The sequence below is a fragment of the Vibrio sp. 1401 genome, from assembly GCF_033340295.1.
In genome coordinates this window covers 1-49,063 of record NZ_JAWOWF010000040.1, presented here as the reverse complement: position 1 = coordinate 49,063, position 49,063 = coordinate 1, and the positions used below count along the sequence as shown (strand labels likewise).

Genomic DNA, 49,063 nt, shown 5'->3' with positions numbered 1-49,063 from the left:
GCCTTGTTTGTTTTGCTTCCACTCAGCTATCGCTTCCTCATCAATCCAAAAGGTCAGAGAACCACGGTTGATTAAGGCTTTATTGTACTGCTTCCAGTTAGTTGTTTTGTAACGAGGTTTAGGCATGAGGCTACGACGATTGATGGGCGTAACCGCTCAGATCGTAGCTTCTTGATTTAGTTCCATCGAATTACGCAACAAAGCCACAACAACACCGCACCAAATTGATAAATGCTTAGACATAGATCTTCCTGATAAAAATTAACTTGACGCGATAATGCTATATATTTCATATTTGATTTTTAATAGCCAAATTTAAGAGGGTTAATCCCAAATATGGAACGTCACTCTTTGGATGACCTTTTGTTATTCGTTTCTGTTGCTCGTTATCAAAGCCTAACACAAGCATCTGAGCGTCTTAATGTCCCGTTAGCCACGCTAAGCCGGAAGTTAAAAAGGCTGGAAACAAACTTAAATTGCAGACTATTTAACCGCAGTGCACACCACTTTGCGTTAACAACTGATGGCGAAAAATATTATCAACTCTGTGAGCCATTACTTCTTAGCTTAAATAATGTGACATCGAGAATTGCGACTGAGCGTCAGTCTTTAAGCGGAACGATAAAACTATCAGCGCCAATTAACATGACACAGATGTGGTTAAAGCGGTGCGTTTATGAATTTGCAGAGCAACATCCGAAGATATGTATCGATTTAGATGTACAGAATGAAAAAATCAATCTTGTATCTAACCGTGTCGATGTTAGTTTTCGTCTTGGTGATCTTATTGAACAAGACTGGATTGCTCAGAAATTATGGTCGATTCCATTTGCGCTTTGTGCATCACGAAGCTATTTAGAACAACACCAACCGATTACCCATCCAGAACAACTTGTTCATCATCGCCTAATTACGGTAAACAACGACAGCCAATGGAAATTAGTTAATCAAATCACCAATGAAACATTTGATCATCCGCTAAAGTTTCAATTCACTTCAAATGATGTACTACTAGTTAGAGACGCCGTCATCCATGGTTTAGGAATTGCGTGGATTCCAACCTATTACTTTCATGAGCTAAATCATGATCAACATAACCTGCTGCCTTTGTTGCCGGAATGGCAATGCTCGGGTAAAGAAGTATTCATTATGTATCGAGACCGCGATAAAAGGCCTGCAAGAGTTGATGCATTTATTGAACATGTCTTAAATTGGAAAAATCGCATTCAAATGTTTGCTTGAAAGAGGTTTATCACATTGTGCTGTGCCGGTAACCTCAAGTGAAGCTTCATGACTCTGCTTCAATTGAGTTCATTTATTTAACCTCTAAAAGAATCATGAATACATAGGCAGTTAATGGGATTCGAGTTTACAAGTGATTCGGTCAGCTAAAACTCAAGCTAAGTAGAAAGTATTTGCAGTTGTATTTGCCTCTGAAAATCGTTTAGAGCTTTCTCATCCGCGAAGTTCTATAAGAAATTATTAAGGATATATTTGTGTGCGATTTCGTGAAAAAAATTATTGTAGGTTTACTTTTCAGTGCTTCGTCTTTTGCTTCCTTAAGTCAATATGTTCCAGCAATGAATGATAAGAACGGTTATGTAGAACCATTTCAGATGTTTGATAATGTCTATTATGTAGGAGACAAGTGGGTCTCATCATATGCCATTGCTACAGAAGACGGACTTGTTATCATTGATACGCTTGACTTCCCTTACTCTGAGTGGATACCTATCAACCTAGAGAAGCTAGGGCTAAAAGATAAGCCAATAACGCACATATTGGTAACTCATGGGCATTCTGACCACGTTGGGGGCGCCCAGTTACTTCAAGAGAAGTATGGTTCCAAAGTCGTGATGACCAAAAGCGCTCATGAACTATCTATACAGCAATCAAACAAAAGCGAAGGTGAGAACAAGTTCCTTCCTCCAAATTTAGACATAGAGATAAAAAGCGATAGCTCCATGGTTATTGGTGGACATGAGTTTAAGTTCTATCTCACACCTGGCCACACGGAAGGTGATTATTCCTTAGACTTCGCTGTTGAAGATAATGGCGAACAATATCGTGCTTTTATCGTTGGTGGGCATAGCGTAAGTAGCAATGATCCAGAAGTTATTGGCCAGTTCCTGACTAGCATGGAGAAAATTAGAAAAATTTCACTACAGGCACCTATTGTGAACGTTAACCTTTCGAACCATCCACATAAAAATTTCCTTTTTGAAAATAGGAAGAAGCTCGGCACAAGCGGTAACCCGTTTATCAGTGAGGCAAACTTCTTCATGTTCCTTAAGCAACAAGAAGATTTAGCTAAGGGAAAACTAGAAGAACTATAATACCGTGGTATACGAGCAGCCTTCGTTATTAGGTTAGAGATTTGCTCTTGAGTTATAGCTAAGGCTTTGATGAGTTGCTCAATCAAGATTCGACACTTGTGGTAGCTATATTGTTTGTAGGTTCTAGTGGCAAAGGCGCTGTGCGTAAACATTCGTATTGTGTGCCTTAAACCTTTGCAAGGCGTTACGTGCTTTCTGGAAAAGTCTCAAAATAGCGTACAATTAGCGTTTTGACACAGCGGAAATCATCATGGCCAAAACTGTTCAGCAGCAAATCGGAAACATTGCTCTAGTCGTTGAAAATTACGACGATGCTATCGAGTTCTATACTCAAAAACTTCAATTCACTCTGGTTGAAGATACCCACCTAGGTGGTGGTAAACGCTGGGTTCAAGTTTCTCCTCCAAACTCCAATGGTACAAACCTACTTTTAGCTCAAGCGAGTACACCGGAGCAAACGCATGCAGTAGGAAATCAAACAGGTGGTCGTGTTTTCCTGTTTCTGCAAACTAATGATTTTTGGCGTGACTACGAGTTGATGAAGAAAAATGGTGTTGTATTTAATGAAGAGCCTCGTGTGGAAGAATACGGGACAGTGGTGGTGTTCCAAGATCTCTATGGTAATAAGTGGGACTTACTGCAACTGAACTGAGAAACTACACAGCACCTGCATAACATAGTGTTCATGAGGAGTTTCCAACAAGCTTTTAAGGCTCTGAGATATTAGTGCTAATTCAAAGGTTCTCAGAAGTTACTGTATTTCTAAATCACTTTTGTGCAAACAATAACTAGCCATCATTCCTTCTCGATGTATCAACAAGTGTTAGGGCGGCACACCAAAAACAAAAAGGCGAACCAAACGGTTCGCCTTTGTCGATTTAGAGACTACAAAAATTAATCTTCGTAGTTATCGATGCTTGGGCATGAACAGATTAGGTTACGGTCGCCGTATACGTTATCCACGCGATTTACCGTTGGCCAGTACTTCCAAGATTTGGTCGCTTTAGACGGGAAGCAGCCAATCTCGCGAGAGTAAGGGCGGTCCCAATCTTCAGCTGAAAGATCAACTTGTGTGTGTGGCGCGTTAACAAGTGGGTTGTTATCCAGTGGCCATTCACCGTTTTTCACTTTCTCCATTTCTTCGCGGATAGCGATCATCGCATCACAGAAGCGGTCTAGCTCTTCTAGATCTTCCGATTCCGTTGGCTCAACCATTAGCGTGCCCGCTACAGGGAACGACATAGTTGGCGCGTGGAAACCGTAGTCCATTAGACGCTTCGCGATGTCTTCTTCGCTGATACCTGTTTCTTCTTTCAGCGGACGAATGTCGATAATACATTCGTGCGCTACGCGGCCATTTTTGCCACGGTAAAGAACAGGGTAGTGTTGGCGAAGTGTTTCCATCACGTAGTTTGCGTTCAGAATTGCTACTTTTGTTGCATCTGTTAGGCCAGGTTCGCCCATCATTGCGATGTAAGCCCAAGAGATAGGTAGGATAGAAGCGCTACCCATATCTGCTGCTGATACTGCGAAATCTGCGCCTTCTACACCGTCTTCAATATGCCCTGGTAAGAAAGGAGCTAGGTGAGATTTCACACCGATAGGACCCATACCCGGACCGCCACCACCGTGCGGGATGCAGAAGGTTTTGTGTAGGTTTAGGTGAGAAACGTCTGAACCGATGAAGCCTGGTGATGTTAGACCAACCTGCGCGTTCATGTTAGCGCCGTCTAGGTAAACCTGACCGCCAGCGGCATGAACCATTTCACACACTTCTTTCACTTTCTCTTCGTAAACGCCGTGCGTAGAAGGGTAAGTGATCATAATGCTTGATAGGTTGTCTTTGTGTTTCTCGATTTTCGCTGCTAGGTCGTCGATGTCGATGTTGCCTTCTTCATCACACTTAACCACAACCACTTTCATTGACACCATAGATGCTGTCGCAGGGTTAGTACCGTGCGCAGAGCTTGGGATCAAACATACGTTGCGGTGACCTTCGCCACGGCTTTCGTGGTAGCGTTGAATCGCGATAAGGCCTGCGTACTCACCCGATGCACCAGAGTTTGGTTGTAGTGAGAATGCGTCATAGCCAGTGATTTCACATAGCTTTTCTTTAAGGTCTTTTGCGAGTGCTGCGTAACCAGCTGCTTGTTCTGCTGGTGCGAACGGGTGGATCGAACCAAACTCAGGCCAAGTAACTGGGATCATCTCTGCTGCTGCGTTCAGCTTCATCGTACAGCTGCCCAGTGGGATCATGCCGTGCGTGAGTGAGAAGTCTTTGTTCTCTAGCTGTTTTAGGTAACGCATCATCTGTGTTTCGCTGTGGTGCGTGTTAAACACAGGGTGTGTTAGATATTCTGTTGTGCGGCGCAATGCTTCTGGAATGGCTGCAAACTCGTTGCCTGCGATTTCAGTTGATAGTGCTGCGACTTCTTCTTTCACACCGAATACTGCGAATAGGGCTTCTACATCTGCCACGGTTGTGGTTTCGTCGAAGCTCACACCTAGCTGAGTACCCAACTTACGTAGGTTGATGTCTGCGGCTAGTGCTTTCGCGTATAGGTCTTCAGTTTGTGCACCTGTGTTGATAGTGATGGTGTCGAAGAAGCTGTTGTGAGCAAGCTCGAAGCCGCCTTTAGTTAGGCCAGCGGCTAGGATGGCTGTCATGTGGTGCGTACGACGAGCAATCGTGCGTAGACCTTCTGCGCCGTGGTAAACCGCGTAGAAAGACGCCATGTTCGCTAGCAGTGCTTGAGCAGTACAGATGTTTGATGTCGCTTTTTCACGACGGATGTGCTGTTCACGCGTTTGCATTGCCATACGCAGTGCTTGGTTACCGTTGGTATCGATAGAAACACCGATAACACGCCCAGGCATTGTACGCTTGTGCTTATCACGCGTTGCCATGAAAGCAGCGTGTGGACCGCCGTAACCCATCGGCACGCCAAAACGTTGTGCTGAACCGATTGCTACGTCTGCGCCCATTTCACCTGCAGGTTTAAGCAGGGTAGAAGCAAGAAGGTCCGTTGCTACAGTCACTAGTGTTTTGTTTGCTTGCGCTTTAGCGATGATGTCCGTTAGGTCACGAACTTCACCTGTTGTACTTGGGTATTGAACTAGTGCGCCGAACACGTCTTGCTCTGGTAGTGATTCTAAAGAACCAACCAAGACTTCAAAGCCGATGAATTTCGCACGAGTTTTTACCACTTCGATGGTTTGTGGGTGAACGTCGTCAGCAACGAAGAATACGTTGCTCTTGCTTTTACCCGCACGCTTACAAAGTGTCATCGCTTCTGCTGCTGCCGTTGCTTCATCGAGCAATGACGCGTTCGCGATTTCCATACCAGTAAGATCCATCACCATTTGTTGGTAGTTTAGAAGTGCTTCTAAACGACCTTGTGAGATCTCTGGTTGGTAAGGGGTGTAAGCAGTGTACCAGCCCGGGTTTTCCATCACGTTGCGTAGAATCACGTTCGGCGTGAAGGTGTTGTAGTAACCCTGACCAATGAATGTACGTTTAACTTGGTTCTGATCGGCGAACTTACGCATTGCTGCCAGCATGTCTGCTTCGCTTTTCGCTTCTGCCAAGCTCATTGGTTGCTCTAGGCGAATTTGTGCTGGTACGGTTTCGTCGATAAGCGAATCTAGGCTAACTGCGTTGATCGCTTCCAACATTTTCTGTTGGTCAGATTTGTTTGGTCCATTGTGGCGAGCAACGAACTCGTTTTGTGTGCTGAGGCTTTGAAGTAATTCAGTCATTGTCCTTTACCTACTCCTTGGTTCGGGTAACGGATTTGCGTTACTGATAAATTAAATTATACGTCCGAACCTAGAAAAAAAGCTGTTCTCTAAACAGGCTAGGGAACAGCTTTCGTCACATCCTAATTACTCTTCTTCGATAGAGTTTAGGTATTCGTCTGCGTCTTTCAGGTTATCTAGTTCAGATACATCAGACATCTTCACTTTTACGATCCAGCCACCTTCGTACGGCTCTTCGTTAATTAGCTCTGGGCTGTCTTCTAGTTCTTCATTGATTTCTACGATTTCACCAGTGATTGGTGCGTAGATGTCTGACGCTGCTTTTACAGATTCAACGAGAGAGAAGCTTTCACCTGCTTCAACTTCGTCTTCTACGTCTGGTAGGTCAACGAATACCACGTCACCTAGCATTTCTTGTGCATGCTCAGAAATACCAATTGTTACTGTGCCGTCACCGTTGTCACGTACCCACTCGTGGCTATCTGCAAACTTCAGTGTTTTGTCCATTGCTTAATCTCCGAATAACTTGTCAGGAATTATTATGATTTTAAAAAAATCGTTTACTGGTATAGAGGAAAGCGACTGCAAAGTTCTTTTACTTCTTTGCGAACGCGTTTTTCAACTTCTGCGTCACCTTCAGGGTTGTTCACTAAACCGTCCAGTACGTCACCAATCCAATTACCGATGAGTTTGAATTCTTCAGCGCCAAAGCCGCGGCTTGTACCCGCAGGCGTTCCTAAACGGATGCCCGATGTAATCATAGGCTTCTCTGTATCGAATGGGATGCCATTTTTGTTACATGTGATCCCAGCACGCTCTAGAGCTTCTTCTGCTTTATTGCCTTTCAACCCTTTCGGACGAAGGTCAACCAGCATTAGGTGCGTGTCTGTGCCACCAGTTACGATGTCGCAACCGCGAGTTTGCAATACTTCCGCTAGGACTTTTGCGTTATTGATCACCGAATCAATATAAGTTTTAAATTCAGGGCCAAGCGCTTCACCAAATGCGACCGCTTTGGCTGCGATAACGTGCATCAGTGGGCCACCTTGTAGGCCAGGGAATACGGCTGAGTTGATTTTCTTAATGATGTCTTCGTGGTTAGTAAGAATCATACCGCCGCGAGGGCCACGCAATGTTTTGTGTGTTGTAGTCGTAACAACGTGTGCGTGTGGCAGTGGGCTAGGGTGCGCGCCTGTTGCGATAAGACCGGCGATGTGTGCCATGTCGACCATAAGAATTGCATTTACTTCGTCTGCGATTTCACGGAATTTTGCAAAGTCGATAGTACGTGGAATAGCGCTACCACCTGCGATGATCATTTTAGGTTGGTGCTCAAGTGCTAGCTCACGAACATCTTCGTAGTTGATTTCCAGTGTTTCGCGATCAACACCGTATTGAACTGCATTAAACCATTTACCAGAAAGTGCAGGGCGTGCACCGTGCGTCAGGTGACCACCTGCGTCTAAAGACATACCAAGAATGGTGTCACCAGGTTGAAGCAGTGCTAGTTTTACTGCGCCGTTTGCTTGTGCGCCTGAGTGTGGTTGAACGTTTGCGTATTCACAATTGAAAAGTTTTTTTGCGCGTTCGATAGCAATGGCTTCCACTGTATCTACGTGCTCACAACCACCATAGTAACGACGACCTGGGTAGCCTTCAGCGTATTTGTTTGTTAGGCATGTGCCTTGAGCTTGCATTACCGCTTTAGAAACAATGTTCTCTGAAGCGATAAGTTCGATTTGTTCGTTTTGGCGAGCGGATTCCGCTTGAATTCCAGCAAAGACAGCATCATCTGTCGCAGAGAGGTTGGTAGAGAAAAAGTTTTCCAAGCTGTGGTTAGGGTAACTCTTATTCATGGTAGTTGACCTTCCAAATCTGAAAATGAACCCGCAATAGATGAGTTATGATTTGCGGTTGTGGTTCATTTGTCCTCAAAAACAGCTGAACTGCGTAGCAGAACAGAGTGAACATCCGGCCCTAAATTTGGGCAAAAACTCCGTTGGATTGCGTGTTTCCTTTACCAATCTCTTACGGAAATATGCATCTCTACATCTAACAAGTTGGTAACATAGCGCCTGTGACGGGAACAATCAACCAAAAATTTCCTATAGGAAACAAGATTTCAAAATTTGTTAACAAGAGCACGCTTTAATTCACTTGGTGGACTTCTATCCACTATGTGCTTCATGCACAATGCGAGTAAGACAAAAAATATGGATATCTATAGAGGGATTTATGGCAGAAAGTATTTACGATGAATACCCATCGATGACGTTGGCAAAAGAGCAACATGACCAAAATATCGAGCCGTTAAAACTGGGCCAGCGTATTAAGGATATCCGCTCGAAACTCGGTATCACATTAGAAGAAGCGAGTCAGCGAACCGGGCTTGCTCGATCTACACTGAGCAAAATAGAAAATGAGCAGATCTCCCCGACGTTTCAAGCGATGCAAAAATTGGCACTTGGCTTACAAATTGACATGCCACAACTCTTTGAGCCACCTAGAAAAAAGGTAGCGACAGGGCGCAGGGATGTTACCAAGAAGAATGAAGGTAAACCACACCCAACACAAACCTATGAACACGAACTGCTCGCGACACAACTTTCCAACAAGAAAATGATGCCGTTTAAGAGCCAAATTCGAGCTCGTAGTTTTGATGAATATAAAGACTGGGTTCGTCATGATGGCGAAGAATTTCTGCTTATCTTATCTGGTGAGGTCATGTTCTATTCTGAGTTTTACGAACCTGTTGTTTTAAGCGAGGGAGACAGCGTTTATTACGATGCAAATATGGGACATATGTTGACCAGTGTTAGCGAAGAAGATGCGCTCATTTTGTGGGTGACAGCCAAATAGTGATAAATACTTGTAAATTTCCTATAGTGAAAGCAAACGATTGCTGCTGGTGGTCGTTATGATGAAAAAGCGCTTTTTTGATGAGAACTTGCTCATTAAAGCGCTTTTTTTGTACGATTTGTTGTGATTAAAATGTTAAGAGTCACACTTTTGCAAGTCGATCTACGTCTTGTTCGTGCAAAATAGAATGAGCCATGTTTATTATTGGAAACACATCGAATGCCGATAGCATTCTCGGGTCTATCTAAATGGAGACGAAAATGACTCAAGAACTACTGAAAACACCACTACACGCACTTCACGTTGAAGTTGGTGCCAAAATGGTCCCGTTCGCGGGTTACGATATGCCTGTTCAGTATCCTCTAGGCGTAAAGAAGGAACACTTACATACTCGTGATGCGGCAGGTCTGTTTGATGTTTCTCACATGGGACAGCTTCGCCTAGTTGGTGACGGTGCAGCTGCGTTCCTAGAAACATTAGTCCCAGTGGATATTGTGGATCTTGAGTCTGGTAAACAGCGTTACGCTTTTTTCACTAATGAAGAGGGCGGCATCATGGACGACTTGATGGTGGCTAACCTAGGCGATCATCTGTTTGTGGTTGTGAACGCAGCATGTAAAGCGCAAGATATCGCACACCTACAAGCGCATTTACCATCTGGTGTTGAGCTAGAAATTATCGAAGACCGAGCTCTACTTGCAATCCAAGGCCCTAAAGCGGCGGCTGTATTGGCGCGTTTTGCACCAGAAGTTTCTGAAATGCTGTTCATGGATATTTGTAAAGTCGATGTTTTAGGCACCGAGTGCATTGTTTCTCGTAGTGGTTATACAGGCGAAGACGGTTACGAAATCTCGGTTCCTGCTGACAAAGCGGAAGAGCTAGCACGTAAACTGACTGCGGAAGATGAAGTTGAATGGATTGGCCTTGGTGCTCGTGATTCACTTCGTCTTGAGTGTGGCCTTTGTCTATACGGTCATGACCTAGACACAACAACAACACCTGTTGAAGCGAGCTTGCTATGGGGTATCCAAAAAGTTCGTCGTATTGGTGGTGAACGTGAAGGTGGTTTCCCTGGCGCAGACATTATTCTTAAGCAGATTGAGACTAAAGATGTGGCGCGTAAGCGTGTGGGTCTAGTAGGTCAAACCAAAGCGCCAGTGCGTGAAGGTGTTGAACTGTTTGATGCTGACGGCGTTAAAATTGGCGTTGTAACCAGTGGTACGGCGGGCCCGAATGCAGGTAAGCCAGTCTCAATGGGGTATGTTCGTGCGGATTTGGCGGCGATTGGTACTGAAGTGTTCGCTGAAGTGCGTGGCAAAATGCTACCAATGACAGTTGAAAAAATGCCGTTCGTACCACAACGCTACTACCGTGGTTAAAACGAATTGAAACAAAAATGCCGAGCTTTGTAGCTCGGCATTTTTATGTCTTCTTTTCGCTTGTTTGCTTTTAGTTTACTGCTTCATCAATAGTACAGCACATATCAATAACGATATCTTCAAGCTTTTCCGGATGAATCATCTCTTCTTTTGCGATCCCAAATTGAGAGGCCATAATGGTATTAAACAATTCCCAATGCTTGATCAGCAGTTTTTCGCGATTATCTGCAATATCCGGCCATGTTTCTTGCATCATTGGCGCGAGACTGACAGCACCATGTGCGAAGATCAACATTTGCCACTTTGATTCCCACTGATCAAATTGTGCATTAGGGTTTTCGCTGTTGTACTGCTCGAAAATTCCGGTAAATATTGCAGCGAACTCATCTTTTGACTTTAAGAAATACTGCAGTAGAGCACCGTCATCGCCTTGTCGAATGGCATCGGCGATCATCTGTACTGGATGAGGATTGACGAGAGCAAATGCTAGCATGCGAACCATAAACAGATAAATTTTTCTATTCGAAGGTGTGTTCTCCGGCATTTCATTGATGAGTTCAGCCATATAGCACTGCATGAACTCGTCCATTGCATCGCTAACCGCTTGCCAGATTTTCTCTTTGCTGCCGAAGTGGTGACGGATCAAACTATGTGAAACACCAGCCTTTTCACTGATATTGCGCAGCGAGACACGCTCGTAACCAAGTTCACAAAACATATCTGCTGCCACTTTAAGGATCAGACACTTAGTTTGTTCTGCTGCTTCAGCACTTCTACGCCCCTGCTTTCTTTCATTCATAGTTCGAATTTTCCCGAATATTAATCACGCGCTTACTTTTACCAGAAACCGAACGCTTTGACTAATTAATTTGCTATCCACCTGGAAAATATGTTGATCAATTTCAAATTCTGCTTATACTGCACGGCTGTGTAATATATAAAACCTACGGAGAAAGCGGGTGCGAAAACAATATTTAAAGCGCACTTTAGTTGGCGCAGTGGTGACATTAAGTCTTTCTGGAATGCTAACTGGGTGTAATAAAGCCATTTCTGAGCCGTCTGAACCTTTAATCAAACCTGTAAAATTACTGGCGGTGAAAGACCTAGAACTTGAAGACTCGCACGCCTTTTTAGCGCGTATTGATGCAACACATCGCGCGCAGCTTTCTTTTCAGGTTGGTGGAGAGGTAGATGAATTACGTGTACGCATGGGTCAAAAGGTCCAACAAGGTGAAGTGCTCGCAACGTTAGACCCTAAAGATCTTCAGCTTGCGTTAGATGCCGCTCAAGCGCAGTACGCGTTAGCGAAAACACAATGGGACCGCGCGAAAAACCTTTACGGAAAAAAACTCATTAGTACTGATGAGTACGATCAGAAAGAAACTCAATATAAAGCGGCATTGGCGAACTACGAACAAGCTAAAACCGATTTGAGCTATACCAAAATTCATGCACCGTTTGATGGCATTGTGTCATATACCTATGTCAACCCGTTTCAAGTAGTAGCAGAGAAGCAGGAGATCTTGAATCTCATTGATAACACGACGTTGGATGTGTCGTTCACCTTGCCTGTAAGTTATGCGGAATCTGTATCACTTGAGTCACTGCAAAACTCCGATATGTGGGTGACGATGGATAGCGAGCCAGGAAAACGTATTCCTGGGCAATTTAAAGAAATTTCGACGCAGCCAAACATCGATACCAATAGTTATGAGGCGATCGTGACCATCACTCGGCCAGAAGATCGCAATTTGCTGACAGGTATGACAGGGCAGGTACACATGGCTAAACAACATGTATCGGACGCGATGACGTTACCTCAGTCTGCTTGGGTCAACAAAAATGGGACGCAAGGTGAAGTTTGGGTAATGGACAGAAGCACGCAGCAGGTCAATAAAGTCACTGTGTCACTTGACGCAGCAGGTGGTGTGAAAGCCGGGCTTGATAACAATGATTACGTTGTTATTGCTGGTGTTGAGAGACTGGTTGAAGGACAAGTGGTGAAAGCTTGGGTTCGTGAGGGAGGCATTTAATGAAACGTTCTCTACTTACGATCTCTGCGATTGCACTTGCAGTTTTAACAGGGTGCAAAAATGAAAACCAAGCTATCGTCGAGCAGCCACTTTTTGTGTCGACTATCTCGGTGGATGCACCAGTACAAAGTCAACATCGCGCGTTCAAAGGCATAGTAGTGCCTGCAGAGCAAACGCCAATGGCATTTCGCCGCGCTGGGGAAGTTCAGCACGTATTGGTTAAAGCGGGTGACGTTGTGAAGCAGGGGCAAATGATCGCAAAGCTAGATGATAGCAAAGAGAAGCAAGCCGTGAATGACGCAGAAGCACAATACACACTCGCAATTCGTCAGCTTAAACGCGGTGAAGACTTGCATGCACGTCAAATGATTTCAAAAGCGGAACTTGATGAGCTAACCGCCAATAAAGAGCTAGCTGAGGCTACTTTCTATAACGCGACCAATCAATTGAATTACACCCGTTTATTCGCCCCGTTCGCCGGTAAAGTATCTGATGTTTTCAAAGAACGTTTTGAGCGTGTGGCAATTGGTGAACCCGTGTTAAACCTATACCAAAACGATTTGGTTTACGTGCGTATTGAGCTTTCCGACAATGTTTTAGCGATGGTAGACCCAAACTCAGACAGCATGAGCTACAAGCCTAGAGCAACCTTCTCCGGCATCGATGGCAGATTTGCTTTGGACTATTTAGAGCACACAAGTGAACCCAACGCTGAAACTCAAACCTACGAAATGTACTTGACGATGCCACAGCCAAAAACAGAGATATTGCCGGGAACCAGCGTAAGCGTTTTGGTCGATATGGTGAAGGCGGGCATTACCTCTATTGATGGTTACAGTGTTCCTGTCACGGCGCTTCAAGCAGGCAGTGAAGGGAATGAGTTCTTTGTGTGGAAAAAAGAAGGTGACATTGTCACACGAGTGCCTGTCATGATTTCTCAAGTGAATGGCAATGGAGCCATTGTGTCGTCAGGTGTTAGCCAGGGCGATATTCTGATTAATTCAAATCTGCGTAAATTACGCGAAGGTAAACATGTGGATGTTGTGGAGAATAACCAATAATGAACATTGCTGAGTATTCAATAAAAAACAAAGTCATCAGCTGGTTGTTCATTATTATCCTTGCTGTTGGTGGTTTAACGTCATTTTTGGAGCTTGGACGATTAGAAGACCCGGCATTTACGATCAAAGATGCCATGATCATCTCAACATACCCTGGCGCGACGTCAAAAGAAGTTGAAGAAGAGCTGACGTATCCTCTAGAAAAAGAGATTCGAAAACTCCCTTATATCGACAAAATTACCTCTACGTCTTCTAATGGTATGTCTCAAATAACGGTGAGCATGGAAATGGACTATGGTCCTGATGAACTGCCGCAAATTTGGGATGAAATGCGCCGTAAAATTAATGATTTACGACCATCATTGCCCCAAGGTGTTCAGTCTTTACAGATCATTGATGATTTCGGTGACGTTTATGGCGTGATGTTAATGCTCACTGGTGACGATTACGACTATGTAGAGCTGAAACGTTATGCGGATTACCTGACCCGTGAAATCGAGCTTGTTGATGGTGTTGGTAAGGTAGACATCACGGGCGATCAGCAAGAAATGCTATTCGTTGAGATCTCACTTGATCGCCTTGCTGCACTGAACTTAGACATGAATGTGGTTTCGAGCTTGTTGAACCAGCAAAACAATGTGGTTTCAGCAGGGGAAGTGATGGTCAATGGCGAAAGCCTTGTTATTCGCCCAAGCGGCACCTTAAACACTGTAGAAGCACTAGAAAATCTGATCATTCATGGCCGTGACACAGGAAATCTAATTCGTCTAAAAGACGTAGCAACGATTTCTCGCGGTATTCAAGAGAAGCCAGGCAACGTCGTACTCTTTAACGGTCAAAAAGCGATTAATATCGGTATCTCGTTTGCATCGGGTGTGAACGTGGTTGAGGTTGGTGAACGTTTGGATGCGGAGCTCGCGAGCCTTGAGTCTATCAAGCCTGCTGGCATCGATATGAACTACTTTTACAACCAAGCCAATGAGGTGGATGAATCTGTTAAAGCGTTTGTAATTAGTCTAGCGGAGGCAGTGGCGATCGTAATCATTGTGTTGCTGTTTACTATGGGTTTACGCAGTGGTGTCATCATTGGAGTTGTGTTGTTATTGACGGTATTTGGTACCTTCATTTTGATGAATTACAACAACATCGAACTGCATCGTATTTCTCTTGGCGCGTTAATTATTGCCTTAGGTATGCTGGTTGATAACGCGATTGTTGTCGTGGAAGGCATATTGGTTGGCCTAAAGAAAGGGCGTACCAAAGTTCAAGCGGCTGTCGATATTGTAAAGCAAACACAATGGCCTTTGCTGGGCGCGACTGTTATTGCAATTACGGCTTTTGCACCTATCGGCTTGTCGCAAGATGCGACAGGTGAGTTCATGGGCTCTCTATTCTGGGTGCTGTGTTTCTCACTATTTTTAAGCTGGATTACCGCTATTACACTGACGCCTTTCCTTGCCGATCTTTTGTTGAAAGAGGAAAACAAAGAGCAAGGTACTAGCGAAGATGATCCTTATAAAGGCTGGTTGTTTGTCGTATTTGGGGCATCGCTGAAATTTGCATTGCGATTCCGCTGGCTTACCGTTGCTGGCATGGTGGCGCTATTAGTGGGTGCTGTCGTGGCATTTGGTAATGTAAAACAGCAGTTCTTCCCACCATCGAATACGCCGATGTTCTACGTGGATATGTGGATGCCAGAAGGTACTGACATCCGTGAAACGATCAAAAAAGCTGAAGAGGTCGAAAGCTACATTCGTCAGCAAGATGATATTGACTTTGTTTCTGCTTCGATTGGGCAGGGCCTACAGCGTTTTGCTTTAACCTATCAACCAGAAAAAAGTTACGAAGCGTACGCTCAGTTCCAAGTTCGCGCGACTGATCGTGAGAAAATGTTTGGTTTACTGCATAAGTTAGATGAGAATCTGGCGAAAACATTTGATGCGCCTACGTTCCAGTTTAAATTGATGGAATTTGGTCCATCACCAGCGTCTAAGATCGAAGCGCGTATTACTGGCCCTGATCCACAAGTTTTACGTGACTTGGCGGTGCAAGTTGAAGACATCCTTCATACCGATCCTGGTGCCCGAAACATTCGTCACGATTGGCGAGAGCGCACCAAGGAACTTGTACCCGTTTTCAATGAGTCTAAAGCTCGTCGCTTAGGTATTTCGAAAGAAGATCTTTCAAGCACACTGCAAATGGCGTTTGGTGGTAGCACCTTAGGTTACTTGCGTGATGGTACACATACGTTGCCAATTATGACACGCCTTCCTGAAGAAGAACGCGTAGATTTTGAATCACTACAAAACGTGACCATTTGGAGTCCTTCGTTGCAAACGTATATTCCGGTTGATCAAGTGATTGATGGCGTTCAACTGGATTGGAGTGAGCCGCTAATTCAGCGTCGTGACCGTAAGCGTACGTTAACCGTTCTCGCGGACCATGATGTGTTGAGTGACGACACGGCAGCAAGCTTATTTGCTCGTGTACAGCCTAAAGTGATGGCATTGCATGTTCCAGAAGGGTACGAAATCACATGGGGTGGTGAGTACGAATCATCCAAAGATGCACAAGAAGGCCTATTCGGTTCATTGCCGATGGGTTACTTGTTGATGTTCATCATTACTATTTTACTGTTTAACTCAATCAAAAAGCCGTTGGTCATTTGGTTCACCGTTCCGTTAGCGATCATTGGCGTTGCTTTTGGTTTGCTTACCACGAACATGCCGTTCAGTTTTACAGCATTCCTTGGTTTGTTAAGCCTAAGTGGCATGATTTTGAAAAACGGTATTGTGTTGCTTGACCAAATTAACCTTGAGTTGGAGTCAGGTAAAGATCCTTACCTCGCGATTGTCGATAGTGCGATAAGCCGCGTTCGTCCGGTAAGTATGGCTGCGCTAACGACTATCTTGGGGATGATTCCACTGGTCTTCGATGCCTTCTTTGGCTCGATGGCAATAACGATTATGGCAGGTCTTGGTTTTGCTACTGTACTGACACTGATAGTGGTGCCAGTGATGTTTGCAATTCTGTTTAGGGTAAAACCGACCACTGCATAGGGACTCCTGGCTATTTGCCAGCTTCCTGCCTAGCCCTGAAGGTTTTCTTCGGGGCTTTTTTGATCTTACTAATATATACCAAACCATTCATTTGCTTGATTTTAATGATTTTCTTACGATTACAATGCAAATCATGCGTATACTGATGTAACGACACATCAAAGATTGAGATTACATGAATAAGCGCATATTAAACGGACTCTTCTTCGTTGGTTCTTTCACCTTGGTTGGCTGCACCGCGACGGATAGCATGCCGACAGAAACCAAACAACCTGCCCCTAAAGTCAACAGTGTTAGTGCTGAAGTCATTTCCAGTTGGATTGATAGTAAGGTTTTAGCCCCTGAAGGGCTGTCGCTCGAGCAAGACAATCTACGTTATCTATCGGGTAGCGCCGACCTAAACAGCGACGGCAAGGCAGAACACATAGTGTTGCTTCAAGATCGCTATTTCTGTGGTAGTGGTGGCTGCTCTGCATATATGTTTGATAATGAGGGAAACGTTATTAATCGAATGTCGGTAACTCGCACGCCTATTGTACTAGCCGACAGTTACAGTAATGGTTGGCAGGACTTTATCGTTTGGAGTAATGGCTCATATCGACTCATGAGTTACAACGGTGAGTCTTATCCAAGTAACCCGTCACTAGAGCCAAAGGTGGATCGAGACGCTAACCAGCAGGCGGCAATCGCAAATGTAATGGCGACAGAGCTTTATCAGCAAGACGGCTATGACATTCTGCCCGCAGAGTCAAAAACCTTGTGGACGCCAGCTAACGTTTACCACTTTACCTTCAAGCACTACGGTGATCCGCATAGCGCTTATCAAGCAACGGTGGATATGAGCAGTGGGGAAGTAGACATTGTAGCCGTTCCGGCTGCGGAATAAAAAACACCTCCCTTAACCGGAATTAAAGGGAGGTGCTAAATGCCAAATTCGAGGGTGGCATTGTTAACCGGAGTCGCTCTAATTAAGCTGCGACTTCTTGCTTCGCTTCTGCTTTGCTTTTTAAGAATGCGTAAGTAAAGCCAGTTACCGCTGTACCCGCTGCAATAGCCACTAAATACATTAATACTGGTGAAATTGCGTTAGGAATTAGCAGCACGAATAGACCGCCGTGTGGTGCCATTAATTTCGCACCGAATAGCATCGATAGGGCACCAGTAAGCGCGCCACCTGCCATACAAGATGGAATCACGCGCATTGGATCTTTCGCAGCAAATGGAATTGCGCCTTCAGAGATGAAACACAGACCCAAGACAAATGATGCTTTACCAGCCTCACGTTCATTTTGTTCAAATTTGTTCTTCGCAATGAAGGTCGCTAAACCCATACCTAGCGCAGGAACCATACCTGCGGCCATGATTGCCGCCATTGGTGCGTAAGTTTGTGAAGCCAAAAGGCCAACACCAAATGCGTAAGCGGCTTTGTTTACCGGGCCTCCTAGGTCGAAACACATCATTGCGCCAAGGATAATACCCAGTAGTACTGCACTGTCAGATCCCATGTTGTTTAGGAAGTCAGTCAGGCCGTTCATGATGCCTGAAACTGGGCCGCCTACGATGTAGATCATGACAAGTCCGGTGAACAATGTTGCCACAAATGGAATGATCAGAATCGGTTTAAGCGCCTCCATCGATTGTGGCAGTTTCACCTTATCTGCGAGGAGTTTCGCTGCGTAACCGGCAATGAAGCCAGCTGCGATACCACCTAGGAAACCAGCACCCGTTGAACTTGCTAGCATACCACCAACAAGACCAGGAGCCAGACCAGGACGGTCTGCGATTGAAAACGCAATATAGCCAGCAAGTACAGGAATCATCAATGCGAATGCAGAGCCACCACCAATGTTCATCAAGGCTGCTGCTAGTGTGCCTTCTTCTTTAAATGCTTCAATACCGAACACGAAAGATAGAGCGATGATCAAACCACCTGCAACGACGACAGGAAGCATGTGCGAAACACCGGTCATCAGGTGCTTGTAAGCGCCTTTTTTCTCTTCGGTGGTAGCTGAAGAGCTAGCTGAACCAGAATGCTGATACACAGTGGCTTGCTCGAATGCTTTGTCCATCTCTTCGGCTGTTTTTTTCAGAGCTGGACCTGTTTTCGTGCGGTACATCTTTTTGCCGTTAAAGCGATCAAGTGGCACTTCAATATCCGCAGCAATGATCACCAGATCGGCGTCTGCAATTTCTTGCTCAGTCAGTTGGTTTTTAGCGCCAACTGAACCACGAGTTTCCACCTTGATTTGATGGCCACGACGCTTGCCTTCTTCTTCTAAAGCTTCTGCCGCCATAAAGGTATGCGCAACGCCAGTAGGGCATGCCGTGATTGCAATAATCTTCTTTGATGCTGATGTTGTATCTGTAGTGATAGGGGCTGCAAGTGTGGTTGCTTTTTCAAGTAAAGTGGCGTTTTCAACCGCTTGCTGGAGAAACGCAGTTGCGTCTTTTGCTACTTCGCTAATTTCCGCTTGGTAAACCTTTTTTCCTACAAAACGAGAAGTGTCGACGCTAGTATTTGCCGCAATGACAATGACTTCGGCTTGTTCAACGTCAGCTTCCGTCAATAGTGTTGGTTCAACCACACTTGATTGACATTCTATTTTGGCATTCCAGTTTAATTTTGCGGCGGCTTGTTCTAGTAATCCTGCCGCAAGGATGCTATTTGCTACACCGCTCGGACAGGCAGTAATAATGGCAATATTCATACGATAACCTTCTGTTCCTTAGTTTTGTTCTAAGTTTGTAATAGGGTAAAGCGCGCTAACTTCAGTTTGTCGCTTGATATTTTCCAGTTCTTCCTGACTGGTTAGCCCTACGCCAACTTGACTAACTGCCAAAGCAGAAAGTGCCGTAGCGAAGCGCAATAAATCGTTTTTAGGCATCAGTTGCATGTGGCCCCAACACAAGCCAGCGACCAGCGTATCGCCTGCGCCAACGGTGCTCACGACATTCATTCGAGGCGGTTTTGCACTAAGCCATTCGCCTTGGTTGAGCCACATAACACCGTCAGGTCCCATAGAAACCACGATGTTTTCTATGCCTTTGTCGCTCAGTGTTTGCGCAGCAGCTTGGCATTGTTCTGGCGTTGAAAGGTGCTCGCCGACAAAGTCACTTAGCTCTTCGTCGTTTGGTTTGATCAACCAAGGATGAGCGTCGATGCCTGCGCGTAGTGCTGCTTTGCTGCTATCGAACAACACTTTCTTGCCTTGCTGATGCAGCTTCTCAATCCATGCTGCGCATTGCTCTGCAGTAACACCGACCGGTAGGCTGCCTGCCAATACAAAGTAATCATGCGTCTCCGCTAGACGAAATAGTGTCTCCTCAAAGCGAGTAATTTCGTTGGTCGTTACTTGAACGCCAGGGAAGTTGATATCACTGACGTTGCCATTGGCCTCAACCAGCTTAACGTTGATACGAGTGGCACCCTCTACTTCCACAAATTCATTCTTAACGTTGATGTCATTGAAAAGCTGATGAAATAGCTCAGGGTTATCTTTACCGAGAAAGCCGGTAACCGTGACGTCTGCGCCTAAATCGCTCAATACTTTTGCTACGTTGACACCTTTACCAGCAGCGTGGAGATTGCTTTGCTGTACTAAGCTCACGGAACCAACGTTTAGTTCATTTACTGAACCTGTTAAATCCAATGCTGGGTTGAGCGTAATAGTGACAACCTTATTTGTTTTGTTTGTCATATCGGATCCTTAACCTTCACCAAGGCCAGAAGCGATTGCATTTCCGATAGACTCCAAGGCTTGCGGCGCATCAGGGCCTTCTGCTGTAAATTGAAGTTGGTGACCGTGCTTAACGCCCAGCGCGATGACTTTCATTAAGCTCTTCGCGTTTACTGCTTTTCCATCTCCGTCTAGGTTGGAAACACGTATAGTGGATTCAAACTTTTTCGCTTCTGCGACTAACATTGCCCCCGGACGAGCATGTAGGCCGTGAGAGTTTTTGATTTTAAATACAGCGGTATTGCCTTCTTCTGAAGATGCAGCTGTGACTTCTTCACCTTTGAACAAAGCAAGAATCTGTTCTACTGATGCATCTAAAAGCTTGCCGTGTTCATTGTTAAACACAATATTAGAAAGCGTTTTTAGGATAGGTTGGTGAGCATTGTTACATGCTGCGAACGCGAAAAGTGCACGCACTTTTTGACCTTCATATTCGCAGTCGTTTGCCGTCGAGACAAATGACACACCTGTGCGAGTGACATGTTTGTCACTGCCAATTAACCACAGGCCATTACCTAAGTGAGTTGGTTGTTTGGTAACGAGATCGGCAACGAATTCGTTATCAGCACATCCCGTATTTTTCAACAGACCACCTGCAACAGCACTAATCTGTAGCATGTCACTCGCAGGGAACATCAGTTGAATTAAAGAAGCGTCAAAGTCTGCTTCAAGCTGAACATCACCGTGCAGTAGGGCGATGATTTCGTCTTCATTTTTTGCATTACGCAGACGCTCTTCTACGCCATCTGCGCCTAGCACTTTGGTGAGCTGTTTAAGAATGCCAAGGTGTTCATCAGATTTAGCTGCGATACCGATAGCGACGAACACAGTATTGCCATCACCCCAGTCGACACCTTGTGGGAAGTGATGCACAGCAACACCCGTTGTTTTCACCATTGCACGAGTGTCGGTTGTACCGTGCGGGATGGCGATACCGTTCCCCAAAAACGTAGAGTTTTGGTTTTCACGGTTTAGCATGCCTTCAACGTAACCGCGTTCAACTAGGCCTTTATCAGTAAGGCTATGAGCAATACTCTTTATTGCTTCAAACTTATCTGTCGCTGATTGCGAGAGGGTAATGTCGTTCTTATTTAGCTTAAGCATGGTGCTTCTCCAGCCTTAAGGTATCAATTTAAAAATGTATTCTGTGTGAGAAGTTGAACGCCGCTTCTTCTGAGCGCTTATCACTCCTCAAACCTTTTATCTTTCAAGCTAAATCGATTCAGCTTGTTGGTAAATTTTTTAAAAGACTCAGAAAAACTGTTTTAAAAACTGACGTTAACAAACGAGCCTTTGCCGCTGTCCTATAGCCTAGCTCACAAATTGGTTTGTTGCGTGTTCGGGTGATTTACGTCAATTTTTAAGTTTTGCTGAATCCTTTCAGCTTTTATACTGAATCGGTTCAGCTTATAATTCAACTTATCGAAAGATCGTTGATGTATTAATATGATCGCGCGCACAGAATAAGGTTTAGAATATGACACTGGATGAAATAGCCAAATTAGCGGGTGTTTCTAAGACAACTGCAAGCTATGTGATTAACGGAAAAGCGCAGAAATACCGCATCAGCGAGAAGACTCAGAAAAAGGTGATGGCCGTTGTAGATGAGTACAATTATAAGCCAGATCATGCGGCGTCTTCCTTGCGGGCAGGTAATTCACGCTCATTTGGGCTTATCATCCCAGACTTAGAGAACACCAGTTATGCGCGTCTTGCAAAGCTGATAGAGCAGAACTCTCGGAAAGCGGGGTACCAAATTTTGATTGGCTGCTCTGATGATGATCCTGATACAGAGCAAAAGGTGGCGGAAGCATTAGTCAGTCGTCGCATTGATGCGTTGTTTGTGGCAAGTGGTATGCCCACTGCAAACGAGTATTACCTTAAGTTGCAAAATTCTGGTACGCCAGTTATCGCGCTAGACCGTCCAATGGATGATGAGCACTTTTGTTGTGTCATCAGCGAAGATTTTGATGCCGCACTTGAACTCACTCAGTCAGTACTGTCAGAGGATATTAAGTCCATTGGCTTAATCGGTGCATTGCAAGACCTTCAAGTCTCAAAAGAGCGTGAGCTCGGTTTTCTATCTGCTTCTCAACAAGGTGGCAAAACGGCAACAGTGGGTTATGGACAACACTTCTCCCGGGAAGAAGGCAAGAAAGTCTTAGAGAGATGGTTAATAGAGAACGCATTGCCAGATGCCATTGTTACAACGTCATACACACTGTTAGAAGGTGTGTTGGATGTAATGCTAGAAAAACCAGAACTGATGGGAAAGGTGCGTTTAGCGACATTTGGTGATAATCGACTGCTGGACTTCTTGCCTGTGAAAATCAACTCTTTGCCTCAACAGTTTGAGTTGATCGCGGACAGCGCAATGGAGTTAGCACTCAACGCTTCCGCCAAGCGTTACAAGCCTGGCGTAGAACTTATCCCGCGTAAAATTGTGAAACGTCACTAAGTAACTAAATAGGTTGCTCAAAGCTTTACTTCAGCCGTCAGCGCCACAAATGCGTGGTCGCTGGCGTTTTTATCTCTGTCATAAATCGGGTTGATCAGATGTTGGTTAGACACCTGATAGTCAACAACCTCGGCAACCGATATATCTGATAAGGTGTCAAACTCTTGTGAGAGCAAGATATAGTCGAGTACATTCCCAGTGGAAAAATGATAGTGCGTGGCTGGGCGTTCATCCTTCAGGGTGTCACTTTGCAATAACCAACCATCTTTGAGTTGTAATTCAGTGACGCAGTCACCAGTGTTGGATACCAATGAGCTGTTAACGCTGATAGGAGTGATAGGTTGATTCATATCGCCCATTAACACTGTCGGCATTGGTTCTTTTCGATACCTCTTTTGCATCGCGTCTCTTAACATCGCTGCTTCCCAGCCTCTTTGCTGGGTGGATAACCAGCGCCCAATAATCGTGCTAGACGTTTCTGGTTGTTCTGAGTCGGCTGGGCGTTGAGATTTCAGGTGCGTTACGTAAACGGCGATATGACCAAGTACAGGATGTATTACTTGGGCATAGATAGGTTTGCGACTGAACTCTGGAACAACACTTACTCCAAAAGGCTCAAGCGTTGCTAAGTCAAACTCTACCGCTTGTACTTTTTCTATTGGAAACCGAGATGCGATTGCCACAACAGGGCTTGAGTAAATGTACTTATCCTCAACATGTGGGGTGTCAACGGTCGCAAAGTAGGGGTAGCCGATGGTTGAAAAAAATGTCTGGGTCTTCTCGATACTGAACACTTCTTGTAAACCAATCACGTCGCCTTCCAGTTTTTCAACTTGACGTTGCGTCCACGAAAGTTTGTCTCGCCATTGCTCTAACGAGTATATGTTCTCGAAATCATAGTAGGCGTTAGGCGGTGCGACAAAATTAAACAAGTTCGCAGTGACAAAGGTAATTCTACTTGGTTGAGACAAAGTATTCGCTCTTTTCAACAATAACTTAGAGAGTATATACCTTCAGGTTGCGTAATTGCAGCTTCGTTTGAGCTACGCATCGGTATACAAGCTAACGAGCGACAAGTTAAATGGGTTAAGAGGTGCTCAAATGCCAAGGCGAATCGGTGATTGAACATCGCCAGAGGTTTCTATTTTTAAGCATTGCGTTTAAACTTCAGGGCATCAAATAGTAAGAGTAAGTAACATGACCCAAGATTACGACCACGAAGAGTATTTAGAAGGCGAAGAGATTGAGATCGAAGCGATTGGCATCGATGTTGATGCGCATCCAATCGAACTGTACAAGCTTTTTAAAATCGCAAACTTGGTCAGCGGTGGCGGCGAAGCAAAACATATCATCGAGGAAGGCTACGTCGCGGTGAATGGTGAACTAGAAACACGTAAGCGCCGCAAGATGTATGATGGTGACTTTTTCGAGTTTAACCAGGAATATTATGTTGTGGTTTGCGATGCGCCAGTAACCGAACCTGAAACGGCAGAGCAAAAAGCAGAAAAGAAAGCGAAAAAAGAAGCGCAGTCTTCTCGTAAAGATAAGTCTCGTCAAAGTAAGTCACCTAAAGCCTCTGGGCCTAAATCAACAGGCCGCAAAGCGGCACATAAAGAGCGTAAAGCGCAGAAAGAAGCGTTGTCTCAGTCTGCTAAGAAAGGCAAAAAAGAAGACAAACCACAAGCCACTCGTGATCCGAAGAGCGGTCGTAATTCTATTGATTTTTTCTAGGGAAATGAACGCTTAACTAAATAAGTGACATCTGAGTAAAACTAAAAAGCGCCGAGCATATTATATCGGCGCTTTTTTGGTTTCACTGTGCTGTAAGTGGGCAGTGTTAATGCACTGTCGTCTCGATGTTTAGGCTATCTGTCCAGTGATGAATGGCGCAAGGCTTTCCTAAGTAAAAGCCTTGGTAATAATCCAAATTAAGTTGATACATAGCTTGTAGCTGCACGTCTTCTTCAACCCCTTCTATAATGACTTTTGCTCCCATATGATCCGCTAGATCAACGGCGCTATGTATGGAAAAGGTTTCTCCGGCGCAGTAGTCTAGCAAATAGGAACGATCGATTTTGATGATGTCAGGGCAGAGCTGCTGAACACGTGCGATATCAGAATGTTGGGCGCCAAAATCATCGATAGCAAAGATAAAACCATTCGCTTTCATTAACTGTACGGCTTTGATTAATAAATCCGTATTTCCGCATGACTCTTCGACTACTTCAAAAACTACGTCTGATGGGCTCATACCAAGTTCGGAAAGGCGTTTGTAAAGCAGGCCGTTATCTTTAAAGCCCATGTCTTTGGTTAGCGTGAGTAGCGTTTGAGGCATGACGTTAAGAAACAGTTTGATCGGTGTCCCTGCGAAATAGCGTGCAAAATTTCGAATGTGCATTGCTCTGGATAAAAACTCTACACATAAGCGAAAGTAGGGATCAAGAGCATTATTGGCCAGAAACACGTCAGGACGAATTAGGGAACCATCAATGCCACGAATACGCAGTAAGGCTTCCATACCAATAATACGTTGGCGTCTATCAAAAATTGGCTGATAAACACTGTGAAAAGTGAATTGATTGAGAACTACGTAATATTCACCAAGATTATCTTGTTTTATGTATCGCTCGTAGTCGGATTGATTCTTTAACTCCATGAAAAACGCCGAAAATTTAGCATCTTGCCAATGTAACAGGGTGCAATTCTGATTTGAAGAATCAAATGTGCCTAATTACATATGCGGTTGAGTTAATTTGAAATGGCTTCCGATTTTGCTTCAATATGGCGAAAAATAAGTGACAGACCAAAACAAATTAAGAAGTAAGCGAGGCCGACAATCAACCAAATTTCAAATATATACCCTGATGAATTTGCCATCTCTGTCCCAACAAACGTCATTTCTTGTATCGAAATCAGTGAAACAATAGAGGTGTCTTTCACCAAAGCGATGGTTTGACCGGCAAGTGCAGGTGTTATTGATTTAAGCACCTGTGGCGCGATAACAAATCGGTATTTCACCCACCGAGACAAGCCCAATGAGTCAGCCGCCTCCCACTGACCTTGGTCGATACTTTGTAAACCACCGCGCACAACTTCTGCAATGTAGGCAGAAGAGAGTAAGCCGACACATAACACGCCAGAGGCAAGGTTTTCCCAAAGGTTCGAAGGCCCAAACAGAAAGCGCTGTAGCGCATTTGGTTCGCCGTTGTAGTTTCGTAGAAGATCTTCCAAACCGAGTAACGGGATCAATTGGTTAGAAATGAAAAAGTAGAAAATAAAAACAAACACCAACGGAGGGATGTTTCTCACTAACTGGATAAACGCATTGGCAGGTGTGCGCAACCAAACGGAACGAGAGAAGCGTGCTAAGCCTAACAAAGTGCCAAACACTAATGCGAAGCTGATGCCCCAAATACTGAGCCTTAACGTCGAAATCAAACCTTGGAAGAAGTAGGGCAAACCACCATCTGCTCTAGGCGTGAAAAGTAATTCAAGCGCCTCTTTCCACTGCCACAAATAATGCACACCAACAGCGGACCGATGGTACAGCCAAACACCACCGATACCGCACATAACAAGTAGTACCCAGTCTAGTGTGTTTAATTGCGGTAAAAGGTAGCCTGTGCTGGATTTCGCGGGTGCTGTGCGAGTGGTAGTGTGTTCGCCCAAAAATTTGACTCCGATAAGTTATGGAAAAGTAAAATGAATGATTGGAGAGTATAGGCTCGCGGCGTCCACGAGCCATTAAGATTACTGGCCTTGCGCGACTTGATCTTGCCAATCTAATGTCGAGAACCAGTATTCATAACGTTGTTTTAACCATCCATCTTGGGTTCTTGCTTCAATCCATTTATTGAAAAAGGCCTTTTTATCTTCTTCCCCCAAACGAACTGCAAAGGCTTCGTTACCTTGTGATAGTCGCTCAGAGAATGGAAGGAATAGTTTGTCGCTGTGTTTCACTGTCTCATGTTCTGGTTTTGGGCTAGAAGCAATGACCGCGTAGGCGTTACCATTCAGCACCTCTTGGAACGCTTGTGCGTCGTCATCGAATTGCAGGATCTTCGCTTTCGGGAAGGTTTCTCTGGCTACTTGAACGGTGAATGCGCCGCGACGAGCCGCAATTTTTACGCGTCGTGAATCAAAATCCGAAAATTCGCTAAAACCAGAGGCGAGTTCTTTGTTTGCTGCTACTTGAACGCCTGAGTGTGAGTAGGGCTCAGTAAACAAGACGCTTTTGGAGCGTTCAGGCGTAACAGACATGCCACCAATGATCACGTCGAACTTTTTCGCCAGTAGTGCGGGAATAATGCCATCCCACGCAGTTGGTACGAATTCCACTTTCAAACCTGAATCTTGTGCTAAGCGTTTGGCAACATCGATTTCAAAACCGATTAACTCACCTTGCTTGTTACGCATTGCCCAAGGTACAAATGTTGACATACCAACTCGCAAAGTGCCTCGTTCTTTGATTTGATCTACATTGGGTGTGGCAACATCTTCTTTCGCGATTGTAGGCATAGCGATGGCTAGCCCTAATAATGCAGTAATGGTCGCTTTGAATAACTTCATGTTATCTCCTTATAATTTGCGCCAACTGGCTCCGAGTTTGTGTTCTAGCCATGCAGACAAGCCAGAAAGTGACAGAGTGAGAGCAAGATAAATTGCTGCCACGGTAAACCAAATTTCAAACGGCATCGCCGTCTCTGAGACGATGTTGCGTGCCTGTGTTGTTAGATCAAAAATCGCCATCACGCTTACAATGGAAGAGTTTTTGATCAAAGAAACCACTTCATTGGTTAATGGCGGTAATGTGCGCTGTAAAACCTGAGGCAAAATTACGTCTTTGTAGGTGTAAAACGGTGATAGTCCGAGAGTTTGTGCTGCTTCGAATTGCCCTTTAGGAATACTGTTTAAACCTGCACGGAATATTTCCGCGGTGTAGGCACCTTGGAAAAGGGATAATGCCAAAACGGCGGTGCTGAATCGGTCCAAACCAATCACGGGGCCAAACACGAAGTAGAGTAAATAGATTTGCACCAACAACGGCGTGTTACGTATTACTTCGACATAAGTGGTACCAATAACATTGCCGACTTTCGAATCGCTAAGCCTTAGTAACGCGGTGACCAACCCCAACACTAAGGTAAAAAATAGACTAATAGCAGAGATGTTAAGCGTGACCAATAGCCCATCAATAAGTTCTGCCGGCCACCATTCGCCATCTTCATAAAAAGCGATGTAATCAGGTACGCGCTCCCATTGCCATTGATAGCCCATAGCGTCGGCACCAGAGTCCAACACCCACACAATCGCGATGAAGAGGAGCGTCATTTGCAGTAAAGCTTGAAGGACAGGTTTGATTACGCGAACTATCATCAGTAACTTAAAATTTGGTTCAAAAATGCTTGGGTGCGTGGATGCTGTGGTGTCTCAAATAAGGCGACTGGAGAGTTCATTTCCAAGATTTGGCCTTCATCCATAAATACCACGCGGTTCGCTACTTTTTTGGCAAATCCCATTTCATGCGTGACGCAAATCATCGTCATTCCGCTTTGAGCCAGCTCAACCATGACATCCAACACTTCGTTGATCATTTCCGGATCAAGCGCTGAAGTTGGCTCGTCAAACAGGAGTAAATCCGGTTCCATACACAAGGAGCGGGCAATCGCGACGCGTTGCTGCTGACCGCCAGAAAGCTGGATAGGATACTTACTCGCTTGCTCTTCAATATTGACTCGCTTTAGGTAATGTTTTGCGCGTTTTTCAGCTTCTTGTTTTGATAATTTGAGTGTGCGAATCGGCGCTAAGGTGAGGTTTTCCAGTACAGTCAAGTGAGGAAAAAGGTGAAAGTGTTGGAACACCATGCCGATTTTACCGGGCTTGAGAGATTTTGCGTGAGAAGGCTGGTCGAACACATGAAGCTGGCCTTCTTGAATCGATTCAAGATGGTTGATGCAACGAATGAGCGTTGATTTTCCGGAACCTGAAGGGCCACACACCACGATGATCTCGCCAGAATGCACGGAGAAGTTGATGTCTTTTAGAGCGTGGTAATCGCCATACCACTTATTTACGTCGCTAAACTCAACGACGGGAGTATTCTCTTTCAAAGGGGCACGCTATAACGGAAAAATATCCTTTTACAATAGCAAGTTGTGCGCGTAATTTCATTAAGAATAAGCTAATGTTTAGGCGATGATTTTAAGACTCTATTCAGATCGCTTACAAGAGACATCCATGTTTCTTTAATGTTGGTGCAGTCTAGAGTATGACTAACTCAGTTCAACGAGATACGGATAACGAACAACAATCGCAACAACAGACATAACCATTAGTGTCTGTGCAGAATAGTAGGTCACCATGACAACTTGTCGTGAAAATATTGACCGTCCTCCAAAGCGTTCGAAAGCCAATACGATGCCAGAGATAATAAAGATAAAGCTTCCGAGCACTGCAAAGGAGGAGGATTGTGTTTTCCCACTCAAATAATACTCGATCGAAGCCCAGCACATAGTCATCAGTACCAATATATAACTGGCAACTGGCCGTTTCTCTTTACCGAGATCCGGTCGGAACAACCAGTAGACGCATATACCGAGTCCGAACAAGGCAATTGGGAGCCAAGGTGTAAAATGCCACGCTGACATGATGGCAAAACCATAACTATAGGAGAGATGGGCAGAGCAAAAGAGCACTAATCCTGTAATGAACTTGTCTCTAGGGAGCATTAATAACACGTCACCAAGCAACGAGAGCGATAAGCCAATCAAAATCCAATGCGCATATGGCATTGGGTAAGCCGGGGACTGAATTAAAATACCAAGCATACAGAGCACTGGTAATGGTTTAGAAACGTAAAAGAGCCATTTAGAGCCTTTACGGATACTGATGATATGTATGAATGCTAATACGACAACAACTAGCCACATAAAGTGTTTTCTCGAACAGACAAAATTATGTAGTACATCACTACAACAAATCAAAACTTAATTAACGAGTTAACTCGTTCTTTGATCTCAATTATTTTTATTTGTGTAAAGCTGGACAGTTGTCTCTTTACTAACCAACACGGCCGATTTTTTGTCTGGAGGGAATCGTTGTTTTTAGAAGCCTCCTCGTTTTGAACGTGATGTGGCTTACAAAATAGCATAAAAAAAAGGTATTGTGACTGTTAAGTCACAATACCGTTAAACCCTAGGAAGGGCAGTGAAGAATTGTTGCAGTTATGAGACAGCTAACTCTAAGATTTCTCGGCTACGTTCAAGTGTGATCGCCTGGTTTTCACCTAAAACAGTCATGCCGTGTTTGTTTAGTTGATCAATGATGGCATCGATAGCTTGTTCACGGCTCTCACCATAGTTTTCGAGCTTAGTTGCGACATCAAGTTGATGATAAAACGCTTCGATAGATTCGATTGTGCGCTCTGCTAAATCCTCACCTGCTTCAAGACCAAATACGTTGCGACCCATTTGTTCTAACTTAGGGCGCTTAAACTGCATTTGGTTACGAAGTAACGACGGTTGGACAATTGCAAGAGAACGCGCATGATCAACGCCCCATAGAGCCGTTAATTCATGGCCGATCATATGTGTTGCCCAGTCTTGTGGAACGCCACTACCAATTAACCCATTCAATGCTTGGTTAGCAGACCACATTAAGTTTGCGCGCCACATATCGTCGTCTCGTTCCGCAAACTGTTCTCCGAGTGTTTTTAAAGTTTTCAGCAGTGTTTCTGCGTAACCATCTTGAACCATTGCACCGGTAGGAAGCGTCAAGTATTGCTCACATACGTGCACCCATGCGTCAACAATGCCGTTGATAAGCTGGCGTTCTGGCAGTGTTTTCATTACATCTGGGTCTAACACGGCAAATTTTGGCTGCACTGCTGGAGACATGAACGGAAGTTTGTCTTGAGTTTCTTTTTTAGTGATAACTGCGCCCATGTTTGACTCTGAGCCTGTTGCTGGCAATGTCAAAATTGCAGCTAGAGGCGTCGCTTCAGTGACTTGGTGCTTACCAATCATGATATCCCAACCATCACCATCATACTTTGATGCCGCTGCTACGTATTTGGAGCCATCGATGACTGAACCACCACCTACCGCTAAAATAAAGTCAACGCCATGCTCTTTTACCATTGCGACTGCTTTATCGAGTGTTTCTTTGGTTGGGTTTGGTTCAACACCTGAAAACTCTAGCCATTCATGTCCCTCAAGAGCTTCTGCTACTTGGTCGTACACGCCATTTTTTTTGATGGAGCCACCACCGTATACCACTAAAACTTTTTGGTCGGATGGGATAGCTTCTTTGATTGCTGCGATTTGTTTTTGACCAAAGAAAATCTTGGTTGGGTTTACATAAGAAAAGTTCATTATTAGCCCTCTTGCTTCCAGTGAAGGAGATTGAATACATGCATATTAGTCCTGATTAACGATGGTTAACAGGTCGATTTCTGCAAATAATTTGCCTATTTCTACAAAATTAATGCTTTTGAGCTAGAAAGTTAAAGTCGAGAGGAAGTATAGTGCTCGAAACGATAATAGAGACCAAACTCGTTGGTCATTGATGGAGCGCTCTAATGCACACTCTCGCAGATATCATGCAGCAATATGTTGAAAAGCAGGGGCTGCATGACCTAGAAGGTATGAAGAAAACAGCGATAGATGGCGTATGGTTTTATCGCAGTAGCAAAGGGAATCATCGCCAGCCGTTTGTCTATCAGTCCGGCATCATCGTCTTGGGTCAAGGGCATAAGAATATTCATATTGGTGATACACCAGTGCAATATGGGCCCGATGATTACCTTGTTGTCGGGGTTCCCATGCCACTAGAGTGCGAAGCGTTTGCGACAAACAATGAGCCTTTACTTGGCATTTCGATAGATATTTCGCCAACGCTTCTTCATAAACTCGTTAAAAAATTAGAGGCTGAGAAATTCAGTAATAAGTGTCTGGATGCGACCCGTTGCGGCCTTAAGTCGGTACGTATGAATGAAGGTATGTTGGATGCGTGCAAGCGGTTAATGAAAGCAATGTGTGACGAGCTTGATGTTATCATGCTTGGCGAGCTGCTTCTTGAGGAAATTGTGTATCGTACTTTGGTGAGCAAAGAGGGGTATGTTTTATTTGACCTAGCACATCAAGAAGGTTCTTACGCGAGGGTCGCTAAAGCACTAAATCGCGTGCATCAAGCGTATCACGAACAGTTGAACGTACAAGCATTGGCTGAAGAAGCCAACATGAGTGTGTCTGCTTTCCATCAAGCATTTCGCAATGTCACGCTTGAATCTCCGCTGCAATATATTAAGAAAGTTCGACTTAACAAAGCGCGCGAATTGATCCAGTTAGAGGGGCGACGTGTTAATGATGCAGCGAGAATGGTCGGGTACACGAGCCCATCACAGTTTAGTCGCGAGTACAAGCGGCATTTTAATGAAACGCCAAGGTCAACAAAGGCTTAGTGATCTTTATTTCAAAATGGCGACTTTTTTTACCTTTTTTATTAATTTGCGAGTGACATATTTATTTGAGTTATAAAATTAGTTACTGGTGCCAAATAATAGGTACGTTGTTGCAATCATTTAGTGGATTGTTGCGAGGCGGTGTGGAAAACTCGTAAATAGATAGTGTGAAATTACCAACTTGTACTTAAGTTATTTTACGTCGAAATAAAAGTATAGATGCGTTTCGTTTAGCGCATTTAGTATTGTTTTAACAATAACTTAAGGAAGAGCGATTATGCACCTTAACAACGGCAACGCAGTGAAAAACGTGTTCACACTAAGCACACTCACCGCTTCTTGTCTTATGGCCTTCAATAGCTACGCAGCAGTTGACTGTGCCCCTCTAGAAACTTGGCAATCATCAAAAGTTTATAACGGTGGCGACCAAGTTCAGCATGAAGGTAATGCTTATAAAGCGCGTTACTGGACGCAAAACAATAATCCAGCGCAATCTGGTGAGTGGGGCGAGTGGGAAACACTTGGCGCTTGTGATGGCACTGGACCGGTTGATCCACCTCAGAATGAAGTCCCGACGGTTACTCTGACATCGCCTTCTGCGTCGGCTTCTGTGACTGCGGGTGATGTTGTTAACCTAGCTGCAGATGCGGCAGATACTGATGGGACTGTTAGCAAAGTAGAGTTCTTTGTTGATGGTGTATTCGTTGGTCAGGCAACGTCTGCGCCGTATGCTGCATCGTGGACAGCAACTGAAGGACAGCACGAGTTCTCTACCAAGGCCTATGACGATGCAGGTGCCGTTAGTACGGCAAGTGTTGTGACGTTAACAGTAAACGGCGGCGCAGTGACATCTAATTGTCGTCCTGATGGTCTTTATCAAACAACGGGTGTAGATGTTCCTTACTGTTCTATTTATGATGAAGAAGGTCGTGAGAAAATGGGGGCTGATCACCCACGTCGTGTAATCGGCTACTTCACCAGTTGGCGATCAGGTGACGACCCACAAGCGACTTACCTTGTTAAAGACATTCCTTGGGAACAACTTACTCACATTAACTACGCGTTTGTGAGCATTGGTTCTGACGGCAAAGTAAACGTTGGCGACGTTAATGATCCTAACAACCCTGCTACAGGTAAAACTTGGCCAGGCGTTGAGGTAGATCCTGCTCTTGGTTTTAAAGGTCATTTTGGTGCACTAGCAACTTACAAGCAAAAACATGATGTTAAAACGCTAATCTCGATTGGTGGTTGGGCTGAAACGGGCGGTCACTTCGATACGAACGGCGATCGTGTAGCTGATGGTGGCTTCTACACCATGACGACGAATGCGGACGGTTCTATTAATCATGCTGGTATTGAGAAGTTCGCAACTTCTGCCGTTGAAATGATGCGTCAGTACAAGTTCGATGGCCTGGATATTGACTATGAATACCCGACGTCAATGGCTGGTGCTGGTAACCCTTACGACAAAGACTTCATGGAACCACGTCGTCAGTATTTATGGGCGTCTTACCAAGAGCTGATGAAAGTATTGCGTGAGAAACTTGATGCGGCATCCGCGCAAGATGGTATTCATTATATGCTGACTATCGCAGCACCATCTTCAGGTTACTTGCTACGTGGGATGGAAACCTTCGATGTAACTAAGTACCTAGACTACGTAAACATCATGTCTTACGACTTGCATGGGGCTTGGAATGATCACGTTGGTCATAACGCGGCTTTATTCGATACAGGTAAAGACTCTGAGTTAGCGCAGTGGAACGTATACGGCACTGCTGCATACGGTGGTATCGGTTACTTGAACACAGACTGGGCTTACCATTACTTCCGTGGTTCTATGCCAGCAGGTCGTATCAACATTGGTGTTCCTTACTACACCCGTGGTTGGCAAGGTGTTACTGGTGGCGAAAATGGCCTATGGGGCCGAGCGGCACTACCAAACCAAGCAGAGTGCCAACCGGGCACAGGTGAAGGTGAGAAGAACAACTGTGGTCACGGCGCTATTGGTATCGACAACATGTGGCATGATACCGACCCTAAAGGAAACGAAATGGGCGCTGGTTCTAACCCAATGTGGCATGCTAAGAACCTAGAAAACGGTATTTGGGGCTCTTACGCAGCTGCTTACGGTCTCGACCCTGTCAACGATCCTTCAGATAAGTTTGTTGGTACTTATACCCGTCATTACGATAGCGTTGCTGTGGCACCTTGGTTGTGGAACGCAGAGAAGAGCGTATTCCTATCTACGGAAGATAAAGCTTCTATCGAGGTGAAAGCCGATTACGTTATCGATAAAGAGATCGGCGGTATCATGTTCTGGGAACTAGCCGGTGATTACAACTGTTACGTACTGGATGCAAATGGTAATCGTACGGCAGTAGATGCAACTGAACAAGCTTGTGCGGCGGGTAATGGTGAATACCACATGGGTAACACTATGACCAAAGCTATCTACGACAAGTTTAAGTCTGCGACGCCTTACGGCAACAAAGTAGCGACTGGCCCAACACCAACTGAAGCAGTAGACATTACTGTTAGTGTTGGCGGCTTCAAAGTTGGCGACCAAAACTACCCAATTAACCCGAAAATCACGTTTACGAACAACACTGGTCAAGCGATCCCTGGCGGTACTGAATTCCAATTCGATATCCCAGTATCTGCACCGGACAACGCGAAAGACCAATCAGGTGGTGGTTTGAAAGTGATTGCTTCTGGACATACTCGAGCAAACAACATTGGTGGCTTAGATGGCGTAATGCACCGTGTGTCGTTCTCTCTACCAGCATGGAAAGACTTGCCAGCGGGCGGCACTTACGAGCTTGATATGGTTTACTACCTACCAATCTCTGGTCCGGCTAACTACTCAGTGATTTCTGGTGGTAAAGAGTTTGCGTTTAAGTTTGAACAGCCAGATCTACCAATTGGTGACCTAAATGCGGGCACGGGTGGTGGTACCACTGAACCAGGTACGTGTGATACGACAGGTTTAGTGACATACCCAGCTCTGCCACAAACGGATTGGGCAGGTAATCCAAGCCACGCTAACCAAGGTGATAAGATCATCCACAACGGTGTGGTTTACCAAGCGAACTGGTGGACAGCGGCTGAACCGGGTACAGATGGTAGCTGGTCAACGGTATGTAACATCTAATTATTATGGATTATTTGTTATAGCCTAATGTTTACAGGCACTTAAACAAAAGCGCACGATGACTATCGTGCGCTTTTTTGTTGTGATAGTTTGTCGTTTAATCGAATTGGTAACTTTCGGGTATGACGACAATACCTTTGTCTGAGATTTTAAATCGCTTCGCATCTTCAAGTTTGTTGATGCCAATTTGAGTATGTGGCGGAATACGAACATGTTTATCAACTATGCAGTTGACCAACTGACTTCCTTCACCAACTTCTACGTCATCAAAAATGATGGAATCGACTACCGTTGCACTATCTTGAATGCGTACATTAGAGGAAATAATGGAGTGCTGTACCGAGCCTCCGGAATTGATGACACCGGTAGCAATGATGGAGTTAATAAAAATGCCTTCATTACCCGTGGCCGACGATACAGTACGAGCTGGTGGAAACTGCGGCTCGTAAGTACGAATCGCCCAATTAGACTGATAAAGGTTCATTGGCGGCACAGGTTCTAGTAGATCCATATTCGCTTCATAGAAGGAATCAATGGTACCCACGTCGCGCCAATAGCAATCTTTATCGACGCGCCCTTTACTTCCACAGAATTGATAAGCGTAAACGGATTCGGTATCAATTAGCTTAGGTATGATGTCTTTTCCGAAGTCATGGCTTGATGAATCGAGTTTTGAGTCGTCTTCGAGTGCTTCTTTTAAAACATCCATATCAAAGATATAGATTCCCATGGAAACGAGGCTTCTGGTTTTGCTTCCTGGAAGGGTAGGTGGGCATTCTGGTTTTTCTATAAATGAAGTAACTAGCCCGTTTTCTGCGGTGCCCATTACACCGAATGCTGAAGCATCCTCTACGGGAACATCCATACAGGCAACGGTGAGCTTAGCACCTTTCTCTTTATGCTCTTCAAGCATTGCGGCGTAGTCCATTCGATAGATATGATCGCCGGATAACACAACCACATACTTTGCATCATTTCGCGATAGCAACCACATGTTGTGATAAATCGCATCGGCGGTTCCTTCATACCATGCACCACCTTTGCGCATTTGTGGTGGAACAGCAGTAATGTACTCGCCTAGCTCTGGATTGAATATCGACCAGCCGTCTCGTAAGTGTTTTTGAAGTGAATGAGATTTATATTGGGTTAAAACAAGGATCTTGCGTAAACCCGAATGTAAACAATTGGTTAGTGTGAAATCTATAATTCTATATTTTCCGCCAAAAGGTACGGCTGGCTTGGTTCTGTCATCGGTGAGTGGGCTGAGTCTAGACCCCATCCCTCCTGCTAAAATTACGGCGAGTGCGTCTTCCATAGTATTCCCTTTCCCTTTTCTGACATGCATCAAAACGGTGCTAACCTGAAGGAGGTGGTATGCAACGCAGAGGTTTTGAAAAGCATGTGCTAATGTGCTTATTAGTGAAAAGTCTACTACAAGAATCGAGCCATAGAATATCTCCTTAAAAATCAAGGAGGTTAAAATTTCACTGTAAGACAACTGCACCATATTAGTGAAGCGCTAAATAGCCCGTGCATCAAATTGGCGCAAAATTGTAGAAAGGAGAAGTCAACAAGTATAGATTTACAATGTAAAGTGGCGACAAAACAAGAAGATAAATAGGTTTTTCTAGCTTAATAACTATGGCTAAACAAGGCTTAGGGTTAGCGTCTTAACTCTAAAGGTCTAAAACAGGCGCGTTGATGTAAGGCAGGAGAGCTTTGTATCAACAATTCAAGAGTAGAAGGCCTGAGACAACTCTTTTCACAGTTGTTGAGAGTGAGTGAGTGGATAGGTAAGTAGACCACTCACTCAATGAATATGCTCACTTCACTGATAGCGATACGTTATCACTGCACTAAGAGAGACCGACGATATTTCCTTCATCATCAAGATCTAAGTTCATAAATGCGGGTTTATCAGGTAAGCCTGGCATCGTCATCACGGTACCAGATAATGCATAAACGAATCCTGCGCCCGCACACAAGCGCAGCTCGCGGATTGGGACGGTAAAACCAGTTGGTGCGCCTTTGACTGCGGAGTCTGTGGTTATCGATAGTGGTGTCTTCGCGATGCAAACCGCTAAGTTGTTAAAGCCTAATTGCTCAAAATGTTTGAGCTGTTCAGTCGCGATAGGAGTCATTTCTATATTGGTTGCTCCATAGCCCGCTTCACATACTGCCATGAGCTTTTCGAGTAATGATTGCTCTTTGTTGTATAACGGACAAAACTCTACAGGCGTGGTACACGCATCAATAACATGTTGAGCTAGTTCCGTTGCGCCTTGTCCGCCTTGCGAAAAAGCGGTGCTGATGGCTACTTTAACTTCGGGATTAAATTGGTGAATCAGCTCTTCAAGAGCTTTAAGCTCTTTCACACAATCTTGTGGAAACTGGTTAATGGCAACGACAGCAGGTAAACCGTATTTATGAACGTTATTTATGTGCCATTTTAAATTTTCAAACCCAGCCTCCAATGCTGCTTGGTCCGGATTAAAAATGGAATCTGGAATAGCCATACCTGGGCGTAAATCGTAGTGTCCAGAATTCGCTTTGAGGCCGCGTAATGTTGCTACGATCACTACACAGTCCGGGGCTTTGTTGGCGGCAGCAGCTTTAATGTTACACGCTTTCTCAAATCCCATATCCGAACCAAAACCGGCTTCAGTTACCGTGTAACCTGACAGTTTTAGCGCAATATCGTCCGCGATAATGGATGAATTTCCATGGGCGATGTTTGCAAATGGACCTGCATGGATCAACGTAGGAACACCTTCTAGAGTTTGCATCAGTGTTGGTGCAATCGCCTCTTTTAGTGTTACTGCCATTGCTCCTGCAACTTGTAGATCTTCCGTAGTGACGGGGTTTCCGTTCAAATCGTACGCTACGACAATTTTCCCAATACGTTGACGTAAATCTTTTAAATCTTTGGCTAGTGCAATTATAGCCATTAACTCGGAAGCAGCTGAAATATCGAACCCTTCGTCACGCTCGAAACCATTGATGGTTTTTCCTGCATCATTGAGGCCAATTTTGACTTTACGTAGTGCACGATCATTATGGTCCATCACTCGTTTCCAAGTAATACTTGCCGTGTCGATTTTAAGTGCTCTTAACCCGGTGCGTGATTCAAAGGCATCATAACCCTCGCGTTGCTCATGGAACAAGCGAGCGTCAAGAGCGGCTGAAGCAAGGTTGTGCGCCGCTGTCACTGCGTGAATGTCACCAGTAAGGTGTAAGTTTAACTCTTCCATTGGAGCTACTTGAGAATAACCGCCGCCCGCTGCGCCACCTTTAATACCGAAGACGGGTCCCATCGAAGGTTGCCTTATACATGCAATAACAGATTGATTAAGCTTTGCTAAACCTTGCGCCAGGCCTATCGTCGTAACGGTTTTTCCTTCGCCAAGAGGAGTCGGCGTGATCGCAGTGACGAGTACAAGTTTACCGTCATCATTTGCTTTGAGTCGTTCCAAACATTTTGGGTGGACTTTGGCTTTGTGCTTCCCGTGAGTGTCATACTCTTCGGGTGATAGTCCTACTTTTTCCGCGATAACATCAATAGAAGAAAGTGGTGTTTTTCGGCAAATTTCGATATCTGACTGCATGGAGAATCCCCAAAGTGGTACTCAGGTAGCGTTGAAAAACTACCTGAGTTATAACGAGTATTATTGTGAGGCAAAGGTCTGCTTGGTGATGGTACTGTTTCGGTTAGGCTTGTAAAGAGTTTACTGCTTCGTATTGTGCGACATACTAACAAAATCTACTCGTTACAGTGCTAGACAAAAACAAAAAGGCCACCAAATGGTGACCTTGATATATTTTCAGCTTTAAAGCTGTCGTTTTAACGATCCCAATAAGTCTCTTCTAAGCTATCTTCTCGTTCAGGAAGCGCTCGCGATAGGCGAGGAGAGTGCTGCGTCAACACTTCATAGCTTACTCGGTTTGCGTATTTACAAATCTGAGAAAGAGAGGAGTAGGTTAAGCATCGTACTTCGTGCTTTTCTGAGTTAGGCACTTCTTTTTGGTGGAAAGAGTTTGCTGCCATGTCATGCAGTAAGGCTGAAAGGGCTGCATCACCTGCACCATTAGTGTTCTTAATCTCTAATGGTCCACCAAGGTAAGGGCCGATGTGAGAGTAGACCTTCATTGGGTTTTGACAGTCTTCTTTACGCATCGCACGACTAAACTCGTACTGGTTAAAGGCTTCGAGGGAGCTTTCAAGGATGTCGTGTGTGGTTTCTCGTTTTACTTTCTCGTCGGTGTAACCAGCCATGTACAGACCATTTGGTCCTGCCGTACAAAGTACGAGATCAACCCATTCAAGTGCTTTATCAGCAGCTGCTAGCGGCTCTGTTTCACCTGTTAGCGCCGCACCTTCTTCTTCATTCATAGCGACAACAGAAATGTTTTCGCGAATGTATTCTTGCCACCACTGTGCGTTACCTTCGATAACGTACTTCGTCCCTAACGTAAGTACAACAGGGACATCGTGCTTCTTAGCAAAGTCGATCGCTCTTTGTACCGCTTTAGGCATTGGATCTTCTTCTTTACCACGCATTAGGTAAGAAGAAACAACCAGGGCTGATGCTTTCTCAAAGATCTCTTCAGGAATGCTTTCCGGAAGTAGTTGATTCATATGACCTTCGTTGATAGCAAATGTACGCTCACCGTCTTGAGAAATTAGGGTGTAGCAGCGACCAATAGGGCCATCTACCGTTTGTAAATGGTTAAGGTTCATGCGTGAAGACGTACGACAAAGGTAGCGATAAGCAAAAGAACCGACTTGAATGTTCTTAGACATCACACCGAGCAAAACGGATTTGCTGTCGGCTAAAACTGAGTAGTTGTGAAGAGTATTGCCAATAGTGTCACCTGGGTATTGGTGTGTGATCAGGCCTTGCTCAACCAGTTCTTCGTAAAGTGCATCTGCTTTGCTTTCTTCAAGAACGAGCGAATGTCCTTTACTCAGGTTGTATTTCTCTAAAAACGCGTCATCTACACGTGCTTCGATATCTACAATGGTTTGACCGACACCAACAATAGTTGGGCGATATAGCTTAGGTGCCTGTCGGATTTGGTTTACTAATGGATCTCGAGCGTGAGTTGGGAAGTAGTGTTTAGATTTACGCTGACCAGGAAACTTCATGCTTGTTCTTGAGTGAGAAAAAAAAGAGGCGGGATTGTATCACAAAAAAATGAAAATCGTGGCGATTTATTACAAAGAAGTCAGCTCGCTGAAAAAATCAGCGAGCTGAGTAAATAGCAACCAAAGCAGCTGCAATTTATGACGCTTGTCGTATTGCAATGGGTTGTTTTTTAAACTTGTTGCTCAGCAGCGCCCGGAAAGAGCCTGCTCCGCGCTAACTAAATTTACCCGCGTTACTTTTTCACTTCAGTTGGCTCAACGTAAGCCTTGGTACCCCAAAGTGGGACTGTCGAAAGGCTATGCTTAAAACTACCATCGGTCTCTTTTGTTGTATAAGACAAGTAGAGTAAGGTTTGGTTATCGGCATCATAAATACGGCGAACCTTCATTGTTTTGAAGAAAATGCTTTTTGACTTCTTAAATACAATTTCACCGGACTTACTCTTATCTATTTTTGCAATCATTTCCGGTGTGATTTCGCCAGTCTGACGACATGATATTGAGCTATCACTTGGATCTGCTAAGCTGAAATCCGCTTCGATAGAGGCGATGTGACATGTGACACCTGTTACCACCTCGTCTTTCAACTCACCGACTTTGATGTCTTTCAAAGTAAACCAACCGAGCCCCACGTCAGCAACATCGTTATCTGAACAACCAACTAGAGTAGTAGCAAGCAATGCACTTAACAGCATCTTTTTCATTATTTTTGTCCTTAACTAGGAAAGATATTGATGAAATCTATCAGAGGTTTGCACCTAAAACAAAATTTAGCCACGGAAAGGTCTATGTGCGCTAGGTTTGTTGCGGGCTTCATGCTAATGTACTGCTCTAAACGAAGGTATCAAGATGAATGAACAACAGTTAGCCAGTATCGAGCGTAAAAATACATGGCTGTATGATCTGGTCGAAGTTGAATTTCCGACACCAGAGAGTTTGAAAGGGCGCGATGTCTATTTCAAAACGCTAGAAAAAGCAACGTATCAAGTAGTCGACAAAGACACACTACTGGAAAGTGACTCTGAATTTAACCTCGACGATATTTTTCTGGTCGATTTTCATCGACTGACCATTATGTTCTCTATCTTGCAATCTCAGCGCTGGGAACAGCAGTATGATAAAGATATGATCATTGAATATCTGACACAGATTATCCTCACGCCAGATTTTGAATTATATGTTGGTTTTAAATCTGGAGTCCCAATTGGTGCTGCTATTGTTAGCCATCTCGAAGGAAATACACTCATCTCTGATGTTGCTGTTTCTGAATCAAAATACAAAAGCTCGTTTGTGGCTGATCTGGCTAAAAGACTAAGCACCGAGCAAAAACTGTTAGACTCAGTGGTTATCGAAAACTAACTTACACATCAATGTGCATAAAAAGTAAAGCAAGATGACGTTGGGTGATCTTGCTTAGAAAAACTGTAATTGCTCCCTTCTATTTCCATGAAATGCCAAGCTCGTCGTTTCAACAATCCCAAACTCAAATAAGATTAATCCAAACATTCTTAAAATCAGCTTGGGCTTGAGCCTTTAAGACGTCTGGAGATGGCTATGGCAATTACCAATATTAAGTGCGTGATATTTGACTGTGATGGTACGTTGGTCGACAGCGAAAGACTGTGTTGCCAAGCGCTCGTCAATGTATTTAACCAGCATGGGGCTGAGTTAACGATGGAAGAGTGCGTTTCTCACTTTAAAGGAGGAAAGCTCGCTGACATCCTTTTAGATACTAAAGAATTGAAAGATATCAAAGTTCCAATTGATGTTTTAGAGCCGCAATACCGAGAAGAAGTCCAGTCTCTTTTTGTGCGTCACTTACAGCCAATGGATGGCGCAAAACGATTAATTCAGTTTTTGGATTCGCATAATATCGAATATTGTGTGGCGTCTAATGGACCTAAAGATAAAATTGAATACGCTTTGGAGTTAACCGGTTTACTCGATGCTTTCCGAGGCAAAGTGTTCTCGGCATTCGATGCGAATAGTTGGAAGCCTGAGCCCGATTTAATCATGTACAGTGCTATGAGCATGGGCTTTTTACCAAGTGACTGTCTTTATATTGATGACACGCCTAAAGGAGTCGAGGCGGGACTAAACGCCGGTATCAAAACGGTGCAGTTATTTAATGGTGAAGCTATCAATCGTGTTGATGACGAGCGTGTAATTCGCATCCATCATTTAGATGAATTAAAAGAGCAGCTGTGTGGCTGCTCTGTTTGACCTATTAATGGCAAACCGGACTTAAGCTGTGGATGTGCTTAAGTTTAGACTGTAGGTAAGGCGTTTGATGTAGACATTGGATAGATGAGAAGTTTTTTGTATGAAATCCGCAAGCAGCGCATGTGAATTTCTCGCCATCCGATGAAATGAGATATTCATCTCCTTGGCAGAGTGGGCAATTCAGGTTCTCTATGTCTTTTGTGTCTTTGTAATTATTCATATTGTTTTCCAGCAGCAAATTGGAATTGGCAAGATCAAGCATAGCGGAACGCTCTGTTTAAGAACATTATTTCATCGGGTACAGCGAGAACTTGAGATTCACTTCAAATATCCACTTGGATGTCGTAGAAAATATCGAAGGTAATAGTTGAACACGGTTTAAAGAAAAGGGCTCCCTAAGGAGCCCTTGTTGATCATAAGTTCCACAACGTTATGCGGTGCGGTAGCGTTGTAATATCTCACCAAGAGAAACGGAGGCTTGCGTGAGATTAGCGACGCCAGCGGTAGATTGCTCCGCCACTTCTCTGATTGTGCTTGATTGACTACGAATTTCTGAAAGTTCCGATGCAATATCGTTAGCAACTGCGCTTTGTTCTTCAGCAGATGTGGAAATCTGAATGCTCATGTCCATTAATGAGCGTGCTGACTCGGCAATAGAGGTAACATCATGGCCGATTTCATCAATAAGCTGGCTGCTGGTTTGAGCTTGCTGAACGGTTCGGTTGGTGATTGAAGCAATGTTCTGACTCTCTATTTGAAGCTTCTCAATCATGGCTTGGATCTCTACTGTTGCCTGTTGAGTTCTGCTTGCTAATGTACGTACTTCATCGGCAACCACTGCAAATCCACGACCTTGTTCACCAGCACGGGCTGCTTCGATTGCTGCGTTTAGTGCCAACAGGTTAGTTTGTTCTGAAATGGCGTTAATCGTTGTGATCACGTCATTAATCTGCGTCGTATTCTCGTTTAAATTGGTTACTGACGTAGAGGCTTGTTCAATATAGCTAGATAACGTCTCTATCTCGCCAATCACGTTTTGTACACGGCTTCTGCTTAGTTCGATCTTCTGGGCATCTTGGTCTGACTGCGTCGTTGCTTGTTGAGAAATACTTGATACCTCCTTTGCAGAGGCTGTCATTTCTTCCATTGCCGTCGCGACTGAATCAAGCGTTTGATATTGATGAGATATCTGGGTTTCACTCAACTGCATATCTTTTTCGAATGCAGAAGATGTCTCGCTCAACATCGTTGCATTATTTTTAACACTATTAACCAGTTCACTTAAGGTATCCATAGACTTGTCTAGCGCACAGCCGATGGTACCGAATTCATCTCGACCTGGATGGAAACCAAGGCGAGAGGTTAAGTCACCGTCACCAATTTTTTCGGTTGTTGTATATAAAACCCACAGAGCTCCTCCGATAAACGTTGCCACCCAGTAAGAGAATAGGGCAAAAGGAATACCCCATAAGAAGCTGAGTAATAGTGACGATAGAGCTGATGATTTTAACGATTCGTATTGTGTGGACACATTTTGAGTCAGCTTAATCACTTCTCCAGAATGCAACTTGGCATAAGCGGTCACAGACCCATCGACAAAAGAACTCTCGCTTACGCGGTTCGATTTCGATACGCCGTCAATTTCTGTAGCGCGGTTTGATTGAGCATCAACGATACCAGAAAGCTTCGCTTCGCTCGCCGAGATGGCTTGCTGCTCAAATTGTTGTATTTCATTGAAGTAGCGGCTTCCAGCCACTGAAGTGAGGGCTACTAAAAACAGTAGGAATATCACCCACATTTTGTCGTTGATAGACATCTTGATAAACAGCCTGTCTATCGTTCTAAACTCAACTTCTCTCATTTAAAGCTCCATTAGAGATAAAAGATATTGACCAAATCTATTGCTATATCGAAACAAAATATGCGAAGTTAATCAGCAAAATATGTAACGAATACTAAATTTAGTTTAAGAAATGAGATCTAAGGACGCCTATAACAGTATGTTATATCTTTAAATTGACATGAATGTTGATAAAAGAGTCATTTCTCTAAAGTGTTAAGCGGATATGAAACTTAATTGCAATCGTTTACTTTTGATTATGCTCATAGGTTTTTAAATCTTTACTTCTCGCTGTCATGAATGTGTCATATAAAGACTATAAAAAGGAGTTGCTGATGTGGATATGGCAAGAGTCAGGCCGTCAGCAAGTAAAAGCAAGAGAGCTTAAAATAAAGGAGGTCACAATGAGCGACCAATACCAAAACGATGAGAGCCTAGAGCTGCTAGATGCGCTTGAAATTGGCATTATCTTGTCGGAATACGTTGGCTCAGACAACGAAGCCGAATAGCGGAACACTCTCATCTCGTCGTAATTGACGTTATACTAGGTTCATGTCACACCAAGCCCTAGAAGCCAAAACTGGCGTCGAATGAACTTTCTAGCCCACCTGCATATCGCAGAACACAGTAACAGCCATTTATTGGGAAACTTGCTTGGAGACTTCGTAAAAGGAGATCCAAGCAAGCTGTATGATCGCGATATCTCAAATGGCATCAGATTACATAGATTTGTTGACCGTATTACTGACCATCATCCAATCGTCAACGAATGTAAGCCTCATTTCACTGGTGTTGCGAGACGTTTTGCACCTATCGCTTTAGATATGTTTTGGGATCATTGCCTCGCAAAACACTGGAACGACTTTCATTCCGTGTCTCTCGAACACTTTGTAAAAACGGCATACGAGAGAGTAAACCGAGAGGTTCATGAACATTTGCCGCCACGTTTTTTGGTGCTCCACAGCAGAATGTGGCATGGCCGATGGCTTCAATCCTATCAAGATCTAGACAATATAGAATTTGCACTACATCGGATGTCGCAAAGAAGTCCTAGAATGGCAGACTTAACCACAACATTTAAAGTGATTGAAAGTGATTACACCGAATTAGAAGAGAAGTTCTCGTCACTTTATCGAGATGTTTTGCGCCAGTCGTATGATTTTCAGCAACAGCTTAATGACTCAACTCAATGAGATAGAAAAGTAGTATGGCTTTAGGGGCTCTGGTAAACTCTGCGCTCCAAAAATAATGAGGTTACACATGTCTGTTAATTTTGCTGATTTAGGCATCGAACAAAAGCTAATCGAGACGCTAGGCAATCTAAATATCGTGACGCCAACACCAGTGCAAGAAAAGTCAATTCCACACGTCCTTGCAGGAAAAAACTTACTTGCTGCTGCACAAACTGGTACGGGAAAAACGGCTGCGTTTGGTTTACCTATCATACAAACCGTTCAGCAAAAGAAACTTAATGGCACACCTCGAGCATTGATTTTGGTTCCAACACGCGAGCTTGCACAGCAGGTATTTGATAATTTGAATCAGTACTCGGCAGAAACAGAACTTCGCATCGTGTGTGTTTATGGTGGTACAAGCATTGGCGTACAAAAGAGAAAGTTAGAAGAGGGCGCTGATATTTTGATTGCCACGCCAGGCCGCCTTTTGGATCACCTGTTTAATGGTAACGTAAACATCTCTAAAACCGGTATGCTCGTGTTAGACGAAGCCGACCGTATGTTAGATATGGGATTTTGGCCTGACTTGCAGCGCATCTTCCGACGTTTGCCTGCTGAGAAACAGATCCTATTGTTCTCTGCGACATTTGAGAAGCGAATCAAAACTATTGCGTATAAACTCATGGAATCGCCAGTTGAAGTCGAAGTTTCACCAGCAAATACGACTGCTGAAACGGTAACACAAATGGTTTATCCAGTGGATAAAAAACGGAAACGTGAATTGCTAGCGTACTTAATTGGCTCGCGGAATTGGCAGCAAGTGCTTGTATTTACAAAAACGAAGCAAGGCAGTGATGAGTTAGCGAAAGAGCTCAAGTTAGATGGCATCAAAGCGGTTTCTATCAACGGTGATAAATCACAGGGTGCCCGCCAAAGAGCTTTGGATGAATTTAAACAAGGTAAGGTACGTGCTTTGATTGCAACCGATGTGGCAGCACGAGGGTTAGATATTCAAGAGCTAGAACAAGTCGTGAACTTTGATATGCCATTCAAAGCAGAAGATTATGTCCATCGAATTGGCCGCACTGGAAGAGCAGGAAAGTCAGGTTTGGCGGTTTCTCTGATGAGTAGAGATGAGGAGTACTTGTTGCAAGCTATCGAGAATCTGCTTGATCAACGCTTACCCCAAGAATGGCTGGCAGGTTTCGAACCAAGTCTTGTAGAAGAAATTGAGCCTGAACAAAATGGGGGTGGGCGTCGTCGTAGTCGTTCATCTGAGAAGCGTAAGCTAAAAGCAAAATTGGCGATTCATAAGAATCGTGGTAAATCACGTAGCTCTCGCTAAACCGCGCAAACTTTTGTTCTTACATAGTCAGGCTGTTTTTGCCTCTTCATAGACGTCTAACGTTTGGGGGATAGCAAGTAGGTACCCTTGATACATATCGAAACCGAGCTTTTTCATTAAGCGAAGTTGATGCTCGGTTTCAATTCCTTCGATAACGGTTTTAGAGCATAACGCTTTTGCGAGCGATAATGCATCGTTAAGCGCTTTAAAATCACCGTTTTCATACCTTAGCAATAAAGAGCGATCCATCTTGATTATATCTGGGCAAACGCTTCTCACTCGCTCAGTTGTCGATGCATTGACGCCATAATCGTCAATCGCTAATTTAAATCCTTCAAGACTTAACTCCCGAGCAGCTTGAGACAAAGAGAGTTCATCCTCCACCTTCAATTCAAGTAACTCCATGACGATTTGTTCATTCATCAAATGCGATTCATAAATGGTTTGTTTTAGCAGTCGGTTATAAGTGATGTCTTTAACTAGTATCTCTGCCGCTACCGGTAATACATTGAGAAGCAATTGTTTTGTGTGAAAGCGAGACTGAGAGAAATTTTTGATATGGATTAGGCGACTTAAGCGTTCAACATTGAGCAAATCTTGAGTGGGAGTCGCTTTGGATTGGAAAAACTGATCTGGCCTAACCATGGTGCCATTGGCATTGCTAATTCTTACCAGTGCTTCAAGGCCAACGATGGAAATATCGTTCTTATATATGGGTTGAAAGACACTGCGGAGAGTGAAGTTCGCGTATTTCGCAATATACTGCCCGTCGGCTTGTTTCCGGATGCAACTAAGTAGTTGCGAGATGCTCATCATTGTTACCACAACCTAAATCAATGTCTCAACATCAGCGTTATCGCGCTAATTTTTCTATTTCATTGGCAATGAATCTAAGTGTGCTCATTAACTCAAGCAAGAACGATGGTAATGGATGGGTAGGTTTGTCGAGTGACATCAAACAAATTGATGAAATAATTGATAATCTCAGCACTTCAATTTGATGCTACCATTGCAGTACGGCATACAACTGCAAATATTTTCTGACTAACTGCTGTTTGTTCGAACGCCGTAAAGGATGCCCAAACTTAATGTAACAAGGGCTAATACCGAATCGAGTGTCCAACGATTGCGTGAGTTGCGACTCGCTGGTGTACAGTGTGATTCCTTGTTCTGTGTATTCGTTGATCTGATCGGGTAGTTCACCCATCCACCAATGAAGCAATTCTCGGCTCGTTTTGCTGCGACTTATCCAATGATCGCAAACCAAAAAGAGTAGGTCATTAGGCTGTAAGGCATAGCCATATTCACTCTGCCATTCCGTAATTGATGAGAGTAAGTTTTCCCGGCAAGATTTTCCGGCACTGACCATATGGTGACTCAGAACCCAGACAGTGCCAATGTCGGATGAAATTCGATAGTGATGGGGAAGGTCTGGAGAATCCAACACTTCGATTGGCTTTATCACGCAGTTGTATCCAAAGTGACGAAAAGTATGTTCCATCCTTCTTGAAAACGCGAGACCAAGATGATGCTCACTCATGCCTTGGTTATGCACCGCAGGGTAATGCTTTTCACACAGCTTAAGACAGTCGTCTTGAAAATCATTAACACTTTGAATAACTAGGTCGAGTAGCAAAGAATATCCCTTAATAATTACAAAACGAACTGCAAAAGGTTAGCATAGTCTTTTGAGAATAGACTAATTTACTTCGGCAACTTCTTGATCTAAACACCAAATTTCTCACAAATGACCGTGTCTAATCTTTAATAGAGCAATACGAAAGAAGCAGAAGTTGAACAAAAATTTGAAAGGGAAAAAATGATAAAGCTAGAACGCGCACAAAAAGAGGCGTTGGCCACCGCCATTCAAGATTACATGCAAGACGAGCTAGATGTTGAAATTGGCCAGTTCGATAGTGAGTTTCTAATTGATTTTATTACAGAAAAACTAGGACCAATTTATTATAACAAGAGACTATGGCGTCAATAGTTAATTTTTGAGGCTATCTGTATCCCACATAACACCATCTCTTAGCATT

General features: G+C 44.3%; 40 protein-coding genes and 2 pseudogenes. 19 read left to right on the top strand and 23 right to left on the bottom strand.

Annotated elements, in window-relative coordinates; all coding sequences use genetic code 11:
• Positions 1-126: pseudogene (locus R7Z77_RS18130) on the bottom strand (IS5/IS1182 family transposase); the annotation flags it as partial.
• A 210-nt stretch (positions 127-336) separates the two neighbouring features.
• On the opposite strand from R7Z77_RS18130, the gene R7Z77_RS18125 reads away from it, so the two are divergent.
• The 3 genes from R7Z77_RS18125 (at position 337) to R7Z77_RS18115 (ending at position 2,988) form a co-directional block, all read left to right on the top strand.
• A complete protein-coding gene (locus R7Z77_RS18125) occupies positions 337-1,242 on the top strand; it encodes a LysR family transcriptional regulator (RefSeq protein WP_054730378.1) in 906 nt (301 codons plus the stop codon).
• Positions 1,243-1,508: 266 nt separating this feature from the next.
• On the top strand, positions 1,509-2,336 hold the full coding sequence (locus R7Z77_RS18120; protein WP_225455282.1) for an MBL fold metallo-hydrolase: 828 nt from the start codon (positions 1,509-1,511) through the stop codon (positions 2,334-2,336).
• 250 nt (positions 2,337-2,586) lie between these two features.
• Complete coding sequence (locus R7Z77_RS18115; protein WP_064354751.1) at positions 2,587-2,988, top strand: VOC family protein; 402 nt, start codon at positions 2,587-2,589, stop codon at positions 2,986-2,988.
• A 242-nt stretch (positions 2,989-3,230) separates the two neighbouring features.
• Here the strand turns inward: R7Z77_RS18115 and gcvP are convergent, their stop codons facing one another.
• The 3 genes from gcvP to R7Z77_RS18100 form a co-directional block, all read right to left on the bottom strand.
• Positions 3,231-6,095, bottom strand: a complete 2,865-nt coding sequence (gcvP, locus tag R7Z77_RS18110; protein WP_042520777.1) for an aminomethyl-transferring glycine dehydrogenase — start codon at positions 6,093-6,095, stop codon at positions 3,231-3,233.
• A 126-nt stretch (positions 6,096-6,221) separates the two neighbouring features.
• Positions 6,222-6,602 carry a glycine cleavage system protein GcvH gene (gcvH, locus tag R7Z77_RS18105; RefSeq protein WP_005376432.1) on the bottom strand — a complete coding sequence of 127 codons (381 nt, stop codon included), beginning with the start codon at positions 6,600-6,602 and terminating at the stop codon, positions 6,222-6,224.
• 53 nt (positions 6,603-6,655) lie between these two features.
• Positions 6,656-7,951 carry a serine hydroxymethyltransferase gene (locus R7Z77_RS18100; protein WP_005376430.1) on the bottom strand — a complete coding sequence of 432 codons (1,296 nt, stop codon included), beginning with the start codon at positions 7,949-7,951 and terminating at the stop codon, positions 6,656-6,658.
• Between the two features lie 379 nt (positions 7,952-8,330).
• On the opposite strand from R7Z77_RS18100, the gene R7Z77_RS18095 reads away from it, so the two are divergent.
• Together R7Z77_RS18095 and gcvT are read left to right on the top strand one after the other, a co-directional pair.
• Positions 8,331-8,954 (top strand): helix-turn-helix domain-containing protein, encoded by a 624-nt coding sequence (locus tag R7Z77_RS18095; RefSeq protein WP_005376429.1) that lies wholly within the window; start codon positions 8,331-8,333, stop codon positions 8,952-8,954.
• Positions 8,955-9,214: 260 nt separating this feature from the next.
• Positions 9,215-10,333: a glycine cleavage system aminomethyltransferase GcvT gene (gene gcvT / locus R7Z77_RS18090; protein WP_213967979.1), complete on the top strand. Its 1,119-nt coding sequence runs from the start codon at positions 9,215-9,217 to the stop codon at positions 10,331-10,333.
• 70 nt (positions 10,334-10,403) lie between these two features.
• On the opposite strand, the gene vdeR is transcribed toward gcvT, so the two are convergent.
• Positions 10,404-11,132 carry an efflux transporter transcriptional repressor VdeR gene (gene vdeR / locus R7Z77_RS18085; protein WP_017820966.1) on the bottom strand — a complete coding sequence of 243 codons (729 nt, stop codon included), beginning with the start codon at positions 11,130-11,132 and terminating at the stop codon, positions 10,404-10,406.
• Positions 11,133-11,292: 160 nt separating this feature from the next.
• On the opposite strand from vdeR, the gene R7Z77_RS18080 reads away from it, so the two are divergent.
• The 4 genes from R7Z77_RS18080 (at position 11,293) to R7Z77_RS18065 (ending at position 17,372) form a co-directional block, all read left to right on the top strand.
• Complete coding sequence (locus R7Z77_RS18080) at positions 11,293-12,366, top strand: efflux RND transporter periplasmic adaptor subunit (protein WP_213967980.1); 1,074 nt, start codon at positions 11,293-11,295, stop codon at positions 12,364-12,366.
• A complete protein-coding gene (locus R7Z77_RS18075; RefSeq protein WP_005376420.1) occupies positions 12,366-13,427 on the top strand; it encodes an efflux RND transporter periplasmic adaptor subunit in 1,062 nt (353 codons plus the stop codon). The genes R7Z77_RS18080 and R7Z77_RS18075 overlap by 1 nt, the downstream gene beginning before the upstream one ends.
• Positions 13,427-16,486, top strand: coding sequence for an efflux RND transporter permease subunit (locus R7Z77_RS18070; RefSeq protein ID WP_005376413.1), 3,060 nt, complete (start codon positions 13,427-13,429; stop codon positions 16,484-16,486). The genes R7Z77_RS18075 and R7Z77_RS18070 overlap by 1 nt, the downstream gene beginning before the upstream one ends.
• Positions 16,487-16,661: 175 nt before the next feature.
• A complete protein-coding gene (locus tag R7Z77_RS18065) occupies positions 16,662-17,372 on the top strand; it encodes a hypothetical protein (protein ID WP_005376411.1) in 711 nt (236 codons plus the stop codon).
• An 82-nt stretch (positions 17,373-17,454) separates the two neighbouring features.
• Here R7Z77_RS18065 and fruA read toward each other — a convergent pair whose 3' ends face one another.
• From fruA to fruB, 3 genes are read right to left on the bottom strand one after another with little or no spacing between them, the layout of a single operon-like run.
• Positions 17,455-19,194 carry a PTS fructose transporter subunit IIBC gene (fruA, locus tag R7Z77_RS18060; protein ID WP_213967983.1) on the bottom strand — a complete coding sequence of 580 codons (1,740 nt, stop codon included), beginning with the start codon at positions 19,192-19,194 and terminating at the stop codon, positions 17,455-17,457.
• Positions 19,195-19,212: 18 nt separating this feature from the next.
• On the bottom strand, positions 19,213-20,184 hold the full coding sequence (gene pfkB / locus R7Z77_RS18055; RefSeq protein ID WP_213967984.1) for a 1-phosphofructokinase: 972 nt from the start codon (positions 20,182-20,184) through the stop codon (positions 19,213-19,215).
• 9 nt (positions 20,185-20,193) lie between these two features.
• Positions 20,194-21,327: a fused PTS fructose transporter subunit IIA/HPr protein gene (fruB, locus tag R7Z77_RS18050; RefSeq protein ID WP_213967985.1), complete on the bottom strand. Its 1,134-nt coding sequence runs from the start codon at positions 21,325-21,327 to the stop codon at positions 20,194-20,196.
• 373 nt (positions 21,328-21,700) lie between these two features.
• On the opposite strand from fruB, the gene cra reads away from it, so the two are divergent.
• Entirely contained in the window at positions 21,701-22,681 is a 981-nt protein-coding gene (gene cra / locus R7Z77_RS18045) for a catabolite repressor/activator (protein ID WP_005376402.1), read from the top strand.
• A gap of 17 nt (positions 22,682-22,698) precedes the next feature.
• Here cra and R7Z77_RS18040 read toward each other — a convergent pair whose 3' ends face one another.
• The gene (locus tag R7Z77_RS18040) at positions 22,699-23,652 is read right to left on the bottom strand and encodes an endonuclease/exonuclease/phosphatase family protein (RefSeq protein ID WP_213967986.1); all 954 of its coding nucleotides are present in this window, start codon (positions 23,650-23,652) and stop codon (positions 22,699-22,701) included.
• A 226-nt stretch (positions 23,653-23,878) separates the two neighbouring features.
• On the opposite strand from R7Z77_RS18040, the gene R7Z77_RS18035 reads away from it, so the two are divergent.
• Entirely contained in the window at positions 23,879-24,412 is a 534-nt protein-coding gene (locus tag R7Z77_RS18035) for an RNA-binding S4 domain-containing protein (protein ID WP_005376400.1), read from the top strand.
• A 106-nt stretch (positions 24,413-24,518) separates the two neighbouring features.
• Here the strand turns inward: R7Z77_RS18035 and R7Z77_RS18030 are convergent, their stop codons facing one another.
• The 7 genes from R7Z77_RS18030 to R7Z77_RS18000 all read right to left on the bottom strand — a co-directional run bounded on the left by R7Z77_RS18030 (position 24,519) and on the right by R7Z77_RS18000 (position 31,053).
• A complete protein-coding gene (locus R7Z77_RS18030; RefSeq protein ID WP_005376399.1) occupies positions 24,519-25,337 on the bottom strand; it encodes an EAL domain-containing protein in 819 nt (272 codons plus the stop codon).
• Between the two features lie 92 nt (positions 25,338-25,429).
• Complete coding sequence (locus tag R7Z77_RS18025; RefSeq protein ID WP_213967987.1) at positions 25,430-26,350, bottom strand: amino acid ABC transporter permease; 921 nt, start codon at positions 26,348-26,350, stop codon at positions 25,430-25,432.
• Positions 26,351-26,431: 81 nt separating this feature from the next.
• Positions 26,432-27,250 (bottom strand): transporter substrate-binding domain-containing protein, encoded by an 819-nt coding sequence (locus tag R7Z77_RS18020; protein WP_213967988.1) that lies wholly within the window; start codon positions 27,248-27,250, stop codon positions 26,432-26,434.
• 9 nt (positions 27,251-27,259) lie between these two features.
• Entirely contained in the window at positions 27,260-28,057 is a 798-nt protein-coding gene (locus R7Z77_RS18015; RefSeq protein WP_005376396.1) for an amino acid ABC transporter permease, read from the bottom strand.
• Positions 28,057-28,791 (bottom strand): amino acid ABC transporter ATP-binding protein, encoded by a 735-nt coding sequence (locus R7Z77_RS18010; RefSeq protein WP_213967989.1) that lies wholly within the window; start codon positions 28,789-28,791, stop codon positions 28,057-28,059. Before R7Z77_RS18010 ends, R7Z77_RS18015 begins: the two co-directional genes overlap by 1 nt.
• Positions 28,792-28,953: 162 nt before the next feature.
• On the bottom strand, positions 28,954-29,610 hold the full coding sequence (locus R7Z77_RS18005; protein WP_005376394.1) for a lysoplasmalogenase: 657 nt from the start codon (positions 29,608-29,610) through the stop codon (positions 28,954-28,956).
• 294 nt (positions 29,611-29,904) lie between these two features.
• Complete coding sequence (locus R7Z77_RS18000; RefSeq protein WP_005386076.1) at positions 29,905-31,053, bottom strand: iron-containing alcohol dehydrogenase; 1,149 nt, start codon at positions 31,051-31,053, stop codon at positions 29,905-29,907.
• 206 nt (positions 31,054-31,259) lie between these two features.
• On the opposite strand from R7Z77_RS18000, the gene R7Z77_RS17995 reads away from it, so the two are divergent.
• Together R7Z77_RS17995 and R7Z77_RS17990 are read left to right on the top strand one after the other, a co-directional pair.
• The gene (locus R7Z77_RS17995; RefSeq protein ID WP_033906538.1) at positions 31,260-32,141 is read left to right on the top strand and encodes an AraC family transcriptional regulator; all 882 of its coding nucleotides are present in this window, start codon (positions 31,260-31,262) and stop codon (positions 32,139-32,141) included.
• A gap of 277 nt (positions 32,142-32,418) precedes the next feature.
• Positions 32,419-35,295, top strand: coding sequence for a chitinase C-terminal domain-containing protein (locus tag R7Z77_RS17990; RefSeq protein ID WP_318136777.1), 2,877 nt, complete (start codon positions 32,419-32,421; stop codon positions 35,293-35,295).
• A gap of 97 nt (positions 35,296-35,392) precedes the next feature.
• Here R7Z77_RS17990 and glgC read toward each other — a convergent pair whose 3' ends face one another.
• The 4 genes from glgC to R7Z77_RS17970 form a co-directional block, all read right to left on the bottom strand.
• Complete coding sequence (glgC, locus tag R7Z77_RS17985) at positions 35,393-36,610, bottom strand: glucose-1-phosphate adenylyltransferase (RefSeq protein WP_006742254.1); 1,218 nt, start codon at positions 36,608-36,610, stop codon at positions 35,393-35,395.
• Between the two features lie 541 nt (positions 36,611-37,151).
• Positions 37,152-38,900, bottom strand: a complete 1,749-nt coding sequence (locus tag R7Z77_RS17980) for a formate--tetrahydrofolate ligase (RefSeq protein ID WP_054730044.1) — start codon at positions 38,898-38,900, stop codon at positions 37,152-37,154.
• 236 nt (positions 38,901-39,136) lie between these two features.
• Positions 39,137-40,441, bottom strand: coding sequence for an inosine/guanosine kinase (locus tag R7Z77_RS17975; protein ID WP_005376376.1), 1,305 nt, complete (start codon positions 40,439-40,441; stop codon positions 39,137-39,139).
• A gap of 233 nt (positions 40,442-40,674) precedes the next feature.
• The gene (locus R7Z77_RS17970; RefSeq protein ID WP_005397614.1) at positions 40,675-41,145 is read right to left on the bottom strand and encodes a CreA family protein; all 471 of its coding nucleotides are present in this window, start codon (positions 41,143-41,145) and stop codon (positions 40,675-40,677) included.
• A gap of 145 nt (positions 41,146-41,290) precedes the next feature.
• Here R7Z77_RS17970 and R7Z77_RS17965 point away from each other — a divergent pair, with 145 nt between their 5' ends.
• The gene (locus tag R7Z77_RS17965; RefSeq protein WP_213965241.1) at positions 41,291-41,800 is read left to right on the top strand and encodes a flavodoxin; all 510 of its coding nucleotides are present in this window, start codon (positions 41,291-41,293) and stop codon (positions 41,798-41,800) included.
• A gap of 195 nt (positions 41,801-41,995) precedes the next feature.
• The gene (locus R7Z77_RS17960) at positions 41,996-42,664 is read left to right on the top strand and encodes an HAD-IA family hydrolase (protein ID WP_047103569.1); all 669 of its coding nucleotides are present in this window, start codon (positions 41,996-41,998) and stop codon (positions 42,662-42,664) included.
• 430 nt (positions 42,665-43,094) lie between these two features.
• Here R7Z77_RS17960 and R7Z77_RS17955 read toward each other — a convergent pair whose 3' ends face one another.
• Positions 43,095-44,525 (bottom strand): methyl-accepting chemotaxis protein, encoded by a 1,431-nt coding sequence (locus R7Z77_RS17955; protein ID WP_213967991.1) that lies wholly within the window; start codon positions 44,523-44,525, stop codon positions 43,095-43,097.
• Positions 44,526-44,839: 314 nt separating this feature from the next.
• Between R7Z77_RS17955 and R7Z77_RS17950 the strand changes: the two genes are divergently transcribed.
• The 3 genes from R7Z77_RS17950 to R7Z77_RS17940 all read left to right on the top strand — a co-directional run bounded on the left by R7Z77_RS17950 (position 44,840) and on the right by R7Z77_RS17940 (position 47,024).
• Positions 44,840-45,013 (top strand): hypothetical protein, encoded by a 174-nt coding sequence (locus tag R7Z77_RS17950; RefSeq protein WP_005376381.1) that lies wholly within the window; start codon positions 44,840-44,842, stop codon positions 45,011-45,013.
• Between the two features lie 81 nt (positions 45,014-45,094).
• Positions 45,095-45,697 carry an ACP phosphodiesterase gene (locus tag R7Z77_RS17945; protein WP_053303599.1) on the top strand — a complete coding sequence of 201 codons (603 nt, stop codon included), beginning with the start codon at positions 45,095-45,097 and terminating at the stop codon, positions 45,695-45,697.
• A gap of 67 nt (positions 45,698-45,764) precedes the next feature.
• The gene (locus R7Z77_RS17940) at positions 45,765-47,024 is read left to right on the top strand and encodes a DEAD/DEAH box helicase (protein WP_213967992.1); all 1,260 of its coding nucleotides are present in this window, start codon (positions 45,765-45,767) and stop codon (positions 47,022-47,024) included.
• A gap of 27 nt (positions 47,025-47,051) precedes the next feature.
• On the opposite strand, the gene R7Z77_RS17935 is transcribed toward R7Z77_RS17940, so the two are convergent.
• Together R7Z77_RS17935 and R7Z77_RS17930 are read right to left on the bottom strand one after the other, a co-directional pair.
• Positions 47,052-47,840 carry an EAL domain-containing protein gene (locus R7Z77_RS17935; protein WP_213967993.1) on the bottom strand — a complete coding sequence of 263 codons (789 nt, stop codon included), beginning with the start codon at positions 47,838-47,840 and terminating at the stop codon, positions 47,052-47,054.
• 187 nt (positions 47,841-48,027) lie between these two features.
• A complete protein-coding gene (locus tag R7Z77_RS17930) occupies positions 48,028-48,660 on the bottom strand; it encodes a hypothetical protein (RefSeq protein WP_005376385.1) in 633 nt (210 codons plus the stop codon).
• A gap of 183 nt (positions 48,661-48,843) precedes the next feature.
• Here R7Z77_RS17930 and R7Z77_RS17925 point away from each other — a divergent pair.
• Positions 48,844-48,996, top strand: a pseudogene (locus tag R7Z77_RS17925) (DUF2164 family protein); the annotation flags it as partial.
• Positions 48,997-49,063: the final 67 nt, after the last annotated feature.

Bases quoted from the DNA above. Each gene is read 5' to 3' on its own strand.
- R7Z77_RS17935 (WP_213967993.1), bottom strand. From the start codon at position 47,840: ATGATGAGCATCTCGCAACTACTTAGTTGCATCCGGAAACAAGCCGAC.
- R7Z77_RS17995 (WP_033906538.1), top strand. From the start codon at position 31,260: ATGCACACTCTCGCAGATATCATGCAGCAATATGTTGAAAAGCAGGGG.
- R7Z77_RS18095 (WP_005376429.1), top strand. From the start codon at position 8,331: ATGGCAGAAAGTATTTACGATGAATACCCATCGATGACGTTGGCAAAA.
- R7Z77_RS17950 (WP_005376381.1), top strand. From the start codon at position 44,840: ATGTGGATATGGCAAGAGTCAGGCCGTCAGCAAGTAAAAGCAAGAGAG.
- R7Z77_RS18035 (WP_005376400.1), top strand. From the start codon at position 23,879: ATGACCCAAGATTACGACCACGAAGAGTATTTAGAAGGCGAAGAGATT.
- cra (WP_005376402.1), top strand. From the start codon at position 21,701: ATGACACTGGATGAAATAGCCAAATTAGCGGGTGTTTCTAAGACAACT.
- fruB (WP_213967985.1), bottom strand. From the start codon at position 21,327: ATGCTTAAGCTAAATAAGAACGACATTACCCTCTCGCAATCAGCGACA.
- R7Z77_RS17990 (WP_318136777.1), top strand. From the start codon at position 32,419: ATGCACCTTAACAACGGCAACGCAGTGAAAAACGTGTTCACACTAAGC.
- R7Z77_RS17965 (WP_213965241.1), top strand. From the start codon at position 41,291: ATGAATGAACAACAGTTAGCCAGTATCGAGCGTAAAAATACATGGCTG.
- glgC (WP_006742254.1), bottom strand. From the start codon at position 36,610: ATGGAAGACGCACTCGCCGTAATTTTAGCAGGAGGGATGGGGTCTAGA.
- pfkB (WP_213967984.1), bottom strand. From the start codon at position 20,184: ATGACAAACAAAACAAATAAGGTTGTCACTATTACGCTCAACCCAGCA.
- R7Z77_RS17960 (WP_047103569.1), top strand. From the start codon at position 41,996: ATGGCAATTACCAATATTAAGTGCGTGATATTTGACTGTGATGGTACG.
- R7Z77_RS18115 (WP_064354751.1), top strand. From the start codon at position 2,587: ATGGCCAAAACTGTTCAGCAGCAAATCGGAAACATTGCTCTAGTCGTT.
- R7Z77_RS17945 (WP_053303599.1), top strand. From the start codon at position 45,095: ATGAACTTTCTAGCCCACCTGCATATCGCAGAACACAGTAACAGCCAT.
- R7Z77_RS18005 (WP_005376394.1), bottom strand. From the start codon at position 29,610: ATGTGGCTAGTTGTTGTCGTATTAGCATTCATACATATCATCAGTATC.
- R7Z77_RS18125 (WP_054730378.1), top strand. From the start codon at position 337: ATGGAACGTCACTCTTTGGATGACCTTTTGTTATTCGTTTCTGTTGCT.
- R7Z77_RS18000 (WP_005386076.1), bottom strand. From the start codon at position 31,053: ATGAACTTTTCTTATGTAAACCCAACCAAGATTTTCTTTGGTCAAAAA.
- R7Z77_RS18020 (WP_213967988.1), bottom strand. From the start codon at position 27,250: ATGAAGTTATTCAAAGCGACCATTACTGCATTATTAGGGCTAGCCATC.
- R7Z77_RS17970 (WP_005397614.1), bottom strand. From the start codon at position 41,145: ATGAAAAAGATGCTGTTAAGTGCATTGCTTGCTACTACTCTAGTTGGT.
- R7Z77_RS18100 (WP_005376430.1), bottom strand. From the start codon at position 7,951: ATGAATAAGAGTTACCCTAACCACAGCTTGGAAAACTTTTTCTCTACC.
- R7Z77_RS18070 (WP_005376413.1), top strand. From the start codon at position 13,427: ATGAACATTGCTGAGTATTCAATAAAAAACAAAGTCATCAGCTGGTTG.
- R7Z77_RS17975 (WP_005376376.1), bottom strand. From the start codon at position 40,441: ATGAAGTTTCCTGGTCAGCGTAAATCTAAACACTACTTCCCAACTCAC.
- R7Z77_RS18015 (WP_005376396.1), bottom strand. From the start codon at position 28,057: ATGATAGTTCGCGTAATCAAACCTGTCCTTCAAGCTTTACTGCAAATG.
- R7Z77_RS17940 (WP_213967992.1), top strand. From the start codon at position 45,765: ATGTCTGTTAATTTTGCTGATTTAGGCATCGAACAAAAGCTAATCGAG.
- vdeR (WP_017820966.1), bottom strand. From the start codon at position 11,132: ATGAATGAAAGAAAGCAGGGGCGTAGAAGTGCTGAAGCAGCAGAACAA.
- R7Z77_RS18065 (WP_005376411.1), top strand. From the start codon at position 16,662: ATGAATAAGCGCATATTAAACGGACTCTTCTTCGTTGGTTCTTTCACC.
- R7Z77_RS18030 (WP_005376399.1), bottom strand. From the start codon at position 25,337: ATGGAGTTAAAGAATCAATCCGACTACGAGCGATACATAAAACAAGAT.
- R7Z77_RS18075 (WP_005376420.1), top strand. From the start codon at position 12,366: ATGAAACGTTCTCTACTTACGATCTCTGCGATTGCACTTGCAGTTTTA.
- gcvP (WP_042520777.1), bottom strand. From the start codon at position 6,095: ATGACTGAATTACTTCAAAGCCTCAGCACACAAAACGAGTTCGTTGCT.
- R7Z77_RS17955 (WP_213967991.1), bottom strand. From the start codon at position 44,525: ATGAGAGAAGTTGAGTTTAGAACGATAGACAGGCTGTTTATCAAGATG.
- gcvH (WP_005376432.1), bottom strand. From the start codon at position 6,602: ATGGACAAAACACTGAAGTTTGCAGATAGCCACGAGTGGGTACGTGAC.
- R7Z77_RS17980 (WP_054730044.1), bottom strand. From the start codon at position 38,900: ATGCAGTCAGATATCGAAATTTGCCGAAAAACACCACTTTCTTCTATT.
- gcvT (WP_213967979.1), top strand. From the start codon at position 9,215: ATGACTCAAGAACTACTGAAAACACCACTACACGCACTTCACGTTGAA.
- fruA (WP_213967983.1), bottom strand. From the start codon at position 19,194: ATGAATATTGCCATTATTACTGCCTGTCCGAGCGGTGTAGCAAATAGC.